At 73.5% G+C, this 54735-nt stretch carries 58 protein-coding genes (2 of these 58 only partly in view); 34 read left to right on the plus strand and 24 right to left on the minus strand.

Annotated elements, in window-relative coordinates; genetic code table 11:
* Positions 1–165, plus strand: the end of a protein-coding gene (locus tag AB0C04_RS26895; RefSeq protein ID WP_357059612.1) for an SMP-30/gluconolactonase/LRE family protein. 945 nt of this gene lie to the left of the window's left edge; only the last 165 of its 1110 coding nucleotides appear in the window; its start codon lies beyond the left edge, outside the window; the stop codon is at positions 163–165.
* Positions 162–884 (plus strand): MerR family transcriptional regulator, encoded by a 723-nt coding sequence (locus AB0C04_RS26900; protein WP_357059615.1) that lies wholly within the window; start codon positions 162–164, stop codon positions 882–884. Before AB0C04_RS26895 ends, AB0C04_RS26900 begins: the two co-directional genes overlap by 4 nt.
* A 180-nt stretch (positions 885–1064) precedes the next feature.
* Here AB0C04_RS26900 and AB0C04_RS26905 read toward each other — a convergent pair whose 3' ends face one another.
* On the minus strand, positions 1065–1817 hold the full coding sequence (locus AB0C04_RS26905; protein WP_357059618.1) for an SDR family oxidoreductase: 753 nt from the start codon (positions 1815–1817) through the stop codon (positions 1065–1067).
* Here AB0C04_RS26905 and AB0C04_RS26910 point away from each other — a divergent pair.
* Entirely contained in the window at positions 1816–2763 is a 948-nt protein-coding gene (locus AB0C04_RS26910) for a helix-turn-helix transcriptional regulator (protein ID WP_357059621.1), read from the plus strand. The genes AB0C04_RS26905 and AB0C04_RS26910 overlap by 2 nt on opposite strands.
* Here the strand turns inward: AB0C04_RS26910 and AB0C04_RS26915 are convergent.
* Positions 2694–3716, minus strand: coding sequence for a winged helix-turn-helix domain-containing protein (locus tag AB0C04_RS26915; RefSeq protein ID WP_357059786.1), 1023 nt, complete (start codon positions 3714–3716; stop codon positions 2694–2696). The genes AB0C04_RS26910 and AB0C04_RS26915 overlap by 70 nt on opposite strands.
* A 132-nt stretch (positions 3717–3848) precedes the next feature.
* On the opposite strand from AB0C04_RS26915, the gene AB0C04_RS26920 reads away from it, so the two are divergent.
* Positions 3849–4388: a nuclear transport factor 2 family protein gene (locus AB0C04_RS26920; RefSeq protein ID WP_357059623.1), complete on the plus strand. Its 540-nt coding sequence runs from the start codon at positions 3849–3851 to the stop codon at positions 4386–4388.
* A gap of 66 nt (positions 4389–4454) precedes the next feature.
* On the opposite strand, the gene AB0C04_RS26925 is transcribed toward AB0C04_RS26920, so the two are convergent.
* From AB0C04_RS26925 to AB0C04_RS26935, 3 genes are all read right to left on the minus strand, one after another.
* On the minus strand, positions 4455–5147 hold the full coding sequence (locus tag AB0C04_RS26925) for a hypothetical protein (protein ID WP_357059626.1): 693 nt from the start codon (positions 5145–5147) through the stop codon (positions 4455–4457).
* A gap of 130 nt (positions 5148–5277) precedes the next feature.
* Complete coding sequence (locus tag AB0C04_RS26930) at positions 5278–6129, minus strand: aldo/keto reductase (RefSeq protein WP_357059629.1); 852 nt, start codon at positions 6127–6129, stop codon at positions 5278–5280.
* 139 nt (positions 6130–6268) lie between these two features.
* Positions 6269–7228 carry a LysR family transcriptional regulator gene (locus tag AB0C04_RS26935; protein ID WP_357059631.1) on the minus strand — a complete coding sequence of 320 codons (960 nt, stop codon included), beginning with the start codon at positions 7226–7228 and terminating at the stop codon, positions 6269–6271.
* Between the two features lie 62 nt (positions 7229–7290).
* Between AB0C04_RS26935 and AB0C04_RS26940 the strand changes: the two genes are divergently transcribed.
* Both AB0C04_RS26940 and AB0C04_RS26945 read left to right on the plus strand, forming a co-directional pair.
* Positions 7291–8226 carry a serine hydrolase gene (locus tag AB0C04_RS26940; RefSeq protein ID WP_357059635.1) on the plus strand — a complete coding sequence of 312 codons (936 nt, stop codon included), beginning with the start codon at positions 7291–7293 and terminating at the stop codon, positions 8224–8226.
* A 156-nt stretch (positions 8227–8382) separates the two neighbouring features.
* A complete protein-coding gene (locus AB0C04_RS26945; RefSeq protein ID WP_357059639.1) occupies positions 8383–9363 on the plus strand; it encodes an MBL fold metallo-hydrolase in 981 nt (326 codons plus the stop codon).
* A gap of 43 nt (positions 9364–9406) precedes the next feature.
* On the opposite strand, the gene AB0C04_RS26950 is transcribed toward AB0C04_RS26945, so the two are convergent.
* The 3 genes from AB0C04_RS26950 to AB0C04_RS26960 form a co-directional block, all read right to left on the minus strand.
* Entirely contained in the window at positions 9407–9946 is a 540-nt protein-coding gene (locus AB0C04_RS26950; protein WP_357059642.1) for a DUF1697 domain-containing protein, read from the minus strand.
* 76 nt (positions 9947–10022) lie between these two features.
* Entirely contained in the window at positions 10023–10751 is a 729-nt protein-coding gene (locus AB0C04_RS26955; RefSeq protein WP_357059644.1) for a response regulator transcription factor, read from the minus strand.
* Positions 10748–11908, minus strand: coding sequence for a sensor histidine kinase (locus tag AB0C04_RS26960; RefSeq protein ID WP_357059647.1), 1161 nt, complete (start codon positions 11906–11908; stop codon positions 10748–10750). The genes AB0C04_RS26955 and AB0C04_RS26960 overlap by 4 nt, the downstream gene beginning before the upstream one ends.
* A 169-nt stretch (positions 11909–12077) precedes the next feature.
* Between AB0C04_RS26960 and AB0C04_RS26965 the strand changes: the two genes are divergently transcribed.
* The 4 genes from AB0C04_RS26965 to AB0C04_RS26980 all read left to right on the plus strand — a co-directional run bounded on the left by AB0C04_RS26965 (position 12078) and on the right by AB0C04_RS26980 (position 18772).
* On the plus strand, positions 12078–12821 hold the full coding sequence (locus AB0C04_RS26965) for an ABC transporter ATP-binding protein (protein WP_357059649.1): 744 nt from the start codon (positions 12078–12080) through the stop codon (positions 12819–12821).
* Positions 12815–15247 carry an FtsX-like permease family protein gene (locus AB0C04_RS26970; RefSeq protein WP_357059651.1) on the plus strand — a complete coding sequence of 811 codons (2433 nt, stop codon included), beginning with the start codon at positions 12815–12817 and terminating at the stop codon, positions 15245–15247. Before AB0C04_RS26965 ends, AB0C04_RS26970 begins: the two co-directional genes overlap by 7 nt.
* 185 nt (positions 15248–15432) lie before the next feature.
* A complete protein-coding gene (locus tag AB0C04_RS26975; protein ID WP_357059654.1) occupies positions 15433–17553 on the plus strand; it encodes a hypothetical protein in 2121 nt (706 codons plus the stop codon).
* 187 nt (positions 17554–17740) lie between these two features.
* Positions 17741–18772: a hypothetical protein gene (locus AB0C04_RS26980; RefSeq protein ID WP_357059656.1), complete on the plus strand. Its 1032-nt coding sequence runs from the start codon at positions 17741–17743 to the stop codon at positions 18770–18772.
* A gap of 145 nt (positions 18773–18917) precedes the next feature.
* On the opposite strand, the gene AB0C04_RS26985 is transcribed toward AB0C04_RS26980, so the two are convergent.
* The 3 genes from AB0C04_RS26985 to AB0C04_RS26995 form a co-directional block, all read right to left on the minus strand.
* Positions 18918–19661: a hypothetical protein gene (locus AB0C04_RS26985; protein ID WP_357059658.1), complete on the minus strand. Its 744-nt coding sequence runs from the start codon at positions 19659–19661 to the stop codon at positions 18918–18920.
* 2 nt (positions 19662–19663) lie between these two features.
* Positions 19664–20386 carry an ABC transporter permease gene (locus AB0C04_RS26990; protein ID WP_357059789.1) on the minus strand — a complete coding sequence of 241 codons (723 nt, stop codon included), beginning with the start codon at positions 20384–20386 and terminating at the stop codon, positions 19664–19666.
* Positions 20387–20454: 68 nt separating this feature from the next.
* Positions 20455–21348, minus strand: a complete 894-nt coding sequence (locus tag AB0C04_RS26995; RefSeq protein ID WP_357059660.1) for an ATP-binding cassette domain-containing protein — start codon at positions 21346–21348, stop codon at positions 20455–20457.
* Between the two features lie 133 nt (positions 21349–21481).
* On the opposite strand from AB0C04_RS26995, the gene AB0C04_RS27000 reads away from it, so the two are divergent.
* The 4 genes from AB0C04_RS27000 to AB0C04_RS27015 all read left to right on the plus strand — a co-directional run bounded on the left by AB0C04_RS27000 (position 21482) and on the right by AB0C04_RS27015 (position 25507).
* Positions 21482–22732: a histidine kinase gene (locus AB0C04_RS27000; RefSeq protein ID WP_357059662.1), complete on the plus strand. Its 1251-nt coding sequence runs from the start codon at positions 21482–21484 to the stop codon at positions 22730–22732.
* Positions 22733–22827: 95 nt separating this feature from the next.
* Positions 22828–23490, plus strand: a complete 663-nt coding sequence (locus AB0C04_RS27005; RefSeq protein WP_357059791.1) for a response regulator transcription factor — start codon at positions 22828–22830, stop codon at positions 23488–23490.
* Positions 23491–23584: 94 nt separating this feature from the next.
* Positions 23585–25009, plus strand: a complete 1425-nt coding sequence (locus AB0C04_RS27010) for a DUF234 domain-containing protein (RefSeq protein WP_357059664.1) — start codon at positions 23585–23587, stop codon at positions 25007–25009.
* An 87-nt stretch (positions 25010–25096) separates the two neighbouring features.
* Positions 25097–25507, plus strand: coding sequence for a hypothetical protein (locus AB0C04_RS27015; protein WP_357059666.1), 411 nt, complete (start codon positions 25097–25099; stop codon positions 25505–25507).
* A 97-nt stretch (positions 25508–25604) separates the two neighbouring features.
* On the opposite strand, the gene AB0C04_RS27020 is transcribed toward AB0C04_RS27015, so the two are convergent.
* On the minus strand, positions 25605–26381 hold the full coding sequence (locus AB0C04_RS27020; protein ID WP_357059669.1) for a D-Ala-D-Ala carboxypeptidase family metallohydrolase: 777 nt from the start codon (positions 26379–26381) through the stop codon (positions 25605–25607).
* A gap of 306 nt (positions 26382–26687) precedes the next feature.
* Here AB0C04_RS27020 and AB0C04_RS27025 point away from each other — a divergent pair, with 306 nt between their 5' ends.
* A complete protein-coding gene (locus AB0C04_RS27025) occupies positions 26688–27329 on the plus strand; it encodes a hypothetical protein (RefSeq protein ID WP_357059673.1) in 642 nt (213 codons plus the stop codon).
* A 50-nt stretch (positions 27330–27379) separates the two neighbouring features.
* A complete protein-coding gene (locus tag AB0C04_RS27030; RefSeq protein ID WP_357059676.1) occupies positions 27380–27844 on the plus strand; it encodes a PPOX class F420-dependent oxidoreductase in 465 nt (154 codons plus the stop codon).
* Between the two features lie 11 nt (positions 27845–27855).
* Here AB0C04_RS27030 and AB0C04_RS27035 read toward each other — a convergent pair whose 3' ends face one another.
* On the minus strand, positions 27856–28497 hold the full coding sequence (locus AB0C04_RS27035) for an NAD(P)H-binding protein (protein WP_357059679.1): 642 nt from the start codon (positions 28495–28497) through the stop codon (positions 27856–27858).
* 139 nt (positions 28498–28636) lie between these two features.
* Positions 28637–29869, minus strand: a complete 1233-nt coding sequence (locus AB0C04_RS27040) for a serine hydrolase domain-containing protein (RefSeq protein ID WP_357059682.1) — start codon at positions 29867–29869, stop codon at positions 28637–28639.
* 74 nt (positions 29870–29943) lie between these two features.
* Here AB0C04_RS27040 and AB0C04_RS27045 point away from each other — a divergent pair, with 74 nt between their 5' ends.
* The 6 genes from AB0C04_RS27045 to AB0C04_RS27070 all read left to right on the plus strand — a co-directional run bounded on the left by AB0C04_RS27045 (position 29944) and on the right by AB0C04_RS27070 (position 33634).
* The gene (locus AB0C04_RS27045) at positions 29944–30537 is read left to right on the plus strand and encodes a pentapeptide repeat-containing protein (RefSeq protein ID WP_357059684.1); all 594 of its coding nucleotides are present in this window, start codon (positions 29944–29946) and stop codon (positions 30535–30537) included.
* A 45-nt stretch (positions 30538–30582) separates the two neighbouring features.
* Positions 30583–31032, plus strand: a complete 450-nt coding sequence (locus tag AB0C04_RS27050; RefSeq protein ID WP_357059687.1) for a pyridoxamine 5'-phosphate oxidase family protein — start codon at positions 30583–30585, stop codon at positions 31030–31032.
* 224 nt (positions 31033–31256) lie between these two features.
* Positions 31257–32198: a hypothetical protein gene (locus AB0C04_RS27055; protein WP_357059689.1), complete on the plus strand. Its 942-nt coding sequence runs from the start codon at positions 31257–31259 to the stop codon at positions 32196–32198.
* A 118-nt stretch (positions 32199–32316) separates the two neighbouring features.
* Entirely contained in the window at positions 32317–32754 is a 438-nt protein-coding gene (locus AB0C04_RS27060) for a nitroreductase family deazaflavin-dependent oxidoreductase (RefSeq protein WP_357059692.1), read from the plus strand.
* A 116-nt stretch (positions 32755–32870) separates the two neighbouring features.
* On the plus strand, positions 32871–33215 hold the full coding sequence (locus tag AB0C04_RS27065; RefSeq protein ID WP_357059695.1) for a DUF1330 domain-containing protein: 345 nt from the start codon (positions 32871–32873) through the stop codon (positions 33213–33215).
* A gap of 92 nt (positions 33216–33307) precedes the next feature.
* Positions 33308–33634 (plus strand): hypothetical protein, encoded by a 327-nt coding sequence (locus tag AB0C04_RS27070; RefSeq protein WP_357059697.1) that lies wholly within the window; start codon positions 33308–33310, stop codon positions 33632–33634.
* 61 nt (positions 33635–33695) lie between these two features.
* On the opposite strand, the gene dacB is transcribed toward AB0C04_RS27070, so the two are convergent.
* The 3 genes from dacB to AB0C04_RS27085 form a co-directional block, all read right to left on the minus strand.
* Positions 33696–35279: a D-alanyl-D-alanine carboxypeptidase/D-alanyl-D-alanine-endopeptidase gene (dacB, locus tag AB0C04_RS27075; RefSeq protein ID WP_357059700.1), complete on the minus strand. Its 1584-nt coding sequence runs from the start codon at positions 35277–35279 to the stop codon at positions 33696–33698.
* Between the two features lie 68 nt (positions 35280–35347).
* The gene (locus AB0C04_RS27080) at positions 35348–35785 is read right to left on the minus strand and encodes a hypothetical protein (RefSeq protein ID WP_357059704.1); all 438 of its coding nucleotides are present in this window, start codon (positions 35783–35785) and stop codon (positions 35348–35350) included.
* A 101-nt stretch (positions 35786–35886) separates the two neighbouring features.
* Positions 35887–36615 (minus strand): aquaporin, encoded by a 729-nt coding sequence (locus AB0C04_RS27085; protein WP_357059707.1) that lies wholly within the window; start codon positions 36613–36615, stop codon positions 35887–35889.
* 118 nt (positions 36616–36733) lie between these two features.
* On the opposite strand from AB0C04_RS27085, the gene AB0C04_RS27090 reads away from it, so the two are divergent.
* The gene (locus AB0C04_RS27090; RefSeq protein ID WP_357059709.1) at positions 36734–37807 is read left to right on the plus strand and encodes an NAD(P)-binding domain-containing protein; all 1074 of its coding nucleotides are present in this window, start codon (positions 36734–36736) and stop codon (positions 37805–37807) included.
* 190 nt (positions 37808–37997) lie between these two features.
* The gene (locus AB0C04_RS27095) at positions 37998–38279 is read left to right on the plus strand and encodes an adhesin (protein ID WP_357059712.1); all 282 of its coding nucleotides are present in this window, start codon (positions 37998–38000) and stop codon (positions 38277–38279) included.
* 4 nt (positions 38280–38283) lie between these two features.
* Here AB0C04_RS27095 and AB0C04_RS27100 read toward each other — a convergent pair whose 3' ends face one another.
* Positions 38284–39387: a hypothetical protein gene (locus tag AB0C04_RS27100; protein ID WP_357059715.1), complete on the minus strand. Its 1104-nt coding sequence runs from the start codon at positions 39385–39387 to the stop codon at positions 38284–38286.
* A 94-nt stretch (positions 39388–39481) separates the two neighbouring features.
* Here AB0C04_RS27100 and AB0C04_RS27105 point away from each other — a divergent pair, with 94 nt between their 5' ends.
* Positions 39482–40369 (plus strand): sulfotransferase domain-containing protein, encoded by an 888-nt coding sequence (locus AB0C04_RS27105; protein WP_357059718.1) that lies wholly within the window; start codon positions 39482–39484, stop codon positions 40367–40369.
* Positions 40370–40510: 141 nt separating this feature from the next.
* On the opposite strand, the gene AB0C04_RS27110 is transcribed toward AB0C04_RS27105, so the two are convergent.
* The 3 genes from AB0C04_RS27110 to AB0C04_RS27120 form a co-directional block, all read right to left on the minus strand.
* Positions 40511–41092: a PepSY domain-containing protein gene (locus AB0C04_RS27110; RefSeq protein ID WP_357059721.1), complete on the minus strand. Its 582-nt coding sequence runs from the start codon at positions 41090–41092 to the stop codon at positions 40511–40513.
* An 81-nt stretch (positions 41093–41173) separates the two neighbouring features.
* The gene (locus tag AB0C04_RS27115) at positions 41174–42451 is read right to left on the minus strand and encodes a HAMP domain-containing sensor histidine kinase (protein WP_357059723.1); all 1278 of its coding nucleotides are present in this window, start codon (positions 42449–42451) and stop codon (positions 41174–41176) included.
* Positions 42448–43143 carry a response regulator transcription factor gene (locus tag AB0C04_RS27120; RefSeq protein ID WP_357059726.1) on the minus strand — a complete coding sequence of 232 codons (696 nt, stop codon included), beginning with the start codon at positions 43141–43143 and terminating at the stop codon, positions 42448–42450. The genes AB0C04_RS27115 and AB0C04_RS27120 overlap by 4 nt, the downstream gene beginning before the upstream one ends.
* Positions 43144–43246: 103 nt before the next feature.
* Between AB0C04_RS27120 and AB0C04_RS27125 the strand changes: the two genes are divergently transcribed.
* From AB0C04_RS27125 to AB0C04_RS27140, 4 genes are all read left to right on the plus strand, one after another.
* On the plus strand, positions 43247–43723 hold the full coding sequence (locus tag AB0C04_RS27125; RefSeq protein ID WP_357059728.1) for a septum formation initiator: 477 nt from the start codon (positions 43247–43249) through the stop codon (positions 43721–43723).
* Positions 43724–43920: 197 nt separating this feature from the next.
* Complete coding sequence (locus AB0C04_RS27130; protein ID WP_357059731.1) at positions 43921–44328, plus strand: hypothetical protein; 408 nt, start codon at positions 43921–43923, stop codon at positions 44326–44328.
* Between the two features lie 236 nt (positions 44329–44564).
* Entirely contained in the window at positions 44565–44954 is a 390-nt protein-coding gene (locus AB0C04_RS27135) for a cupin domain-containing protein (RefSeq protein WP_357059734.1), read from the plus strand.
* A 54-nt stretch (positions 44955–45008) separates the two neighbouring features.
* Complete coding sequence (locus AB0C04_RS27140; protein ID WP_357059736.1) at positions 45009–46805, plus strand: glycoside hydrolase family 15 protein; 1797 nt, start codon at positions 45009–45011, stop codon at positions 46803–46805.
* A gap of 33 nt (positions 46806–46838) precedes the next feature.
* Here the strand turns inward: AB0C04_RS27140 and AB0C04_RS27145 are convergent, their stop codons facing one another.
* Both AB0C04_RS27145 and AB0C04_RS27150 read right to left on the minus strand, forming a co-directional pair.
* The gene (locus AB0C04_RS27145; RefSeq protein ID WP_357059739.1) at positions 46839–48029 is read right to left on the minus strand and encodes a threonine synthase; all 1191 of its coding nucleotides are present in this window, start codon (positions 48027–48029) and stop codon (positions 46839–46841) included.
* Between the two features lie 14 nt (positions 48030–48043).
* Positions 48044–49102, minus strand: coding sequence for a DNA polymerase ligase N-terminal domain-containing protein (locus tag AB0C04_RS27150; protein WP_357059741.1), 1059 nt, complete (start codon positions 49100–49102; stop codon positions 48044–48046).
* Positions 49103–49226: 124 nt separating this feature from the next.
* Between AB0C04_RS27150 and AB0C04_RS27155 the strand changes: the two genes are divergently transcribed.
* The 3 genes from AB0C04_RS27155 (at position 49227) to AB0C04_RS27165 (ending at position 51273) form a co-directional block, all read left to right on the plus strand.
* Complete coding sequence (locus AB0C04_RS27155; RefSeq protein WP_357059743.1) at positions 49227–50015, plus strand: aldo/keto reductase; 789 nt, start codon at positions 49227–49229, stop codon at positions 50013–50015.
* Positions 50016–50152: 137 nt separating this feature from the next.
* Positions 50153–50308, plus strand: coding sequence for a hypothetical protein (locus tag AB0C04_RS27160; protein ID WP_350869225.1), 156 nt, complete (start codon positions 50153–50155; stop codon positions 50306–50308).
* Positions 50308–51273: an N-acetylmuramoyl-L-alanine amidase gene (locus tag AB0C04_RS27165; protein ID WP_357059746.1), complete on the plus strand. Its 966-nt coding sequence runs from the start codon at positions 50308–50310 to the stop codon at positions 51271–51273. The genes AB0C04_RS27160 and AB0C04_RS27165 overlap by 1 nt, the downstream gene beginning before the upstream one ends.
* Before the next feature lie 83 nt (positions 51274–51356).
* Here AB0C04_RS27165 and AB0C04_RS27170 read toward each other — a convergent pair whose 3' ends face one another.
* A complete protein-coding gene (locus AB0C04_RS27170; RefSeq protein WP_357059748.1) occupies positions 51357–52484 on the minus strand; it encodes a cellulose binding domain-containing protein in 1128 nt (375 codons plus the stop codon).
* Positions 52485–52828: 344 nt separating this feature from the next.
* On the opposite strand from AB0C04_RS27170, the gene AB0C04_RS27175 reads away from it, so the two are divergent.
* Both AB0C04_RS27175 and ctaD read left to right on the plus strand, forming a co-directional pair.
* Entirely contained in the window at positions 52829–53935 is a 1107-nt protein-coding gene (locus AB0C04_RS27175) for an FAD-dependent monooxygenase (protein WP_357059751.1), read from the plus strand.
* A gap of 139 nt (positions 53936–54074) precedes the next feature.
* Positions 54075–54735 carry the beginning of a cytochrome c oxidase subunit I gene (gene ctaD, locus AB0C04_RS27180; protein WP_350869236.1) on the plus strand. The gene runs 1097 nt beyond the window's last position, so the window shows 661 of its 1758 coding nt (coding positions 1–661); it begins with the start codon at positions 54075–54077; its stop codon lies beyond the right edge, outside the window.

A 54735-nucleotide genomic window follows, 5' to 3' on the forward strand; every position in this document is an offset into this window, starting at 1 on the left:
GATCCACTGACCGGCGGGGTGCTCGTTCTCGAACCGGACGGCAGGGTGCGGCACTGGCACACCGGGCTCAGTCCCGCCGCCACCAACGTCGTACCCTACGAGGGCCGCTGGTACCTCGGCGCGCTGCTCGAGCAGCCGTTGCGCGCCATGATGGCACCACAGTGACGGCGGCGCCGGCGACGTCGTCCGGAACCGTCGAGGCGGATCTGGTCTCGCGGAAGGAGGCCGACATGCGGATGGCGGAACTCAGCCGGCGATCCGGGGTACCAATCCAGACAATCCGCTACTACCAACGCGAAGGCCTGCTGCCCGCGGGTCAGCTCACCAGCCCCAACCAGGCCGTCTACGACGAATCGCACGTACGGCGGCTCGGCCTGATCCGCGCGATGGTCGAGGTCGGTGAGATGCCCATCGCCGCCGTCCGAGCACTGTTCCAGTGCCTGGAGGCGAATGACGGCGACGAGTTCCTCACCCTGGGGCTCGTGCAGTACGCGCTCGTACGCGACGTGACAGCCGTCCATCCGGTACCCACTGACTCGGTCGACGATCTCCTCAACGAGCTCGACTGGCGGGTGCGTCCCGCCAATCCTGCACGAAATGTGCTGGCAGCGGCCCTCGGCACCCTCGAACGCCTCGGGCAGCAGGACGTGCTCGCCCTGCTCAAGCGCTACGCGACCGCCGTCCACGAGCTCGCCGAAACCGAGGTACGACTGGTCCTGGACCGGGAAGGGCTCGACGAACGCGCCGAAGCGGTCGTCACCGTCGGTGTCCTCGGCGACGCCATCCTTACCGCGCTGAGGAAACTCGCCCAGGAGGATGTCACCACGCGCATGATCGGCGCGGCTCGGAACGACGGCGCGGCCGGGCCGACGCCCTCGCCCTGACACCTGGCAAGGCGGCCACCAAGCCCCGGTAGCTCGGCTGGGGAAAGCGCCGCCTCGACAAGGCGGAGGTTCGACCTCCTCGAGGCACACCCTGGAGCAGTCGACTAACCGGCAGGTCCCCGCCCATTTCAAGGCGGATCTGTGCAGGTTCGAACCCCGTCGGCACTGGAAGTCAACTCCTCACCACGGCAGCACGCCGTATCCGCCGTCACCGTCGGCGAGGTGGCCCCAGAGTTGCCCGGTCGGACCGTCCGCGGGCAGCGTCGCCAGGTGCACACTCACCTCGGCGCCCTGATCCGGGCTTCGGAAGCCACTGTTGCCGTTCAGGTCGGTGGCGCAGTAGCCCGGGTTCGCCGCGTTCACCTTGATCGGGGTGTCCCGCAGCTCCTTGGCGTACATCGCGGTGACCATGTTCAACGCCGTCTTCGACGACGGGTACGGCACCGAGGTCAACGGGGCGAGAAAGCTCTCCGGGTCGGTCATGGTGGTGATCGAGCCGACCTCGCTGGAGACGTTCACGATCCGGCCCGCGGGCGCCCGGCGCAGCAGCGGCAACACCGCGTTGGTCACCGCGACCACCCCGAAGACGTTCGTCTCGTACACCCGGCGCAGCGTCGCCAGGGTGGTCTCGCTGGGCAGCGCCCGCGCTCCGTCGCCGAGAATGATCCCGGCGTTGTTGACCAGCACGTCGAGGCGGCCGTACTCCTCCTCGACCAGCTTCACGGCGGCGGCCACCGAGGCGGCGTCGGTGACGTCCAGCGGCACGAAGCGGGCGTCCGCCCCGCCGGTGCGCAGCTCCCGCTCCGCCGCCTGCCCCCGTTCGGCGTTGCGGGCGCCCACCAGCACGGTCATCCCGAGGCCGCCGAGCTGCCGGGCGGTGGCGAGTCCGATTCCCTTGTTGGCCCCGGTGATCAGGGCGATCATGTTCGTCATGCGCTCGACGCTGCCCGCCCGCCCGGGGCGGCGGGAGAGGTCGGCCGAGGCTGGTACCGGCGGTACCACCCAGCTCGGCATTGGCTGGGGCAAGCTGGAGAGCATGACCAGCACCGGCCTGCGCCGCGACGAACTGGCGGCATTTCTGCGCAGCCGCCGCGCCCGGCTGCGCCCCGCCGAGGTCGGCCTCCCCGACGGGGTACGCCGCCGCACGCCCGGCCTGCGCCGGCAGGAGGTGGCCCAGCTCGCCGGCATGTCGATCGACTACTACATCCGGCTGGAGCAGGGCCGCGGCCCGCACCCGTCCCGGCAGGTGCTCGCCGCGCTGGCCCGAGCCCTGCTGCTCAGCCGGGACGAGCGCGAGTACCTGTTCCGGGTGGCAGGGGAGACCCCGCCACCGACCGCCGGGCCCAGCCGCGAGGTGCCCCCGGGGCTGCGGCACCTGATCGACGCGATGACCGAGACGCCGGCATACCTGGTCGACGCCAGCTACCAGGTGCTGGCCTGGAACCGGCTGGCCTCGTACTTCGTCGGGGACCTCTCGGTGGTGCCCGAGTCGGACCGCAACATGATCCGTTGGACGTTTCGTCAGTCCGCCGACGACGGCCACTGGAACGACCCGGAGACCGTGCGGTTCGTCCGCACCTCGGTCGCCGACCTGCGCGCCGCGTACGGCCGCTACCCCGGCGACCGGACCATCCAGCAGCTGGTCACCGAGCTGCTCGGCACCTCACCGCGGTTCGCCCGGCTCTGGGCCGAGCACGACGTGCAGGAGCGCCGGCCGATCGTCAAGCGGGTGCCGCACCCCGACCTCGGGCCGCTGGAGTTCGAGTGCCGGGTGCTGCACGTCCCGGAGACGGACCAGCGGCTGATCGTCTATGTCCCGGAGCCCGGCTCGCCCACCCAGGCGGCCTTCCGCGGGCTCGCCGAGCGCGTCGGTTCCTGACCCACCAGCCCCTCACCGTGGGCGGTACGCCGGTAGAGCACGGTGTGCCGGTCCCGGTCGCGCAGCACCAGGCCGGAGCGGAGCAGCACCCCCAGGTGGTAGGAGACGGTGGCCGGGGACAGCCGGCGCCGCTCGCTCAGCTCCCGGGTGGACCTGGGCACGTCCAGGTCGGCCAGGATCGCCGCCCGGCTCGCGCCGACCAGGTCACCGAGCCGACCCGGCCGGCACTGGTGCACCGGCCCGGCGCCGACCGGGTAGACCAGCACCGCGTTGCCGGCGTCGCAGAGCTGTGTCGAGAGCCGCGGCCAGGCCAACGCCGACGGCGCGAGCACCAGCTCCGCGCCGGCCAGTGCGGTGGTGACCTGGAAGGAGCTGTCGATGGTCAGCGACCGGCCGGTCCAGCCCACCCTCGGATGCAGGTTGTTCAGCACGCTGCCCACTCCGGTGGTCGCCATGGTGGTGGCCTGCCGGGCCAGCTCCGCCTCCAGCGTGGCCCGCAGCACCGGCCACTGCTCGGCCAGCGCGGCCTGCCAGAAGTACCGCAGCCCGTCGGCGACCCGTCGGGCGAGGACGCCCTCGTCCAGGGCCGCCCGGACGCTCGTCGGCAGCCCACCGTCGGGGAACCGGGCCGCCACCTGCACGGCCACCTCGCCGGAGGGGGTCGCCGCGGTGGCCGCCAACTGCTCGTCGAACACGGCGTCGGGTGAGCCCAGCGGCGGCTTCGGGGTGAGCAGGTCCGGCGTGTAACCGGTCCGACCGGGCGGCGTCACCAGCTCCGCGACCAGGGCCACGTCGGGATGGCGCAGCGCGGCGCGGGCGGCCGGCCCCGGGTCGCCGTGCACCGGATGCCCGAACCGCGACAGCGCGGCCTGCAGCCAGGACGTCACCTCCGCCGCCGGCGAGACCGCCAGCCGGAGTCGGGCGAGGCTCGGGCCGTCCAGATGCGCGACCATCACAGCGCGGATCGTACAAGCAGCCGAGTCGATGGACTGTCGGCATTCGAACCCGGTCGAATCACTACCCGGACGCACCGTGGGCCGGGTTGGCTGCCCCTCGCAGACCCACTCGTAGCCAAGGAGCACCCGATGCGTTCACCCGCCTTCCTTCCCGGCCGGCTCGGCCGTACCGTCGCCCTGCTCGGGCTCGCGGCCGGCCTGCTGGCCGTGGCCCCCGCGGCCGTCTCGGCCGCCGCCCCCGGCCCGACCGCCGGCGACGACGCGTCCGCCGGGCACGGCGACGACGCGTACCGCGGCTGCGAGCGGGCCTTCGACCGCGCGGTCCGGGCGTACGTGGACACCACCGCCCGACGCGACCTGGACGGCTTCGCCGCGCTGCTGCACCCCGATGTCACCTCCGTCTTCGCCTCCGACGGGGAGGTCCTGGACGGCAAGCGGGCCACCGTGGACTGGCTGCGCGGGTTCTTCGCCGACGACTCCTGGACCCAGTCGTTCAGCGTCGCCAAGCGGACCGTGGTGGGCTGCCGCACCGGGTTCGTGCTCTTCGACTCCGTCTACGCGGTGCCGGCGAGCGGTACCCGGGTGCCGCTGCTGATCGGGGTCAGCTTCACCTACCAGCACGGCCGGTGGCTGGTCCTGCAGAACCAGGACTCCGTCGGCCGCATCTGACCGGGGGGTGTCCCGGGGGGAGGGGCGGGGATGCGGCGGTTGCGCGTCCCCGCCCCACGGCGGCGCTCAGGCGATCTTCTCCAGGGCCGCCGTGGCGAGCGGGGCGATCTTCGTCAGCAGCGCGGCGCCGGCGGCGAGGTCCCCGTCCTCCGCCGAGGCGTCCACCTCCAGCACGAAGTTGCCGCGGGTCATGAAGAGCGTGCACTGGTGTCGGGTCGACTCGCCCTTCAGCCGCTCGCAGAACGTGATCACGTCCGGGCCGTTCGGCACCGGCGGCGGGGACGGCTGCACGATCGTCGAGGTGCGCCCGTCGTTCGGCACCTCGTACTGCTTGCACGTCTTGAGGACCGACCGCAGCTCGTCGGCGAGCTTGCGGCCCGGCACCTTCAGGTAGCCGACCACGTACTGCCGGATCCACACCGTGTCGCCGTCCCAGACCCGCTCCCGGTAGGCGGTGCGCTTGCGATCCGACGGCAGGCCGTCCCGGCACAGCGAGATCAGCTTCCACGCGTCGGTGTTCTCGTCGGTGTAGGCGGCCGTCTCGGGGTGGAACGTCGCGTCCAGGTCGAGCATGGCAGCAGTCACCCGGGTGCGTGCCTCGGCGGTGGAGGTCGGTGCCGGGCGGGGTGGCGGCGGGGTCGGCGACGCGGAGGTCGGCGCGGACCAGCGGGGCGCCTCGGCGGCCTGGCTCGGGCCGCACGCCGCGGGGCTGAGCAGGAGCAACGACAGCAGGACCAGCGGAGCACGGCGGAGCAGCATCGCGGCGGGAGGTTCCTTTCGTCGTACGCGAGAAGGGGGCCCGTTCGGGTCGGGCCCCCTTCTGTCTGCGCCGTCACCGCCCGCCGCGTTACGTCACGCGGCAGCCGCCCTCCGCCCCGGCCGCGCCATTTCAGGCGGGCAGATAGTCGAAGGTGTCCGGATCGCCGCCCTGCCGTCCGGCCGCACCCCGGTCGAGCGAGGTGATCCGCTCCATCGCGGCGTCGTCCAGCTCGAAGTCGAAGATCCGGAAGTTCTCCTCGATCCGCTCCGGGGTGGTCGACTTCGGGAAGATGACGTCGCCGCGCTGGACGTGCCAGCGGAGGACCACCTGGGCCGGGGTCCGGCCGATCAGCTCGGCGATGTCGGCGACCGTCGGGTCGTTGAGCACGTTTCCCTGCGCGATCGGCGACCAGGCCTCGGTGATGATGTTGTGCTTCCGGTCGTAGGCCCGCACTTCCTCGTTGCCGAAGTACGGGTGCACCTCCACCTGGTTCACCGCCGGCACCACCCGGGCCTCGGTGATCAGCCGCTCCAGGTGCGCCGCCTGGAAGTTCGACACCCCGATCGAGCGGGCCCGCCCGTCGCGCTGGAACTCCTCCAGCGTCTGCCACGTCGAGACGAAGTCGCCGTCGTAGAGGGTGGGCAGCGGCCAGTGGATCAGGAACAGGTCGATGTAATCCATCTTCAGCGTCGACAGGGTCGACTCGAACGCCTTGCGGGCGTCGTCCGGCCGGTGGAACGCGTTGCTCAGCTTGCTGGTCACGAAGACCTCGCCCCGGTCCAGCCCCGAGCCGCGGATCGCCTGGCCGACCTCCGCCTCGTTGCCGTACATCTGCGCGGTGTCGATGTGCCGGTAGCCGATCTCCAGCGCCCTGCCCACCGCCGCCGCGGTGTCTCTCGGCTCGATCTGGAAGACCCCGAAGCCCAGCTGCGGGATGGTGTTGCCGTCGTTCAGGCTGATGCGGGGAATGGTGTTCGCCACTTCGGCTCCTTCGTCCGTCTTCGGGCGTCCGGGCCGGAAGGGCGCGTGCGCCCGAGCCGGCGAGGACCTGCCGTCCGATACCCATACCCAGCCCGGCCGCCGCCTCACGGGCTCGCCGCGGGTGATCCGGACCACCGGGTCAACCCGCCTCGTCGAAGAGCACCGGCCACGGCCGCCGCGCCGGTGCCACCGGCGGGCCGGACGACGCCGGCTCGGTCTCGGCCAGCACCTCGGCGGCGAGCTGGCCGAACATCGACGCCGCCGGGTGCGCCGAGCGCTCCGGCCAGGCCGCCGAGGTGCGCTTGACCAGCGGCGCGCCGGCGATCGGTCGCCAGGCGATGCGGGGTTCCCGCCGGGCGGTGGTCGCCGGCTCCACCGCCACCCCGCCGCCGGCCAGCACCAGCCCGAAGAGGAACTCCGGGTTGCGCGCCGGTCGGACCCGCCCCGGCCGGAAGCCGTGCTCGGCGCAGACCGCGAGCAGGTGGTCGTGCCAGCCGGGCGCGGTAGCCCGGGGCGCGGTGACCAGGTCGAGGCCGGCCAGCGCCGCCAGCTCCACCTCCCGGGCCCGGGCCAGCGGCGAGGACCGCGGCACCAGCACCCCCAGCGGTACGTCGACCGGCGCGCCGAAGCGCAGCCCGTCCGTCGCCGCCGGGTGGTGCACCAGTCCCACGTCGAGCCGCCGCTCGGCGAGCATCCGCAGCTGCTCGCCGCTGGTCAGCTCGTGCAGCTCCACGTCCAGCCCGGGCGCCCGGTCGGTGAGCCGGTCCAGCAGCGCGCGCAGCGTCACCGCCGGCGTCTCCGGCGGCACCCCGGCCCGCAGTACGCCGAGCGCGCCGGCGCGTACCTGGTGCATCAGGTTGCGCAGCCGTCCCTCGGCGGCGAGCAGCTCCTCGGCCTCGCCGAGCAGCAGTTCACCGGCGGTGGTCAGCCGGACCTGGCGGCGGGAGCGGTCGAAGAGTTCCACCGCCAGCTCCCGTTCCAGCCTCTGGACGGACTGGCTCAGCGGCGGCTGGGCCATGCCGAGCAGCTCGGCGGCCCGCCCGAAGTGCAGCTCGTGGGCGACCACCACGAAGTGCCGCAGATGTCGGAGCAGGTCCACTGGGCGGACCCTACGCCGTGCCCGGCACCGGGGGCGGCTCGGCGGGTGGATACCGTGCCGGGGTGGCAGTGGGGGAGCTGATCGAGGACATCTTCGGCCGGGCGGGGGTGACCGCCAGCCTGCACGTGGTGGACATCGACGCGAACGGCGCCGGCGAGCAGGTGCCGGCGTCCGGCGCCGCGCGGCCGGTCGGCGGTGGTCGGGAGGTCGCGCTGCGGGCGGACGAACAGGTGGTGATCGCCTCGATCTTCAAGATCCTGCTGGTGCTGGAGTTCGCCCGGCAGGTCGACGCCGGCCAGCTGGACCCCACCGAGCGGGTGCTGGTCACCGCCGCGGACCGGCTCGGCGGCTGGGGTTTGGCCGGCTGCGCCGACGACGCCGAGGTGTCCCTGCGCGACCTGGCCTACTTCGCCATGTCGGTCAGCGACAACACCGCCGCCGACCTGCTGCTGCGCCGGGTCGGCGCGGACCTGCTGCCGATGCTCGCCGCCGAGCTGGGGCTGGCCCGTACCCGGATCGTCGGCGGGCCCCGGGAGCTGGTCGAGATGATGCTCACCGACGTGGGGGCGCGGACCGAGGCGGAGTTCGCCCGGATCTTTCCGACCCTGCCCGCCGAGCGGATCCGCGCCATGCCGGTCTTCGACCCGCAGCGGACCACCTCCAGCACCGCCCGGGAGATCACCCGGCTGCTCGGCCTGATCTGGCGGGACGAGGCCGGCACCGCCCCGGCCTGCGCCATGGTCCGCGGCTGGATGGCCCGCCAGCTCTTCTGGACCCGGCTGGCCGCCGGCTTCCCGCCGGGGGTGCGGGTGGCCGGCAAGACCGGCACGCTACCCGGGCTGCACCTGGAGGCCGGGGTGGCCGAGTACCCGGACGGTGGCCGGTACGCGATCGCGGTCTTCGCCCGCACCAACGAGCTCGCCACCCGCCGCATCGAGGTGGACCTGGCCATGGGGGAGGCCGCCCGGGTCGCGGTCGAGGCGCTGCGCGGGGAGTGAATCTTTCCCGGCTGACCCGGCGAGAGCACGGGGGCTGAGCAGGTCCGATATGCCCCGGCATATCGACGGTGCGGCTGGTGAATCTTGGACGTGGCCGGGGTGGCGTTGGTTGGCTCGGTGCCGACCGATCGCCCAGCACACGGGGAGCAGATCCGCATGTCCACTCTCGACCGCCGTCGCTTCCTCCGCGACGCCGCCGCCTCCACCGCCCTGGTCTCCGCCGGCGGGCTCGCCTCGACCGCGCTCACCGCCGCTCCGGCGCAGGCCGCCGCACCGGCCGCCGCGGCGCCCACCGGCCGCCGCGCCGGGCGGGTCAGCTTCCGCTGGTGGGGCACCGCCGGCTGGCGACTCGACATCGGCGACCGGACCGTCCTGGTCGACCCGTTCCTCAGCCGGATCGACACCGGGCTCTTCACCGGCGCCTTCAACACCGAGACCAAGCTGACCGTCCGGACCGACGTGGTCGACGCGCACGTCGACCGGGCCGAGACGGTACTGGTCACGCACACGCACTGGGACCACTTCATGGACGTGCCGTACATCGCCGGCCGGACCGGGGCCCGGGTGTTCGGCACGCTCACCGCCTACCACCTGGGGCTCGCGTACGGGGTGCCGTCCGGTCAGCTCAGCGCGGTCAAGGGCGGCGAGGTGCTGGACTTCGGCGACTACACCGTCGAGGTGGTCGCCTCGCTGCACAGCCGCAACGCCTCGTACGCGGTGGCCTTCCCCGGCGTGCGGGTGAGCCCGCCGGCGAAGCCGGAGACCATCGCCCAGCTGCCCGAGGGCGACACGCTCAACTACCTCGTCCGGGTGTCCGGCGGCCCGTCGGTCTTCTTCATGGGCGCCAGCGACTTCGTCGCCCGCAACCTCGCCGGCCTCGCCCCGGACGTGGCCATGGTGGCGCTGAACAGCACCACGGTGACCGCCGACTACGTGGCGCGGCTGATGGTGGCGCTGGACCACCCCACGGTCGTGGTGCCGGTGCACTTCGACAACTTCGAGACCGAGCTGCGCAACCCACCGACCGTGGCGCCGGCCGACCGCACCCGTCTCGACCAGCTGATCGCGGCGGTGCGCGCGTCGTCCCCGCGCAGCCGGGTACTGGTGCCCGAGTACCGGACCGCGTACCACTTCTGACGGGGGCCGGCGGGTGGTCGCGACACGCGGCCACCCGCCGGGGTCAGCCGGCGGCCAGGTCGGCCAGGGACCGTACCGACTTCCAGTTCCGGGTGGTCGCCACGACCCCGAGCTTCTTCTCCAGGTACGCGTTGGTGAACCTGGACCGGCCGTAGCCGCCCTCGGGAAAGTGCAGGTAGACCTCCCGCCCGGCCACGGTGAAGTTGACGTTCTCGCCGCCCGGCACGGTGAGCGCGTCTACCGTGGAGCGTTTCGGGGCGGCGTCGAGGAAGACCACCAGCAGCTTCGTCGGGTCGTCCTCCCGCTCGGCGTACGGGTTGCCGTCCACGGTCGCGGCCAGCTCAGCGGCGCTGCGCACCAGCACCGGCACGGCCAACCCCAGCTCGTCGGTTATCGACTTCTCGATGCCGCCGGCCAGCCGCCCGGCGTCGCGCCCACCACTGCCGAAGACCACGTTGCCGCTCTGCAGGTACGTCCGGACGTCGGCGTGCCCGAGTGCTTCCACCAGCCGGCGCAGGTCGGCCATCGCGATCCGGGTGGTGCCGACGTTGACCCCGCGCAACAGGGCGACGTACCGGGTCATGGCGTCCTCCTCGTTCGTCGGGGCCAGCCTAGAGCCGCCCGGTCGGGCCGGTGGGCCGCCGCGCACCAGTGGCTGCTCAGCCCGGCCCTCGATTGCCGACCGGCCCGGGCCGGCCGGCTGGCGGGGCGTCCCCGCGCGGGCCGGGTACGGCCGGGCCGACCAGGCCCGTCTCGTAGGCGACGATCACCAGCTGCGCCCGGTCACGGGCCGCCAGTTTGGTCAGCAGCCGCCCGACGTGCGTCTTGACGGTGGCGAGGCTGAGGTGCAGGTGCGCGGCCAGTTCCGTGTTGGACAGCCCTCGGGCGATCAGCGTGAGCACCTCGCGCTCCCGCTCGGTGACCCCGTCGAGCCGGCGCGGCAGCGGCCGGGCCGGCTCGGGCCGCCGGGCGAACTCGTCGATCAGCCGCCGGGTCACCGTCGGCGCGAGCAGCCCTTCGCCCGCCGCGACGACCCGGATGCCGGTCAGCAGCTCCGCCGGCGGGGTGTCCTTGAGCAGGAACCCGCTCGCCCCGGCGCGCAGCGCGCCGTAGACGTACTCGTCGAGGTCGAAGGTGGTCAGGATGAGCACCCGCACCCCCGCCGTCGCCGGGTCGGCGCAGATCCGCCGGGTGGCCTCGATGCCGTCCATCTCGGGCATCCGGACGTCCATCAGCACCACGTCCGGTCGGTGCCGGGCGGCCAGCGCGACCGCCTCCGCGCCCGTCCCGGCCTCGGCGACCGTGCTGAGACCGGGGGCCAGGTCGACCAGCACCCGGAAGCTGCCGCGCAGCAGCGCCTGGTCGTCGGCGATGAGCACCCGGATCATGCGGCGACGGCCCGGTAGGGCAGGCGGGCGGTCACCACGAAACCGCCGGCGGAACGCGGGCCGGCGGAGAACTCCCCGCCGTGCAGCGCCACCCGCTCGCGCATCCCGGTCAGCCCGTGGCCCTCCCCGGCCATCCGGACCGGCCGCCGGCCGTCGTCGGTCACCTCGACGCGTACCTCGTCCGGCGCCACGGTGACCGTGGCCTGGCAGGCGGCCGGTGCGGCGTGCTTCACCACGTTGGTCAGCGCCTCCTGCACGATCCGGTACGCCGCCAGCCCGACCGACTCGGGCACCGCCACGTCCGGTGCGTCGTGCCGGACGTCGACGCGTACCGCCACGCCGCCGATCGCGGCCTGGTCGGCGAGCCCCGGCAGCGCGTCCAGGCCGGGCGCCGGCGCGTACGCGGTGCCTTCGCGCAGCGCGCCGAGCACCCGGCGGACGTCGGTCAGCGCCGTCCGGCCGGTCGCCTCGATGACCCGCAGCGCGTCCCGCGCCTGGCCCGGATCGGACTCGGCGACGTGGTTGGCCACCGCTGCCTTCACCACGATCAGGCTCATCGTGTGGGCCACCACGTCGTGCAGCTCGCGGGCGACCCGCAGCCGCTCCTCGGTGGCGGCCTGGCGCACCAGCTGCTCGCTCTGTCGGGCGGCGAGGGCCCGCCGTTCCCGGATCGACCAGCCTAGCAACCAGGCCGGTGCGATCATCACCGCGCCGTAGACCATCGCGCCGGTGCGGGTCCACAGATCGTCGTCGGTCAGCGCCAGCGCCACGCTCACCACCACGAGGCCCGCCGCCGCGCAGGGCAGCGACCGCCAGGCGGGCGTGGTGACGGCCAACGTGTAGAACGCCAGCCCGATGGCGACGGCCGGCGCGGCGGCCGCGAAGTTCGGGATCACGCCGGTGGCGATCGCGGCGGCGGCGGTCAGGCTCACCGCGACCGACACCGCGACCGGCCACCGCCGCCGGACCGCCACCGGCAGCCCGATGACCAGCCCGACGAGCACCGACACCCAGACCGGCTCCCGGACACCCCCGTGCAGTGGCGACTCCAGCGCCGCGTACGCGCAGAGCGCCGCGCCGACCACCACGGCCAGCACACCGTCCACCAGGTACAGATCCACCGGCCGCAGCCGCCGGGTCAGCAGGTGAGCGCTCACCCGTCAGACGGTAGCCGTGAACCGGGCCGACCGCGTCGGCCGGAAGAAGGTCATCCCCGGGGATGACACCTTCCCGCCGCCGGGCGTCCGGCTACCTCAGGAAGCCGAGCGGAAAGTGCCGGCCCCGGCACGACGCGCCGCAACCGCCGGCCACGGCACCGTGACGGGCATGACGACACAGACGGTGACGCTGACCGGCCTACGGGTCGCGTACGGCTCCGGCCTGCGCCGGGTGACCGCGCTCGACGGCGTGACGACCGGCTTCGCGGGCGGCACGTTCACGGCGGTGATGGGCCCCTCCGGCTCCGGCAAGTCGACCCTGCTGCACTGCGCCGCCGGGTTGGACCGCCCGACCGAGGGGACCGTCACCGTCGACGGCGTCCGGCTGGACCAGCTGGGCGAGGACGAGCTGACCCGGTTGCGCCGCGACCGGATCGGCTTCGTGTTCCAGGCGTTCAACCTGATCTCCACGCTGACCGCGGCGCAGAACGTCGAGCTGCCGCTGCGCCTGGCCGCCCGGCGGCCGGAGCCCCGCGAGGTCACCGCCGCGCTCGCCGCCGTCGGGCTCGCCGACCGCGCCGGGCACCGGCCCGGCGAACTCTCCGGCGGCGAGCAGCAGCGGGTCGCCATCGCCCGGGCACTGATCACCCGACCGGCGGTGCTCTTCGCCGACGAGCCCACCGGCGCGCTGGACAGCGCCGCGTCCCGGCAGGTGCTGCGGCTGCTGCGCGGGCTGGTCGACGAGCACGGGCAGACCGTCGTGATGGTGACCCACGACCCCACCGCCGCCGCGTACGCCGACCGGATCCTGCTGCTCGCCGACGGCCGCCTCGCCGACGAGCTGACCGGCCCGCTCACCGCCGCCACCGTCGCCGCCCGGATCGCGGACGCCATGCCGGAGCCGTCGTGCTGACCGCCCGGCGATCGGCTGGCGCGTTCGTGGCCGTCGCCGTCGGGGTGGCGCTCGTCGCGGCGAGCACCCTGCTCCTGGCGTCCGGCCGGCCGCAGGTGCCGGACCGGCTGGCCCGCGCGGCCGTGCTCGTGCAGAGCCCTGCGGCGCACAGCCCGGCGGATCCGTTCCCGCCCACCCGGCCCTGGTCCTCGGCCGTGGCGACGGAACTCGCCGGCCGGCTGGCCGGCCTGACCGGCGTGGTGGCGGCCGTGCCGGACCGGAGCTTCTACGCCCAGCCGCTCGTCGAAGGCCGGCCACCGGCCGCCGACGGCCAGCGGCAGGAAGCTCACCAGGGGCACGGCTGGGCCAGCTCCCGCCTCGGCGGCCTGCGGTTGACCGCCGGCGAGCCGCCCCGCCGCGCCGGCGAGGTGGTCGTGGACGCCGCGCTCGGCCTGCGCCCTGGGGCTCCGGTCACCCTGCTGACCGCGACCGGAACGCAGCCGTACACGGTCACCGGCCTGGTCGACGCGCCCGGCGTGCACGTCGCGGACGAGGTCGCCGCCACTCTCGCGCCGGGGGTGCACGCCATCGGCCTGCTGTTGGCCCCGGACGCCGACCCGGACCGGGTCGCCGTCGCCGCCCGTAACGTCGTCGGCGACGACGCTCGGGTGCTGACCGGCGCCGACCGCGGCGCGCTGGAACCCCGCGAGGATGCCCGCACCCGCTGGATCGGCCTGCAGGTGCTCACCGCCACCGCCGCCCTCGCCGGCTTCGTCACCATCTTCGTGGTGGCCGCCACCTTCGCGTACGTGGTGGGGCAGCGCCGCCGGGAGTTGGCGCTGCTGCGCACCGTCGGCGCCACCCCCCGCCAGGTTCGCCGCATGGTGTACGGCCACGCCCTCGCGGTCGGCGCGGCCGGGGCGATCGCCGGCCTGCTGCTCGGGGCGGCGCTCGCGCCCGTCCTGGGTCGGCTGCTGATCGACGCCGGCTTCGAGCCGGCGACCTTCCGCGTCCGGTACACCATCTGGCCGGTCGCCGCGTCGCTCGCGGCCGGGCCGCTGGTCGCGCTGCTGGCCGTCGGGACGGCGGCCCGGCGGGCGGCGCGGGTGCGCCCGCTGGAGGCGCTTCGCGAGGCGGCGGCGGAGCAGCGTCCGATCGGCCGGCCGCGCGCCGTCACCGGTGCGCTCCTGGTCGCCGCCGGCGTGGCGCTCGGCCTCGCCACCGCCACCGCCGACTCCGCCCAGGACGGCGCGAACTTCGCCCTGTACGCGGTGATGGCCCTGGTCACCGGGGCCACCGTGCTCGCCCCGGTCATCGTCGGCCCGGTGGTCCGGCTGCTCTGCCCGCCGGTGCGGCGGCGGCGCGGCGGCGCGATCGGGCTGCTGGTCCGGGCGGGGGCGATGACCGCGACCCGGCGGACCGCGTCGACCGCCGCGCCGGTCCTGCTCACCGTCGCCTTCGCGGTGCTGGTGTCGGGTCTGGTGCAGACCTCCACCGCGGTCTACGCGGCAGGCCGGCTGAGCGTCGTCAACGCCGGCTGGGTGGCCCTCCCGGACCGGGCGCCCGGCCTCAGCGACCAGGCGGTCGCGGCGACTCCCGGCGCGGCCGTGCTGCCGACCACCGTCTTCGTCAACGCCGACGCCGCGCCGGCACCGATCCGGCCGCTCACCGCCCTCGGCGTCGACCCGGCGGCGTTCACCGCGGCGAACCGGGCGCTCACCGTCCTCGCCGGATCGCTGGCCGAGTTGCGCGACGACGACACGGTGGTGATCACCGCCTCGGCGGCGCCGTCATCCGGGTTGCCCACCGAGCCGTACCCGGTGGTCTTCGCCGACGGCGAGCGGGTGGCGCTGCGCGTCGTCGCGGTGGTGACCGACGACTCGCTCCCCGGTGACCTGCTCCTGCCCCGGGCCGCCGTACGGGCGCACGACTCGTCGGCGCTGACGTCCGCGGTCTACCTGGCCGAACCGGTCGACCCGCCGGCCGGTGCGCGGGTGGTCGACGTGGCCACCTGGGCCGCCGAGGCGGACCAGGCGGAGGATCGGCTGGTCTGGTTCGCCACCCTGCTGCTGATCGGGGTGTCGGCCGGTTACGGGGGCATCGCGGTGGCCAACACGCTGCTGATGGCCGCGGCCGGGCGGGCCGCCGACCTGCGGCTGGTCCGGTTGGCCGGGGCGACCCGGCGGCAGGTCGTACGGCTGGTCGCGGCGGAGTCGGCGTTGGTGGTGCTGATCGGCGCGGCGCTCGGCGGGGCGGTGGCGTTCGCCGGTCTGCTGAGCATCCGTGCCGGCCTGGCCGAGCAGGTCGGGGCGCCGGTGCGGCTCGTGGTGCCCTGGCCGGTGGTCGGTGGCGTCATCGGCCTGTGCCTGCTGCTCGCGCTGGCGGCGAGCGTCGCGCCGACCTGGCGGCTGCTGCGCCGCCGGGCGGTCACCGAGCCCGCCGGATGACTCCTCTTCGTGACACAGCTGTGACCCGAGGGGCCTGCACAGCCACCGTCCGAAGTGGTCTGCTGGGCGCATATTCCCTGGTCAGGCACGGTTTCGGTGCAGCGTCCCAGGGCTCGAAAGTGTTACATCGACGACTGGGCGGCCCGATCCGCCCAGCCTCACCGGCAGGAGGCAGCCGCGTGCGAATGAAACGAGCTAGCCGGATCGCGGCCGCGGTGGTGGGCGTGACCGCGCTCGCCTTCACGGTCTCGGCCCCGGCACAGGCGGACGACCACTTGAACCTTCCCGGAGAGCCGACCATCACGCTGCCGATCAACGACAGCGCGGCGGGTGGGACGTACAACCAGGACTTCACCCGGGTGTACGCCAACACCACCCCCGACGGCACCCCGGTCTACATCTACGTCCCGGAGGGCACCCCGCTGGACGGCTCCGCGCCGGCCGGGGTGGCCAGCCTGGATCCCCAGTTCGACCACAACCCGGGCGACGGGTTCACCCCCTGCGCCACCGCCACGGCCGCGCAGTTCGCCCTCACCCAGGCGCAGATCAACTATGTCGGCGACAAGCTTGCCGACCAGATCGTCGCCGTGGACGAGGAGCACTTCGGCCTGATGGACGCGGCCGACCCGGAGGAGCCGGCCAGCGACTCGCTGGTGATGGTCCTCTACAACATCCAGGACGAGGCGTACTACGACTGCGCGCAGACCTCGTACACCGCCGGCTACTTCGCCCCGGACTTCATCGACAGCAACGGCATGAACGTCATCGTCGTCGACGCTCTCGACTGGGCCAACCGGGTCGGGCCGAACGACTCGCCGTGGCGTGACGCCGACCCGGCCAACGACCGCCCCGAGCTGTACGAGGGCACCGTCGCCCACGAACTGGAGCACCTGCTGCACAACTACAGCGACCCCGGTGAGCTCTCCTGGGTCGACGAGGGGCTGGCCGACTTCGCCATCTTCCTCAACGGCCTGGACGCCGGCGGCTCGCACCTCACCAACCACCAGGTCTTCTACGAGGAGACCTCGCTGACCCGGTGGGGCGGCACGTTGGCCAACTACGGGGCCGCGTTCACCTACTTCCAGTACCTCTGGGAGCAGGCCGGCGGCAACGGCGATGGCACCTACACCCCGGACAAGCAGTACGACGCCGCCGGCGGTGACCTGCTCATCAAGACCATCTTCGAAGAGCAGGCCGACGGAATGACCGGCGTGCAGAACGCCATCAACACCTTCAACGCGGCGACGGGTGCCAACCTGCGCAGCGCCGAGGCGCTGTTCCGGGACTGGTCGGTGGCGGTCTACCTGGACGACGAGGACTCGCCCGTCTACGAGATCAAGGCGTTCAACTTCGGCGACCCGGCCGACACGACGTGGACCATCGACATCGCCGACGGTTCCTTCTGGGCGGGCCGGGGCAGCTACCAGGGAGCCACCCCGGAGGCGAAGTGGGCCCGGCTGAAGAACCGGCCGGACACCACCGCTGTGCCGTTCGGCATGTCGGTCGAGCGGTTCCGCAACCCGGGCCCGACCGTCGCGCTCGCCTTCGACGGCGAGGACGAGACGACGATCGCCCCGCACACCGGCACCACCCACTGGTACGCCGGCTACGAGAGCCAGTCCGACAACATCCTGGACGTCGACACCGCGGGCTCGGTCACCTCGCTGGACTTCTGGAGCTGGAACTTCATCGAGGAGGGCTGGGACTACGGCTTCGTCGAGGCGCTGGTCGGCGGCGAGTGGGTGACCGTGCCGCTACGCGACGACGCCGGGAGGACCGTCACCACCGACGACAACCCGCACGGCAACAACACCGAGGGCAACGGTCTGACCGGCACCTCCGGCGGCGCGTACTTCGTGGACGACCCGGTCTACGTGCACCTCACCGCCGCCGTGCCGGCGGGCGCCACCGACGTCCGGTTCCGCTACTCCACCGACGCCGCCTACCTGGACACCGGCTGGTTCGTCGACGACGTGCGGGTCAACGGCGCCGACGCCGCCCTCTCCTCGGCGACCGGTGACTGGTTCACCACCACCGGCACCCAGGACAACAACTGGACCGTCCAGGTGGTCGCCCACTGTGACCTCACGCCCGGCACCACCACGGCGGGGGAGACCACCGACGGCGCGGGCAACTGGGTCTACCGGTCCACCGGGGACCAGTTCACCGCCAGCAACCTGAAGACCAAGTGCGCCAATGGCAACCAGGACGACTTCGCCGTCCTGATCTCCAACCTGCCGACCGGCGACCTGACCTTCCTCGACGCGGACTACACGTTCCGGGTCAGCAACACCGGCAACAAGTAGCCGCCACGGCGGCCGACGGCGGGCCCGTACCGGATCACCGGTGCGGGCCCGCCCGCCGTATCAGCTCCCGCCAGCGGCCGGTCGCGACGGCCCGCGGCGGTTGGCCGTCGGCGCTGCGGCCGGTTCCCGTCGGGCCGCTCACACCGTCGGGGTCGCCACCGGGCCATGCTGCGGCTACCGTGCGCGGATGCGATCCGCGCGCCCGGTCGGGCTGTTCCTCGCCGCAGCCGCCGCCGTGCTCTGGGCGGTCAATCTGACCGTGCTGCAACCGCTCACCGAGCCGATCGGACCCTGGTCGGAGAATCTGCCGGGCAACAACACCTACTGGGCTCGCGACCTGCGCTTCGTCGCGATCCTCGGGGTGGTCCTCGGTCTGGTGCTCGCCGGGCGGGGCGACCGCCGGTGGAGCGCGCCGGCCGTGCTGCTCGGCGGCGGGTGGGTCGCCGCCGACCTGGCGCTCGACCGGAGCGATCCGACCGGCGCCGAGTCGACCGTGCTGCTCGCCGCCGCCGGCTGCGGGCTGCTCGCCGCGCTGGCCACCCTGCTGGCCCTCGTGGAGCGCAGGAGGCCCGGGGCCGTCGGCCAGCCTGCTGACCCGGCCTGGCAGCGGGCGTTGATCGTCGCGGCCTGCGTGGCCGGGGTGTCGACCATGGTGGCCGCCGGCATCGAGTCGCCGACCGACCGGGAGCCGGAGCTGCATCCGGCGGCCTTCGCCACCGCGGCGCTGCTGGCCGCACTGACCATCGGCTGTGCGCTGGCGGCGGCGCCGAGCGTGACCCGGGCCCGGGGCTGGCTGGCCGTCGGGCTGGGCGCGGCCACGGTGCTCGGCATCGGGCTGGTCCGCGCCGTCCCGCCCGGTCCGCGGGCGCTGCCCGAGGTGACCCTCGGCGCCGTGCTGCTCACCGGGGTGACCCTGCTGGCCTGGAGGTGGCCGGGCGGTCGCCCGGCCTGGGCGCGGCACGCGCTGGCCGCGGTCGCGGCGCTGATCGGCCCTATGGCGATGCTGCTCCTCGTCGGCATCTTCATGATCATCCTGCGGGTCGGGGCGCCGTTCACCGCGCTCGCCGGCAACAGCCCGATCCACGCCGCCGACTCCGACATCCTGATCTCGCTGGCCGGGCTGCTCGTGGGGCTCGGGATGGGGCTGCTGCTGGCCTGGCTGCCGGCGCTGGCTGCCGCTCCCGCCCAGGCGACTCGGCCGACCCGGCCCATCAGCTGACACCGAGGCCAGGGCGGTGCCGTCGGTTCTGCCCGGCACGAGCCAGATACCTCAGCGGCATAAAAATGACTCTGCGGTATCTGGCTCGTCGAGTGTCGCCCCCGGCCAACGGTCCGTCCGACCTGACGCACGCGCGGCAGGCGAGCTACCGGCGGTCGACCTCCGGCTCGGTCGGGGCCGGCTCCGCCCCGGGCAGGACGGCCCGCCCGGTCAGCCGCCAGTACTGCCGGTGCCCCTCGTCGCGCACCACCACACCGATCCGACCCAGCTCCCGGCGAATCTCCCGCACGTCGTCCTTGCGTTCCCGGGTCAGGGCGTCCTGCCGGGCCCGCAGCAGCGCGTCGGCCCCCACCGGCAGCCCGGGCAGCCCGGTCACCCACAGCCGGTACGCCGCCCGGTGCGGGTCCTCGTCCGCCCAGGGCCAGCCGTGCGCCCGAAACGCCGACCGCAGCCGGTCCCGGTCCAGCTCCGAACGCTCCCGAACCAGCTCGCCGCCGTCGGCGTCGAGCAGCACCAGGTCCCGGTCGTCGGCGAAGACGACGCGGACCTCGCGCCGGGCCACGTCCTGCCGCCGGCCGTCGCGGCGCAGCCCGACCCGCTCGTTCTGCACGGTGACGGTGAGCCGTTCGGCGGTGCCGGCCGTGGCGAGCAGCCCGCCGGCGAGCGCCCCCAGCGCCGCGGCGCCGATCGTCACCTGCGGCTGCGGCAGCCGGGACAGCGCCTCGAACAGCCCCTGCACCGGCGCCCAGGGCAGCGCGGCGATCCAGCCGGCCGCCGCGGCGAGCAACCAGCCCGCTCCCGCGCCGAGCAGCGGAAACCCACCCCACATGACGGCCAGCTCGGCCGCCCCGCCGGTGACGGTGCTGCGCGATCCAGGGGCGCCGAGCATGGTCAGGCCACCTCGCGGCGCAGCGTCCGGACCAGCCCGGCGAGCACCGGCACGGCCAGCCAGACCAGCAACGACACCCCCAGTCGGCCCCACTGCCCGGCGGTCAGCTCCCCGGTGAAGAGCGGCTCCATGGTCCGCCCCGTGTCCAGCCAGCCGGCCGGCCCGCGCAGCCCCGGAACCAGCTCGCCGAGGATCGACCACACGGTGGGCAGCAGCAGGTAGCTCACCACGGCGAGCGGGGTGTTGAGCAGCAGCAGCCCGAAACCGGCGCCCATCAGCACGTTCGCGACCTGGAACACCACGGCGTTGAGCAGCAGCGACTCGTCGAACCGCCAGCCGCCACCGTCGCCGATGGCGCCGGCGACCAGCGTTCCGGCGGCGGCCACCGCCAGGCTGGCCAGCACCGAGGCGAGCGCCGCCACCACGACCGCGGCCAGCTTCGCCGCGACCACCCGCTCCCGGCGGGGCACCAGCGCGTACGTGCTGAGCGCGGTGCGCTGCGACCACTCGCTGGTGATGGAGAGGATGCCCAGCACGGGCAGCAGCACCCCCACCGGCAGCATCGACGGCACGAAGAAGTTCACGAACGTGTGGTCCGCCTCGTTCGCGTAGATGAGCTGCAGGACGACGATGGCGGCGGTGGTGAGCCCGATGGTGATCAGCAGCCAGAGCCCGGCCCGGGTGTCGGTGAGCTTGCGCAGCTCCACCGCGGTCAACCGGAGCAGGGACGGCCGTCGTAGGCCGGGACGGCGCTGCGGAGCGACGGCGCTCGCGGGAGGTGCGGTCGTGGTGGTCACTGGTCGGCCTCCTTGGTCGACTCGGCGGCGGTGAGGGTGAGGAAGAGCTGCTCCAGGCCGCCGCCGGCCGGGCGCAGCTCGGTCAACGCCACCCCGGCGTCCACGGCGGCCTGCCCGACGGCCTCACCGTCGGCGCGGACCACCAGCCCGTCCGCGGCGTCGGCGACGGCGAGGCCTGCGGCGTCCAGGGCCCGGCGCAGCGCCGCGACGTCCCGGGCGCGCACGATCGTGCCGCCGCCGGCGAGCAGTTCGGTCTTGTCGCCCTGGGCCACGATCCGGCCGCCCCCGATGACCACCAGCCGGTCCGCGACCGCCTCGACCTCGCGCAGCAGGTGGGAGGAGAGCAGCACGGTGCCGCCCCGGTCGGCGAAGTCGCGCAGCAGACCGCGCATCCAGAAGATCCCCTCCGGGTCCAGCCCGTTGGCCGGCTCGTCGAGGATCAGCACCCGCGGGTCGCCCAGCAGCGCCAGCGCCAGGCCGAGGCGCTGCCGCATGCCCAGCGAGTACGCCCGGACCCGCCGCTTCGCCGCCGCCGCGTCCAGCCCGACCTGCTCGAGCTTCGCGCCGACCTCCCGCCGGTCCACCCCCATCGTGTACGCGGCCACGGCCAGCGCCTCCCGACCGGTGCGCCCGGCGTGCTGGGCCGAGGCGTCCAGCAGCACGCCCACCTCACGCCCCGGGTTGGCCAACTGCCGGTAGGGCCGCCCGTCGACGGTGGCCCCGCCGGCGGTGGGTGGGGTGAGCCCACAGATCATCCGCAGGGTGGTGGACTTGCCGGCGCCGTTCGGCCCGAGGAATCCGGTCACCGTGCCCGGCTCACAGCGGAACGACACGTCGTCGACGGCCGCGTGCCGGCCGTACCGTTTACTCAGATGCTCCACGCTGATCATGCCGTCGAGCCTGCCCGCGCCGGCCGGCCGTCCGCTGCGGCCGGCGGTCGATGACCGCGGCGACCTTGGTCGACCCCCGGATCTCGACTTTGGTCGCTGGTCGCCGGAGCGCGCCGATGCCTAGCATGGGCGGGTGACCAGCGCCGTCGTGCCGGAACACCCGTGGCTGCTGCCCGGGGCGCTCGTCGTGCCGACCGCCCGGTCCCGGGCCCATCCGCGGCGCACCACCCGCGACTGGATCGTCGACAGCCTCGCCTTCCTGCTCTCTCTCACCTGGGTTCTGTTCAGCACGGCGGACGCCCTCACCCCGCACCCGACGCTCGCCACGCGGCTGCCGTACGGCTGGATGATCGTGGCGGACGCGCTGCTCGGGCTGGTCTGCTGCGGGCTGCTCTGGTTCCGCCGACGCTGGCCGCTCGGGCTCGCGGTGGCCAGCCTGCCGCTGACCGCCTTCTCCCTCGGCGCGGCGATCCCGCTGCTGATCATCTACTTCACGGTGGTGGTGCACCGGCGCACCGCGGTCGCGTTGGCGATCAGCGCGGCCGGGCTCGTCACCAACTTCGCCTTCGGCTACCTGCGCCCGGATCCGGACATGTCGTACTGGGCGGTCACGGTGTGGGGCGTGGTGATCGCCGGGACGGTGCTGGCCTGGGGGATGTTCGTCCGGGCCCGCCGGCAGCTGGTGGTGTCGCTGCGTGAGCGCGCCGAGCGGGCCGAAACGGAGCAGCAGTTGCGCGTGGCGCAGGCCCGCCAGTTGGAGCGCACCCGGATCGCCCGGGAGATGCACGACGTGCTGGCGCACCGGATCTCGCTGCTCAGCCTGCACGCCGGCGCACTGGAGTTCCGCCCGGACGCGCCGGCTGAGGAGGTGGCGAAGGCCGCCGGGGTGATCAGGGGGAGCGCGCACGCGGCGTTGCAGGACCTGCGCGAGGTGATCGGGGTGCTGCGCGCGGAGACCGCCGACGAGGAGGATCCACAGCGCCCGCAGCCCACCCTGGGTGACCTGCCGGCGTTGATCGAGGAGTCCCGGGCCGCCGGGGTCCGGGTCAACGCCAGCGACCTGGTGGCCGCACGGGGGTCGGTGCCGGCCGCGGTCGGGCGCAGCGCGTACCGGATCGTGCAGGAGGGGCTGACCAACGCCCGCAAGCACGCCCCCGGCGCGGTGGTGACGGTCAACCTGGCCGGCGGCCCCAGCGACGGGCTCACGGTGGAGATCCGCAACCGGTGGCCGGTGGGCGGGGTGAGCGCCGTGCAGTTGCCCGGGGCCGGCACCGGGCTCGTCGGCATCACCGAGCGGGTCACCCTGGCCGGCGGCCGGCTCGAGCACGGGCGCGACGACCGGGGCGACTTCCGGCTCGCCGCCTGGCTGCCGTGGCCGGCGTGACCGGGCCGGGGGTGGCCGGCTCGGAGTCGTTCGCGGCCGGCCCGGCGGGTTCCGGCGGCGGGGCGCCGAGCGAGCCCGCCCCGGGCGGAGAGCCGGTGCGGGTGCTGATCGTCGACGACGACCCGCTGGTCCGGGCCGGGCTGTCCATGATCCTCGGCGGGGTGTCGGACCTGCGGGTGGTGGGGGAGGCGGCCGACGGCGGCGAGGTTCCGGCCGCGGTCGCCGCGACCCGACCGGACGTGGTGCTGATGGACATCCGGATGCCGAGGATGGACGGCCTGGCCGCGACCGAGACGCTCCGCGCGCTGCCGCAGCCCCCCGAGGTGCTGGTGCTGACCACCTTCCACGCCGACGAGCAGGTGCTCCGGGCGTTGCGGGCCGGCGCGGCGGGCTTCCTGCTCAAGGACACCCCGCCGGCCGAGATCGTGCAGGCGGTGCGCCGGGTGGCCGCGGGCGAGGCGACCCTTTCGCCGGTGGTCACCCGTACCCTGATCGCGCACGTCACCGGTGCCGCGCCCACTCCCGCCGGGCCCGATCCACGCCGGGAACGGGCGCTGCGCCGGCTGGCCGGGCTGAGCGAGCGCGAGCGGGAGGTCGCGGTGGCGCTGGGCCAGGGCCGGACCAACGCGGAGATCGCCGCCGAGCTGTACATGAGCGTGGCGACCGTCAAGGCGTACGTCTCCCGGCTGCTGACCCGGCTCGACCTCAACAACCGGGTGCAGGTGGCCCTGCTGGTGCACGACGCCGGCCTGGTCTGACCCCGCCCAGCGCCCCACCTCAGCCGTCACCCCCCGCGAACGGGTTACACTCATCCTTGGTTGTTCCATTTTTGGTAGTGTCAAGGATGGCGGTATGGACGGTTTCGTGGGGCGCGGCCGTGAACTGACCCAACTCGACGCCATGCTGGAGCGGGTACGGCGCGGCGGCCGCGCTGGGCGTCCGGGCCGTGCCCTGCTGATGCGTGGACGACGCCGGGTGGGCAAGTCGCGGCTGGTCGAGGAGTTCGTCGAGCGGGCCGCTGTTCCGCACGTGTTCTTCACCGCCTCAGCGCAACCCACCGTGGCCGCCGACCTCGCGCTGTTCGTCGAGGCGGCGGTCGGGTCGAGCCTTCCGGGGGCTCACCTCTTCCAAGGACAGACCCCGCAGACCTGGGACGCAGCGCTCACCCTGCTCGCCGCCGCGCTGCCCAGCGACCGACCCAGCGTCGTCGTCCTGGACGAGATGCCGTACCTGATCGGCACCGATCCGGGGTTCGAGGGGACCCTGCAGAAGGTGTTCGACCGGGAGTTTTCCCGCCTTCCGGTCCTCCTCATCTGCGTCGGGTCGGACCTGGCCATGATGGAGGCGTTGAACGACTACGGCCGGCCGTTCCACCAGCGCGCCACAGAGATGGTCGTCCCGCCGCTGAGCCCGGCAGACGTCCGAAGCATGCTCGACCTCTCCGCGGCAGAGGCGTTCGACGCCTACCTGGTCTCCGGCGGGCTGCCGCTGATCCTCGACGAGTGGCCTTCCGGCGCCACGCTGCATGACTACCTCAGCGGCGCCGTCGCCGACCCGACCTCCGCCCTGATCGTCAGCGGCGAGCGGGCGTTGGCCGCGGAGTTCCCGCCACAGTCCCAGGCGGGGTTGGTGTTGAGAGCGATCGGGTCCGGTGAGCGGACCTTCTCGCTGATCGCCCGGGCGGCCGGCGACCTGCCTGCGGTGTCTCTCACCCGGGCACTGCGGCTGCTGGCGGCGAAGCGGATGGTCGAGGTCAGCCTGCCGTTGTCGACCAAGCCCTCCCGGGAGACCAGATACTCCGTCGCTGACCCCTATCTGCGGTTCTGGCTCTCCTTCCTCGGGCCCTACCTCCCCGAGGTCGAGCGGGGCCGTGGCGATGTGACGCTGGCCCGGATCACGTCCGCCTGGACGAGCTGGCGTGGGCGCGCCATCGAACCGGTGGTGCGGGAGGCCCTGCGCCGACTGTCCCCGGGCCGACTTCCCGACGGCACCGCGGAGGTGGGTGGCTACTGGACCCGGACCAACGATCCGGAAATCGACCTCGTGGGTGCGGATCGCGGGCCGGTCGCGAAACGGATCACCTTTGTCGGCTCGATCAAGTGGTTGGAGAACCGACCCTTCGACGCACACGACCTGGGACGTCTGCTGCAGCACCGGTCCCGCCTGCCGGGTGGGGACGACGATGTCGTGCCGATCGCGGTGTCCCGCGCTGGCCTGGCCACCGACGGTGTCCAGGGGCTGTCACCGGAAGACCTGCTCGCCGGGTACCCGGATTGAACCTCTGGTCGGCGGCGGCCGTACCACTGCCCGAGGATGTGGTGCGGCGGGCCCGCCGCGCCGCTGCCGAGTTGCGGGAGGTCTGCCGTGCGAGTTGGTGAGCAGTCGACGGATCCCATCGATCAGGTACTGGGTGAGGTGCCGATGCCGGCGCCGCTGACCCCCGAGGACGTCCGGCTCGCGGTCCGGGCGGTGGTCGTGCACACCGCGGAGGAGTGGCCGACCGGGCCGCTGTGCCGCAACGACGGGGCCACATATCCGTGCCGCCTGCACCGTTGGGGCCGGCGGGTGCTGAGCGCGCACGGGCTCAACGACCGCCAGATCGAGGCGCTGATCCGGCACGGCAACCCGTTCGTGCACGTGCCCTTCCCGTTCACCGCCACCGGTCAGGCCGCCCGGGCGGTGCCGCCGGGCGTACGCCCGGTGGTGCACGCCGCGGGCACCGGCCGGCCGGTGGTTCCCCCCGCCCCCGCGCCGCGCTGGCCCCGGGCGAGCTGAGCGGAGGTACGGCCGCCAGCCCGACCGGGGCAGGACGACGCCGGCCCGACGCGGGGTTCCCCACCCGCGCCGGGCCGGCGTCGGTACCGGTGACCGCTCAGCGGACCCCGCAGTCCGGTGCCGACCAGCTCGTCGTGTTGGAGCTGTCGTCCCTGTTGTTCTCCCGCCGTGAGTCCACGTGCACGTGGTCGTCGTGGTCCGGGTAGCCCGGCCCGTAGATGCCGCTGAAGCCGTGGTTGCGCGCCTCGCGAGCCACCTGGCAGAGCGACGAGTTGCGCGAGGTCACGTCGGCGGCGTTGCCGTAGAGGTGCTGGCTGTCCGACGCGCCGCCGACCCGGTTGTTGCAGGTCTGGCTGCGGAAGCCGCTGCTGATGTTGAGCGGCTTGTCGCCGAGGCTGCGCCGCAGCGCCTCCAGCTTCCACATGTTGCGCAGCGCGTTCTCCCGGGTCTCGGCGGCCGGGCGCGGGCCGCCGCTCCAGCCGCTGCGCCCGCAGCCGTCGTCGAGTTCGGTGAAGCTGAAGTGCCGTGGCGTGCAGTCGTTGTCCTGCAGCTCGTAGAGCTTGCCGTAGGTCTGTGGGCCCGCGACGCCGTCAGCGCGCAGGCCGTACGCCTGCTGGAAGCGCCGGACCGCGGCGGCGGTCTTCGGTCCGAAGATGCCGTCGTTCTCGACGATGTCGCGGTAGCCGGCCCAGCCGGCGATCCGGATCTGCAATTGCCGGACGTCGCTACCTGACCGCCCCTGGTAGAGGTTGCGGTTCCAGGTGTAGCAGCCGTCGGCGTGGGCTGCTGGCGCGGCGACCACCGTGGCGATCGCGGCGCCCGGCAGAGCCAGGGCGAAGGCGACGGCAGCCCGCTTCAGGGTGTTTACGCGCACAGAAGTCCTCCCGATAGGAGAGCGATTGGGGTGGGCTTCGGGACATCGACCGTGCGTCCCGTGATTTCCACCCTGGCACTCATCGTTCGGGTTGGTGGCGATTAACGAGAATCGTCCTCATGATTCGCGGTTCCTGGGTAGTGACTGTGAATTCGGCTGATTTGCGAAACAACCATTCCCACCGTACGGCGGCAGAAATGCGCAAAACCACACCGAACGTCGCGCGGTGCCCCACCGAGGGTGATGTTCTCCCGCCTCGGCGACGCGGTAACGTCAGCGCCGGTTGATGGACTGGCGGAGGTGGACGTGGCCCGGGGAGGCGTCTTCTGCGTCGAGGGGCAGTGGCATCGCGACCTGAACGAACGCGGCTCCGTGCTGCCCACGCTCGAACTGCTCGAACGGCTCGGCAAGATCCGATTCATCCACAAGGACGCGGCCACCCGAGACGAGCTCTTCTACTTTCTGGACCGCTGGCTGCTCAAGCAGTACGCCGACCACCGGGTCGGCTTCTTCGCCATGCACGGCGAACCGAGCCGGCTCCGCCTCACCGACTGGCACTCCGTCGAACTCGCCGACGTCGCCGACCTGATGGCGGGCCGCTGCGAGGGGCGACGGCTCTACTTCGGCAGCTGTTCGGTGCTGCGCGCCTCCGACGCCGCGCTGCGCGAATTCCTGGACATCACCGGAGCGGCCCTGATCTGCGGTTTCACCCGCGAAGTCGACTGGGTCGAATCGGCCGCCTTCGAAACCGTGCTGCTCGACGTGCTCGCCAACGGGCATCGGCACAACGCGGCCGAACTGCGGATGGGCTCGGCCCACTGGGCGCCGCTCGCGTCGTACCTCGGCTTCCGGGTGATCTACGCCAACGGCCGTGCCTGGCGCCCGACCGGCCGGCCCCGGGTGCCCGCCCAACCCGCCGCCGACCGTCGGGCCCACCACCCCCGCTGACCCGGGGCACCGCGCCGCGGCCCGGCCGGATGCCCTGGTAGAAACGATCCGTGGCCCCCAGCATCGCGACAAACACGAAGGTCGACCGGGACGCCCTGGTCGAGTTCCTCCGGCCCCGGCACAGGGTGCTCCTGATGACCACCCGCGCGGACGGGCGACCGCAGTCGTCGCCGGTCGCCGCCGGGGTCGACACCGCCGGTCGGCTGGTGGTCTCCACCTATCCCGAGCGGGCCAAGGTGGCCAACATCCGCCGCGACCCACGGGTGTCGGCCTGCGTGCTCTCCGACGACTGGAACGGGCCCTGGGTGCAGATCGACGGCACCGCCGAGGTGCTGGACCTGCCGGAGGCGCTCGAACCGTTGGTCGAGTACTTCCGCTGCATCTCCGGCGAGCACCCGGACTGGGACGAGTACCGCGCGGCGATGCTCCGGCAGGGCAAGTCGCTGATCCGGGTCACCATCGACAGCTGGGGGCCGATCGCCACCGGCGGCTTCCCGGCCCGCCTCGCCGACTAGCCCCCGCCCGGTCAGTACGCGGCGGTGAAGCGGGTGTTCTCGTGCCGCGGGTTCTCGATCTCGTCGACGATCGCGACCGCGAGGTCCTCGTACGTGAGCACGGAGCGGCCCTGGTCGTCGGTGACCGGCTGGTCGGTGCCGGTGCGGTACTGCCCGGTCCGCTCGCCGGGATGGAACTCCAGCGGCGGTGGAGAGACGTACGTCCAGGTGACCCCGTCCGCGCAGGTGCGGTAGTAGTCGAGGGCGTCGGCCTGCCCCTGGGCCGAGGCGCGGTACTCCGCCGGGAAGTCCGGCTCGTCGAGGTAGGGCGTCCCCTTCGGGGTGAGCAGGGTCGACCCACCGCCGAGGTGGATGATCCGCGGCGGATCGGGCAGCTGGCGCAGCGTGCCGACCAGCGTCTCGGCCGCGTCGCGCCACAGCTCCCGGTCGCCGCCGCCGATCGCCACCACGAAGACGTCCGCCGCCGGGGCCAGCTCGCGTACGCTCCGCTCGCTGGTGGCGTCGCCGGTGACCACCTGGACACCGGTCGGCAGGTACGAGGTGGCCTCCGGGCGGCGCACCGCCCCGGTCACCCGATGCCCCCGGTCGACCGCCTCGGCGGCGACCCGGGATCCCGCGGTGCCACCCGCGCCGAACACGACGATGTTGCTCATGATCGCCTCCCGCCGGACGTAGCCCCGCCCTCAGGCTATTGACCGGCACGGCCGGCGTGTGCCGTTACCCGAAGAACTCGACGAGCACGGCGGCCAGCGCCGCCGCGCCGGGCCGAGCAGGGCCCCGGCCGACGGCGGATCAGTCGACCAGCGCGGAGTAGACCAGCTGGCGCAGCTGCGGTCGGATCGGGTAGGTGCTGGACGGCATGAGCTGGGTGAAGAAGAGCGCGGTGATCTCCTCGGCCGGGTCGACCCAGAAGGCGGTGCTGGCCACCCCGCCCCAGTAGTACTCGCCGACGCTGCTCGGCACCCGGCTGGGGATCGGGTCGTCGACCACCGCGAAGCCCAGCCCGAAGCCGATCCCGTCGAGGGTGGTCTCGGCGAAACCGCCGGTGGAGAGGGTGCCCAGGTCCTGCCCGCCGGGCAGGTGGTTGCGGGTCATGAAGCGCACGGTGCGCGGCCCGAGCAGCCGCACCCCGTCCAGTTCGCCGCCGCGCAGCAGCAGCTGGGTGAACCGGTGGTAGTCGGCGGCGCTGGAGATCAGGCCACCGCCACCGGAGTGCAGGACCGGCTTCTCGTACGCCAGCGCGCCCAGCTTGTCGTAACGGAACGCGCGGCCGGTGCGCGGGTCGGGCGCGTAGAGGGCCGCGAGCCGGTCCGCGGCGTCACCCTCGACCCACCAGTGGGTGTCGGTCATGCCGAGCGGGCGGAAGATCCGGTCGGTGAAGAAGGCGTCCAGGCTCTGCCCGGAGACGACCTCGATCAGCCGGCCCAGCACGTCGGTGGCGACCGAGTAGCCCCAGGCGGTACCGGGCTGGAAGAGCAGCGGCAGCTCGCCGAACGCCCGGGAGGCGGTGGCCAGGTCGACGTCCGCCGGCGGGTAGAGGTCGTAACCGGCGGCCCGGTAGAGGCCGTCGACCACCGAGGTCTGCATGAAGCCGTACGTCAGGCCGGAGGTGTGGGTGAGCAGGTGCCAGACCCGGATCGGCTCGACCGCCGGCACGGTGTACGGCTTGAGCGTCGAACCCTTGGCGTAGACCCGCAGGTCGGCGAACTCGGGCAGCCAGCGGCTGATCTCGTCGGTCAGCTCGAAGCGGCCCTCCTCCCACAGCATCATCGCCGCGACCGAGGTGATCGGCTTGGTCATCGAGTAGATCCGCCAGAGGGTGTCCGGCTCCACCGCCGCGCCGGCCTCGACGTCGCGCAGCCCGTACGTCGTGGAGTGCGCCACCTCACCGCGCCGGGTGACCACCGCCTGCCAGCCGGCGAGCCGGCCGTCGTCGACGTACCTGCCGAAGTGCTCGTCGATCCGCGCCAGCCGCGCCGGGTCGAAGCCGATCTGGTCCGGGTCGATGCTCCGCGTCACACTCACGTCGCCGAACCTACTCGCCGGTTCGCCGCTACCGGAAGGGCCATCGTGTCGGCGGCGGCCACTAGCCTGGCCGGATGCCGGAGCTGACCGAGGACACCACCTTCCGCCACGAGGACTGGTACGGCGAGGAGCTGACCGAGCGGCACTTCGTGGGATGTGAGTTCTTCCACGTGGACCTGACCGAGGCGGTGAGCCGGGGCGCGGTCTTCACCGGCTGCACCTTCGGCAACGTGCTCTTCAACGCCTCCCGACACGTCGACTCCGCCTTCACCCGGTGCGTCTTCAAGCGGTGCAACTTCTTCGAGGCCGAGTTCACCGGCTGCAAGCTGGTCGGCAGCACGTTCGACCAGTGTGACCTGCGTCCGCTGACGGTCGCCGGGGGCGACTGGTCGTTCGTCGCGCTGCCCGGCGCCGACCTGCGCGGCGTCCGGCTGACCGACGTACGGATGCGCGAGGTCGACCTGACCGGAGCCAACCTCACCGGCGCCACGGTGACCGGCGTCGACCTCTCCGGCGCGCAGCTGCACAGCTCCCGACTGAGCGGGGCCGACCTGCGCGGCAGCGACCTGAGCGCGCTCGACCCGCTGGTCGTCGAGCGGGCCGGCGCGGTCGTCGACCCGGAGCAGGCGATGATGATCGCCCGGGCGCTCGGCTTCGAGATCCGCTGACGAAAGTCGACGTCGGCTGTCAGGTTTGGCTGCCATGGTGGCCACATGGCGTGGTGGTCAGATCTGCTCAAGGAACAACCCGAGTTCGCCGAGCGGGTGCGGGCCCGCTTCGCGGTCCGCAAGCACGGCACGATGGCGACGTTGCGCCGCGACGGCGCGCCGCGGATCAGCGGCACCGAGTTCGACTTCAGCGCGGAACACCTGCGGCTGGGCAGCATGACCGGGGCCCGCAAGGCGATGGACCTGCGCCGCGACCCGCGGGTGGCGCTGCACTGCCCGACCGAGGACACTCCGGCCGACGACCCGACCTCCTGGGGCGGCGACGCGAAGATCAGCGGCGTCGCCCACGAGGAGACCCCGGCGGACGACGGGTCGCACCGGTTCCGGATCGAGCTGACCGAGGTGGTGTTGACCCGCGTGGGTGACCCGCCCGACCACCTGGTGATCGAGAGCTGGCACCCGGGCCGGGGGCTGCGACGCCGCGAGCGGCGCTGATCCTCCGGGCCGTCGTCGCGGTTGCCGGCCGCGTCCCGGCCCGCCGTCGGCAAGAGGTGGACCGAGATTCCGCTTCCGATCGATGTCCGCTACCTTGCCGTAACAGACTGGGCGCGGCGACCGTCCGGTTCTGGTGGATCCGACGAACCGGGCGCGGCACGACCGTGCGGTGGGACGGCCGCTTCCCACCGGGCCGGACCGTCTGGTGGGGAGCGGAGGGACCGGTGGCGGAGGACGACTTCACGCGGACGGGCACGGGTACGTCCGGTCGGGGAGCCGGCCATCGGGCAACCACCACACCGGCGCGGCACCGGTCGCGGGCCCCGTTCGCGGCTCACCCGGCGCTGCGCTGGTGGCTGGCCCCGGTCGGCCAGCGTCGGTGGGCTGTCGCCGGGCTCGCCGCGCTGGCGAGCCTCACCGCCCTGATCGCGTACGTCGGATCCGGGCCGGAGGCCGAGCCCGGCTCGCCCGGGGTGCCGGCGGGGGTGGGCAGGCCGACCGGCTTCCCGGCGGTCGAGGCGAACGGGAGCGACACCGGGCCGGCCAGCCCCGGGCTGCGGCCCCGACAGCGACCGCCGAGCGTCGCGCCCACCCCGTCGGTCACCACTCCCACGCCCGCGCCGGCGCTGCTCACCGTCAGCCAGGGCGACATCCCGGCCGAGGTCGACCTGACCGCCGCCGGGCCCCGGGACTGGGTGCACTGGGGGCTGCGCGGCGGCGACTCGACGGTCCGCAAACGGAACGGGTCCGGAGAGATCGCGGACGAGGGTGGCCGCGGCGCCCGCGGCGGCTGGGACGGCAACCAGGAGGTCTTCAGCTGGCGGGACGGCGCCGCGGTGCGGGCGGCCAGCGGCACCCCGAACGGCGTCTACACCTGCGGGGCGGGCAACGGTTTCGCGCTGGCCGTCGCCGGCAGCGGCGAGCTGCGAACGGTGCGGCTCTACGCCGGCCTCTGGATGGCCCGAGGCCGGTTGGAGGCCCGGCTCTCGACCGGGGGCCCGACCACCACGCTGCGGATGGAGGATCCGCACACCAGCCGCAGTGCCGAGTTCACCCTGCGGTTCCGCGCCCCCCGGGGCGCCCGGCTGCTGATCAACTGGAGCACCGAGAAGGTCTTCACCGGCGACTGCGGCAACGTCGGGGTCCAAGCGGTCGCCCTGCGCTGACCGGCGACCGGGTGCCCTTTCCCGGCGGTGGTCAGCGGCAGCCGTTCGTCCGGCCGGGAAGTGTGGGCAGGGGTAGCGTGGGCGCGATGAACCTGGTTGATCAGAAGGGACCTCGGCGATGACCTCCAGCGAGCAGGTCGTGGACAGCCCGACGGGCTGGGTTGCCGACCACATCCGCCGGTACGTGCAGACCGGCGGGGCGGACGGCCACGAGTGGCGGCCCGGGGTGTTCACGCTGCTGCTGACGACCCGGGGTCGACGCAGCGGCAAGCCGCGCCGCACCGCCCTCATCTACGGGCGGGACGGCGAGGACTACCTGGTCGTCGCCTCGCAGGGCGGTGCGCCGGAACACCCGGCCTGGTACCGCAACCTGCTGGCCGATCCGGTGGTGGAGGTGCAGGTCGGCGCGGAGACGTTCACCGCCCGGGCGCGCACCGCCACCCCGCAGGAGAAGCCGCGGATGTGGGCGACGATGGCGGCGATCTGGCCGGCGTACGAGGACTACCAGACCAAGACCGACCGGGAGATCCCGGTGGTGGTGCTCGAACGCGACTGACCCGCACCCGCACGGTCCCTTACCCCGCGGGTAATCGACGGCACGGCGCGGGCCGCGCAGACTTCTCCCATCGGCCCGGCCTCGCCGGCCGGGCCGCACCGACTGGGAGGACCCTCATGCCCGCGTTCGCGCTCGCCCACCTGCGTACCCCCGACACCAACGAGGACGTGCTCACCTACATCGAGCGGATCCAGGCCACCATGGACCCGTTCGGTGGCCGGTTCCGGGTGCACGGCGCCGAGGTGGAGGTTCTCGAGGGTGAGTGGCCCGGGACCGTCGTGATCATCGAGTTCCCCGACGTGGAGGCGGCCCGGGCCTGGTACGCCTCGCCGGCGTACCAGGAGATCCTGCCGCTGCGGACCCGGCACATCGAGGGCTCGACGATCATCGTGACCGGCGTCGGGCCCGACTACGACCCGACGCGGACCGCGGCCCGGCTGCGCGCACAGGTCGCCGGCTGAGCTCGACGGGACAGTTTGTCCGTCACCGCGCGACGACGCGGACGTACCTTTCTGCTGTCCCGGTCTGACCGTCCTGTGTGGAGGCCCCGCAGATGAGCAGCAGCACCGCCCACCGCGCCCCTACCCTCACCCCGACCCGTGCGGCGGAGCCCGTCGGCGACGTGCTCCGGGAGATCCCGCTGCCGCCCTACGTGACCGGTGAGGACGCCCAGTTCGCGGTGCGGGCCGTGGTGGTGCACGCCCCGCGCAGCTGGTCCGGCGGGACGGTCTGCCGCAACGACGCCAGCCCGCACCCGTGCCGGCTGCACCGCTGGGGAGCCCGGGTGCTGGCGCTGCGCGGCCTGCGGGATGTGGAGATCGCCGCCCTCATCGAACACGGCGACCCGACGGCACCGGTGCCCACCCGGCCGGGCGCCTGACCAGGCGGCTCCCGGCCCCCGGCCCTCGCGCTACGCAGGGGCCGGGGACCGGACCGGCCGGTCAGCAGGCGATCGGCTTGACCCAGGAGCACTCCACTCCTTCCGGCGCGCGGGGCGCGTCGGGCGCCGCCGGTGGCGCCACCCTCGCGGCGCTGGCGCCCTGCTCGCCGTAGCCGGCGAGCGCGATGGCGATCTGGTCCTCCAGCGGCTTCACGGTCGAGGCGAGGTAGTTGTTCAACACGACGGAGAAGGCCAGCAGCCGGCCGTCGGCGTCGGTGGCGTAGCCCGAGAGGCTGGAGACGCCGGTGAGGCTCCCCGTCTTGGCGTGCACGTTTCCGGCCGCCACGGTGCCCCGCATCCGGCTGCGCAGCGTGCCACCGACGAAGCGCTCGGCCTCTCCGGCGATCGGCAGCGCCGCGTACCAGGTGTCGAACCAGGGCTCGGCCCGGACCGCGGCGAGCAGGTCCACGAACTCGCCGGCCGGGACGAGGTTGCGACGGGAGAGTCCGGAGCCGTCCCGCTGGCGCAGCGTGCCAGTGTCCATGCCGGCGCCGGCGACGTACTCGCTGATCTCGGTGAGCCCGGCCGACCAGGTGCCCGAGCCGGCGAGCACCCGGCCGATCTCCTTGGTCAGCACCTCGGCGTGCCCGTTGTTGGAGAGCTTGAGGAACGGCACCAGCAGCTCGGCCAGCGGCATCGAGTCGTGCCGGGCCACCGGGGTCGCCCCGCCCGGGGTGGGCTGGCCGAGCACCGTGCGACCGAGCACCCGTACGCCGTGCCGGTGCAGCGCCGCCCGGAAGACGTCGGTGGCGTAGCCGGTCGGCTCCCAGACCGTGACCCAGTCGCTGGCCGGCTCGTCGCCCACCGCGATCTGGCCGGTGACCACGATGGTGTTGCCGCCGTGCTCGCGCTCGAAGGAGACCGACGTCTCCCCGTCGGTCACCGTCTCGGCCCGGTTGTCGATGCGCAGATAGCCGGTCGGCGGGGTGGTGGTGATCACCGGCCGGTCGCCGGCGGCCTTGCCGGGCGCGGCGTGGACGATCACGGTGCCCGCGTCGTAGTCGGTGTCCGGCGCGACCGTCAGCGCGGATATCTGCGCGGCGTAGTAGTAGGGCTCGTCGTCCCAGGTCCAGTCCGGCCCGAGCCGGGTCCGGTCGTAGCGGGTGTCGTCGGCGACGAGGTTGCCGGCGACCACCCGCACGCCCTTGGCCGCGATCTGGGCGGCGAGCGCGTCGTAATCGGCGGCGAGCATCGTCGGGTCGCCGCCGCCACGCAGGTAGAGGTTGCCGGAGAGCAGCCCGCCCGCGCGTTTGCCGTTGGTGGTCACGTCGGTGGTGAAGCGGTGCCCGGGCCCGAGCAGTGCCATGGCCGCGGTCGAGGTGAGCAGCTTCGTGTTGGAGGCGGGCACCAGCCGGCGGTCGCCGTTGCGGTCGTAGAGAGTCTCGCCGGTGCTGGTGTCGACCACGACCACCGAGGCCTGCGCTCCGGCCAGTCGGGAGTCGGCGAGGATCGCGTCGATGGTCGCGTTGAGGCGGGTCACCGCGGGTGCCGGGGCCTCGGCGGTGGCGCCGGGCGCGCCGGCGGTGGACACCAGGGCGACCAGCGCCACCAGCGCCAGCGTCCGGGGGAAGAGACGTCGATGCATGCGTCGATGCTGTCATGGAGATAATCGCCAGAGAAGGGCCCGCGCCGAAAGTTATTGCCGCCGGAGGGTCAGTCGGCGAGCCGGGTCGCGGTCACCGGGCCCTCCAGTTCGCCACTGACCGGTGTCAGCACGGCCACCGCGCGGTCGACCAGACCGTCGTCGACCAGGACCAGCCGTTCGCAGGCGGGATCGCCGGTCCGCTCGGGCAGGTGGTCGGCGAGTGCGCGCACCTGCTCGGCGGCGTCGTCGTCGAGCACGAACCCGTCGGCCTCCCACCGTCCGTCCACGGCGAAGAACGCCTCGCTGTCCCGCTCGAGATCGCCGTTGAGGACCACCGTCGGGTTGTCGCCGTCGAGGTCACTGGACGCCTCGTTCAGGCCCCAGACCTGGTACGACGCGTCCCCCTCGGTCGGCGCGTCGGCCACCGAAACACCCGTGCAGCCGGTCAGCAGCAGCCCCAGCGCCGCAGTCGGCAGCAGCCTCGACCAGCCATGTCGTCCCACCATCACGCCTCCGCCCAGCCCGTGTCCCACGGGTCAGACCCGGCGCGGCGCCCTACGGTTCCCGCCGGGGGGCGCCGACCGCGATGCGGCGCGGAGGGCGGGCGTCAGGCCGGTCCCGCAGCTCCGGTCGCCCCTCGCTCGTCAGTGCCGCCCCAGTAGCGTCCGTCCGGCCGGATGATCAGCGGTGCCGCCAGCGCGGCCAGCGCCCCACCGAGCAGCGGGAAGACGATGAACACCCACAGTTGCCGCAGGGCGACGCCGCCCTCGAAGAGGGCCGGGCCGAAGGACCGGGCCGGGTTCACCGAGGCGCCGTCGAGAGTGACACCGACCAGCTGGGTCACGGCGAGCGCCAGCCCGATCGCGACGCCGGAGATGGCCGCGTGGCCGGCGCGGGCACCCGCCACGAGCACGACCAGCACGAACAGGAAGGTCAGCACGATCTCCAGCACGGCCGCGCCGCCCCGGTTGATGTGCGCGCCGTACCCGTTGGCGCCCAGTGCGCCGGTCTGGTCCGCCACGTCGCCCCACCGGGTCAGCGCCCAGAGGATGAACGCGGCGACGGTTGCCCCGACAAACTGGGCGATCCAGTAGGCGACCGCGCCGATCAGGGAGATCTTGCCGGAGAGCAGCACGCCGAGGGTGACCGCCGGGTTGACGTGGCTGCCCGAGAGTGGCCCGATCGTGTAGACCAGGGCCAGCATGACGAAGCCGAAGGCGAGTGCGACCACCACCACGCCGCCCTCGATCCGGGCGGCGATTGCGCTGCCCACACCGAAGAAGACCAGCAGCAGGGTGCCGATGAACTCGGCGAAGTAACGGTGCATTTCCTTCATGAGGGTCAGCGTATGGACTAATCGGGCTTGCCCAGTGCGAAATGATGAGTCCGCGAACTGTGAGCGGGGCGACGGCGCGTGCGGGCACAGCGGCAGGCCCCGTGCTGTTGTACCCGGCGTGGAAAACCGCTCGGTCGACGTGGTGGTGATCGGCGCCGGTCAGGCCGGCCTCTCGGCCGGGTATCACCTGCGCCGCGCCGGCTTCGCCCCCGGCGCCGGCTTCGTGATCCTGGACGCCGACGACGGCCCGGGCGGAGCGTGGCGGCACCGCTGGCCCACCCTCACCGTCGAGCGGGTGCACGGCTTCCACGACCTGCCCGCGATGCCCTTCCCCGCCGCCGGGCCGGACCAACAGGCGGCCCAGGTGGTGAGCGACTACTTCGAGGCGTACGAGCGGGAGTTCGGGCTGCCGGTGCGACGCCCGGTCCGTGTCAAGGCGGTGCACCCGCAGCCGGACGGGCGGCTGGACCTGCACACCGACCGCGGGCGGTGGAGCGCCCGGGCCCTGATCAACGCGACCGGCACCTGGAGCCGGCCGTTCTGGCCGCACTACCCCGGCCGCTCCTCGTTCCGGGGTCGGCAGCTGCACACCGCCGACTACCGGGGGCCGGCGGAGTTCGCCGGCCAGCGGGTCGTGGTGGTCGGCGCCGGCACCTCCGCCGTCCAGCTGCTCGGCGAGGTCTCCGCGGTCGCCGCCGGCACCACCTGGGTCACCCGGCGTCCGCCCGACTTCCGGGAGATCGAGTTCACCTCGGAGCACGGCCGCGCTGCCGTCGCGCTGGTCGACGCGCGGGTCCGGACCGGCCGCCCGCCGACCAGCGTGGTCGGGGTCACCGGACTGCCGGTCACCCCCGAGGTCCGCCGTCTGCGCGAGCAGGGTGTGTTGACGCGGTTACCCATGTTCGACCGGATCACGCCCGACGGGGTCGCCTGGGCCGACGGTCGGTTCGTCGCCGCCGACGTGATCCTCTGGTGCACCGGCTTCCGGGCCGCGCTCGACCATCTCGCCCCGCTGAAACTGCGCGCCCCGGGCGGCGGGATCACCATGGACGGGACCCGGGTGGTGGCCGACGACCGGATTCACCTGATCGGGTACGGCCCCTCCGCGAGCACGATCGGCGCCAACCGGGCCGGCCGCGCGGCGGTCCGCGAGATCCGCGCGCTGCTCGCGCCGGCCACCGTTCTCGACTGACCGCGCTCTATTTGACGGATCGCCCGGCAGCGGGCAACGTAGGTGCTGAGGGGCCTTTCAGCTGCCCCGATGCGGTGGTGGCGACTGGGTCGCACCGCGATCGCCTCCCACGTGTGCCCCGGACGCGGGCCGACATCCCGGTCTGCGCCGTTCCGACCGCGATCCGAGAGAATCCACGAGGAGTTCCACCATGCTCACCATGACCGACAACGCCGTCCTGGTCATCCGTGACCTGGCCAATCAGCAGGACGTCGCCGAGGACGGCGGGGTGCGCATCGCCGCCGACGCCGAGGCGGGTTCGCTCACCGTCGAACTGGTCGCCGAGCCGATCCAGGGCGACCACGTGGTGGACACCGAGGGTGCCCGGATCTTCCTGGACGCCGACGCCGCCGAGATCCTCGGCGACGCCTCCGTCGACGCCACCGTCGACGACGAGGGCATCATCCAGTTCGGCTTCACCGAGCGGCAGTAGGCACTCAGCCGGCCCGGCGGGGCTCGCCGCCGCGCTGTGCCCTGGGCGGTCGGCCACGGCCGGCCGCCTCCGGCCCGGCCGGCCAGGGCGCAGTCCCGCCGTCCCGGTTCGGATGTCGTAGCCCGGCCAGCACCTGTGCCAGATGGTGCGAGGTGCTCCACGCCGTCCAGCTGCTGGTCGAGCCGGCGCCGGCCCCTCGGCGGGCGCGGCGGAGGATCTCGTGGTCGCCCCAGGAGAACGACGCTCCGGCGGCCGGCCAGTGCGGCGCGCCGACCAGCGTGCGGCACAGGTCCGCGAACCGGTCGTCACCCCGCCCGCCCCGCCGCGACCAGCGGTAGATCCACCAGGCGCCGTCGGCGGTGTAGCACATGGTGGGCAGCCGGTCGCCCGGCTGCCCGGCGCCGGGCAGCGCCGAGCCGACGCCGTAGTCGCCGTAGCCCACGCCGGAATCGGCGAGGCGCTGCCAGAGCAGCCAGTCCCACCGGTCCAGCCGGACCGGCTCGTCGGTGGGCAGCCGGGAGAGGGTCGGCGGCAGGCCGCCGGCCGCCACCGTCACCGAGCGCCAGGAGTGCCGCCGGGCCCAGTCCAGCAGCCGACGCATCCGCGGCTCGGCGAGCCGGATGTCCGCCGGGCAGCACACGTCGCCCGCGTCCACCAGCAGGTCGCACTGCTCCGGCACGAGCCGGGTGAACCGCCAGATCCGCTCCACCGCCGAGGTCGCCGCGTCCGTGCCGGTGCGGTCACGGCCCACGCGTAGCCGGATCACCGATCGTTGCGCGTACGCCCGGGCCGCGGCGCCGTGCGCGGCCAGCCGCCGGTCGCTCTCCGCCAGCCCGATCACCGGCACCAGCGGTACGCCCCAGCGGACCAGTTCGGTCTGCGACGTGTCGGGCAGCGCGGTGACGTCGACGGCCGGTAGCAGACCGGCAGGCAGCCGGGTGAGTGCCTCCGATGTGGAGTGGTCGGTCAGGTCGACGTCGAGGATCGGGGCGATCAGCGCGGCGGCGGTGGCGTCGAGGTGACTCAACGCCTCCAGCTCGCCCCGCCGGTTGGCGAGGATGGGGCGGTAGACCGGTTCCGCCGCCCGGCCCCCGTGGGCGGGCACCATAGTTCAATGTAGCCAGGCATTCCCATGTGTCACAGGGCCGATCGGGCCGGTAAATGACCGGACGCTCGGCGGCCCCGCTGACTACGATCGCCGGATGCCCGAGACCCCGTACCGCTACCGGTCGTCCGACGAGGACAGCGCCCGGTGGCTCGGCTTCCCGTTCCGCGACGGGGACATCGTGATCAGCACCCGGTCCAAGAGCGGCACCACCTGGATGCAGATGATCTGCGCGCTGCTGGTGCTCGGCACCCCGGAGCTGCCCGCGCCGTTGCCGGTGCTCTCACCGTGGCTGGACTGGCTGGTCGAGCCGCGCGAGGAGGTCTTCCGACGGCTCGCCGCCCAGCCGCACCGGCGGTTCATCAAGACCCACACCCCGTTGGACGGGGTACCGGTCGATCCCCGGGTGACCTACGTGGTGGTGGCCCGGCACCCGCTCGACATGGCCGTCTCCCTCTACCACCAGGCCCGCAACCTGGACCGGGCCCGGATGCGCGAGCTCACCGGGCAGCCGGCGCCCACCCAGCCACCGAAGCCGCCGGCCCCCGTCGAGCAGTGGCTGAGCCGTTGGGTGGACCAGGAGGTCGACCCCCGCGCGGAGCTGGACTCGCTGCCGGGGGTGATGTGGCACCTGCGCGACGCGTGGGCCCGGCGGCACGAACCGAACGTGGTGCTGGTGCACTACGCCGACCTCTTGAGCGACCTGGACGCGCAGATGCGCCGGCTCGCCGACCGGTGCGGTCTCACCGTGCCCGACGAGCGCTGGCCGGACCTGGTCGAGGCGGCCACCTTCACCCGTATGCGGGAGCGGGCCGAGCGGCTCGCCCCCGACCCGGCCGGGGTGCTCAAGGACCGTAAGGCCTTCTTCCGGGCCGGGCGGTCCGGGCAGGGGCGGGAGCTGCTCGACGCGGCGGGCCGGGCCCGCTACCAGGACCGGGCCGCCGCGCTGGCCCCGCCGGACCTGCTCGCCTGGCTGAACCGCTGACCGACCCGGGCCCAGCGTCACCGGCGGGTGGCTCCGACGGGTGACTGCGGCGGGTGGGTCTGGCGCATCGCCGACCGACCGACACGCCGAGCGGCCCCGGCCCGCCGCCGGCTGAGGGCGGCGGGCCGGGGCGGCGGATGCTCAGTCGTCGTCGCCGTGATCGTCGTCGTCGTCATCGTCGTCGCCGTGATCGTCGTCGTCATCGTGCTTGTCGTCGTTGTCGTCAGCGTCGTCGTCGTCCGCCGGCTCCTGCTCGGCCCGGAGCACCGCGCCGCTGTCCCGGTCCACGTCGATGTCGTGCTCGGTGCCACCGGCCACGATCTCCACGCTCCACACCGGACGCCCGTGCTCCTGCTCCGCCTCGACCTCGACGATGCGTCCGCCACCGGCCCGGGCCAGCGCGATCTCGCCGGCCCGCTGCGGGTCGATCCGATCGCCGGTGGCCGGGCCGGTGCTCTGCCCCGGGGCGGCGCTGGTCGTCGGGGCGCCGCTCGGGCTGCCCGGTGCGCCGGCCGAGGCGCTGTCATCCGGCGTAGCGCTGCTGCTGTCGTCCGGCGTCGCGCTGGTGGTGCTGTCGTCCGGCGTGCCCGGCGCGGTCGTGGCGGCGGCCAGGGTGGTGCCCTGGGCGCGCTGCCCGTCGGCGGCGCTGACGCCGAGCGCCACCCCCGCCACCGCGAGCACGGCCGCTCCGGCCGTGGTCAGGATCATCGCGCTGCGCTTCATGTCTCCACCTTTCCTCGGTTGTCAGTTACGAGGATCGGTTTCGCCCGGATAGCGCCGCGCTGTGCCGATGCTAAGGCCCGGTTAAGCCGTCGGTGGGCCGAGCCGGAGGCGGACCTCCGCCCCGCCGCCCGGGGCGGTGGCCAGCTCCAGCAGGCCGCCGGAAGCCTGCGCCGCCCGCCGGGCGATGTCCAGCCCGAGGCCGGTCGAACCGGCCGCGCTGGCACCCCGACGCACCGCGTCGGCCGGCATGCCCGGCCCCCGGTCGGCCACGGTCAGCACCACCTGCCCGCCGTCGCGGACCAGCCGGACGGTGAACGGGGTGCCGTCCGGGGTGTGCGCGAAGACGTTGCCGAGCAGGGCGTCCACCGCCGCCGCCAGCTCGTCGGCGGGCACGCCGACCGGGAGTGGGCCGGGTGACAGGTCGAGGGTCACCGCTCGGCCGGTGTCCTCGGCGAGCACCGACCAGAACGCCACCCGCTCGCCGACGATGCCGGCCGCGTCCGAACCGGCCGGCCCGGCCCCCGGCGACCGCCGCCAGCGGGCCTGCTGGATCAGGCCGGTGACCGCCCGCTCCACGCCGTCCACTGCGGCGGTCACCCGGGCGGCGTCGTCCGGGTCGCGCAGCGACTCCGCCTCCAGCCGCAGCGCGGTCAACGGGGTACGCAGCCGGTGGGACAGGTCCGCGACCTGCTCGCGCTCCTGCACCAGCAGCACCTGGATCCGGCTGGCCAGATGGTTCAGCGCGCCGCCGACCTCGCGCAGCTCGGCCGGCCCGGACGGGGTGACCCGGGCGTCCAGTTCGGCGTTGGCGAGCCGGTGCGACACCGCGGAGAGCGCGCCGATCGGTCGGACCAGGGTGCGTGCCAACCGGTCCGCGACCAGCAGCCCGATCAGCACCAGCAGCACCCCGAGCAGGGCGAGCACCAGCCAGGCCCGGGTCACTCCCGCGGTCAGCTCGGCCCGGGGCACCTCGACCCGGATCACCCCGGTGCCGTCCGCCCGGCCCTGTACGGCGATGACCACCTCCCGGCCCGCCGCGGACTCCCCGGTCAGGCTCTGGCCACGGGCGGCCAGCGCCACCGCCGCGGTACGGGGGACCGGCGCGCCGAGCACGGCGCCGTCGGGCAGGTAGACGCTCACCGGCCGGCCGGAGTCGGCGGCGAGCTGCTCGACGGTGAGCCGGATGGTGGCCGGGTCGGCGGTGCCCACCACCGGCACGAGGCTCTGCGCGTCGGCGGTGGCCCGCACGGTGGCCCGGTCCTCGGCGACGGTCCGCACCAGCAGCGCCAGCGGCACCAGGAACGCGATCAGGATCAGCACGCTGACCGCGGCGACCAGCAGTGCCAGCCGGGCCCTCATCCGGCTGCCGCCGGCGGTTCCAGCCGCACGCCGACGCCGCGCACGGTGTGCAGGTAGCGCGGCTCCTGCGCGCTCTCGCCCAGCTTGCGGCGCAACCAGGACAGGTGCACGTCGACGGTCTTGTCGGCGCCGCCGTAGGGGATCTGCCAGACCTCGGTGAGCAGCTCCCGTTTGGTGATCACCTGCCCGGAGCGGCCGGCGAGGTGGTGCAGCAGGTCGAACTCGCGCGGGGTCAGCTCGATCGGCGCCCCGTCGAGGGTGACCTGCCGGGACCGGGGGTCGACGCGCAACCCGCCGACGACGAGCGCCGGGTCGGACGTTCCGGCGCCCGACGGCCCACGTCGGAGCACCGCCCGGACCCGGGCGTCGAGCTGGGCCGCGGTGAACGGCTTGACCACGTAGTCGTCGGCGCCCGCGTCGAGCACCCGGACGATCTCGGTCTCGTCGTCGCGGGCGGTGGCCACGATGACCGGCACCGAGCTGACCGCGCGCAGCATCCGCAGCAGCTCGCGACCGTCCAGATCGGGCAGCCCCAGGTCGAGCACCACCAGGTCGGGGCGGTCTTCGAGCGCGTCGCGCAGCCCGGCCATCGCGGTCGAGGCGGCGGCCACCGCGTGCCCACGTTCGCGCAGCGCCCGGATCAGCGGCGTACGGATGGTCAGGTCGTCCTCGATGAGCAGCAGGCGGGCCACAGCTCGCAGGCTAACCGCTGTCGGCGTCGATCCGACGGTTCGTTAACCCTCCTTTAGCGTCGTGCTGTGCCGGCGCCAACCTCCGGTCGGGGACACTCGGAGGATGTCCCGCCGTTCGCTTCTCGTCGCCGCCGGGTGGCTGGCCACCGTCGCCGTCGCCACCCTGATCGGGCTGGCGGCGATCCGACTGGTGGGGGAGAGCATCACCGGGACGCCGGGTGGGGTGCGCAGCGAGGAGGAGGTGGCCCGCGCGCTCTCCGCCGATCCGTTGCCGTCGGCGCCGTCCGTCGGGCCGACGGCGAGCGTGCCGTCGGCCGCCGCCCCGCCGTCGTCCGTCCCGCCGTCGACCAGCACGGGCGCCCGGCGCAGCTTCGCCACCCCGGGTGGCACCGCCGTCGCCGAGTGCACTCCCGAGGGCGTACGTCTGGTCTCCTGGGCGCCGGCGCAGGGCTTTCGGGTGCGCGACGTCGACCGGGGGCCGGACGACGACGTCGAGGTGCGCTTCGAGGGGGGCGCCGGGAAGCACGAGCTACAGGTGCGCTGCCTCGGTGGTGAGCCGGTGTCGGTGCCGGACGACTGACTCCGTTGCAGGTCAGGCGATATGAAGCCACCTCGCGGTATCGACAACTGTCCATGATCGGACAGCGCTGCGACTGGTTGCCGCGCGGATTTCCGCTCTACGTTCGATGACAAAGGGTGCGATCGTCGCTGATTCCGCTTTGCCCCACAACTGCCTCATCGCTGCCCGCCCCGGCCGGCCAGCAGGGAGGACCGCGCATGCCCAGCTCGAGATCCCGGCGGGGGTCGATGGCCCAACCCACACCGGAGGAGGGCGATGTCGTTCGTGCCGATGACGAACTCACCACCTGCACCCCCGTCGGCCTGCCGGCGACCGCGCGGGTGCTCTTCGCCGTGGTCAACGCCAACGGCGCCCTGATCCGTGGGCTCGGCGTCGCGACCGCCAACCGCCTCTCCGCCGGCATGTATCAAGTGATCTTCGACCAGGACGTGTCGGCCGCCGGGTACGTCGGCACGCTCGGCCTACCCGGCAGCGCCGGCGTCGCGCCGGCGGGTGAGATCTCGGTGGCCGGCCGGACGGGTATCCCGAACGGCGTCTTCGTGGAGACCTTCGCCAGCGACGGCACCGCCGCCGACCGCGGCTTCCACCTCGCGGTGCTGGCCTGAAACGCAGACGAGCGCACGGCGCCGCCCGACCTCGGTCGGAACGTCGCCGCGCTCTGGCCGTCTCCCACCATCGCAGCCGTTCGGCGGTACGCCAGCGGGGACCTGGCTCGACCGGCTAAGTGCCCGTCAGCCTTGTCGATCCCCGGTCGGTACGGATCCAAACCTCCGCCGAGTGGCGAATTCCACCATCTGCGAGTCCCGGCGTGGCGCGCCGCCGGAACGGGTATGAGCGCGGCATGGAGCATTTCACGATCGCGACCGTCGCCGAGAAGAGCCCGGACTTCCGGCGGGTGCTGTGGACCGGGGAACACACCCAGCTGGTGATCATGACGATTCCGCCGGGCGGCGAGATCGGCGAGGAGGTGCACGAGGGGATCGACCAGATCCTGACCTTCGTCAGCGGCACCGGCGAGGCCCGGATCGCCGGGGAGAAGCGGGAGGTCGTCCAGGGCGACCTGGTGGTGGTGCCCGCCGGCACCAAGCACAACTTCGTCAACACCGGCCCCAACCCGCTGGTGCTCTACACCGTCTACGGCCCGCCGGAGCACGCCGACCAGGCGGTGCACCGGACCAAGCAGGAGGCGGACGCCGCGGAGGCCGCGGGCCAGGACGAGCCGCCCAGCTGACGGGGTCGGCGCCCGCGCCGGTCTGATCCGATTCGATCCGGGTACCCGCCGCGGATGGAGCAGCCCGCCATCTCCGACTACGGATTCCTCTCCGACTGCCGCTCCGGCGCCCTGGTCGGGCTGGACGGCTCCGTCGACTGGTGGTGCCCGGACCGGTTCGACAGCCCGTCCGTCTTCGCCCGGCTCCTCGACCCCGGAGCCGGCCACTACCGGCTGGCCCCGGTGGCTGTCGGTGAGCCCGGGCACCGGGTGGAGCGGGCCTACAGCCCGGACACCCTGGTGCTGCGCACCGTGCACCACACCCCGGAAGGGAGCGTGGCGGTCACCGACGCGCTTGCCGCGGCTGCCGGTGCCCGCGGGCACGACCTCGGCATGGAGTCGCCCGCGGTGCTGCTACGCGTGGTCGAGGGGCTGACCGGGCGGGTCCGGATGGCGCTGGATTTCGCACCACGCCCGGAGCACGGCCTGCTCACCCCGTACGTGCACGAGCAGCCGGACGGCGGAGTGCTCGCCGCCGCGGGCCCGGCGGTGCTGGTGCTGCGCGCCGGCGGACTGCCGTTGCGGGCCGACCGGGATCGGGTCCACCAGGAGTTCGAAGTCGCGGCCGGCCAGACTGTCGGCTTCGACCTGGCCTACGCGCCGGCCTACGGAGACCCGCCGGCCCGGCTCGACCCGGTGGCCGGGCTCAACGAGACGATCCAGGCCTGGGAGGCGTTCCGGGAGGTGCACCCCTACTCGGGCCGGTACCCGGAGCTGGTCCGGGCCAGCTCGACCGCGCTGACCGGCCTGACGTACGGCCGCAGTGGCGCGGTGGCCGCGGCGCTCACCACCTCGCTGCCCGAACAGCTCGGAGGCGAGCTCAACTACGACTACCGCTACTCCTGGCTGCGCGACTTCTCCATGACCATGCGCGCGCTCTGGGTGGCGGCCTGCCCGCACGAGGCGTCCCGCCTCTTCGCCTGGGTCACCCGCTCGATCGGCCGGATCGGCGACGATCCGGTGCCGGTGCTCTTCGGGCTGCAGGGGGAGCGGGACATCAGCGAGCATTACTGCCCGCACCTCGACGGCTACGCCGGCAGTCAGCCCGTCCGCATCGGCAACGAGGCCTGGAAGCAGCGGCAGCTCGACGTGCCCGGCGAGATCATCTCATCGGTGTGGCGGCTGCGCGACTACCTCGGGCAGACCTTCGACGAGGAGTTGCGGGAGATGGTGCTCGGGCTGACCGAGCAGGTGGCGTGCACCTGGCAGCTGCCCGACCGGGGCATGTGGGAGGCCCGGGCGGTCGAGCGGCACTTCGTGTCGTCGAAGGTGCTCTGCTGGGTGGCCATGGACCGGGCGGTACGTCTGGCGAACCGGCTCGGTGACCGGGCCGACCCGCGGCGCTGGGCGGCGGTCCGGGACGAGATCCGCGCGACCGTGCTGCGCGAGGGCTGGAACGACGAGATCGGCGCATTCACCGCCTCGTTCGGCTCCACCGAGCTGGACGCCTCGGCGCTCTTCCTGCCGGTGGTGCACTTCCTGCCGGCCACCGACCCCCGGATGCGCGCCACCATCGCCGTCGTCGAGCGTGAGCTGGGCACCGACGACGGCTTGGTCCGGCGGTTCAGCCACGACCCCGCCGGCTTCGTGCTCTGCTCGTTCTGGCTGGTGGAATGCCTGGTGCTGACCGGCGAACAGCAGCGCGCCGAGGCGCTGTTCGAGCAGGTCGTCGGCCACGCCAACGACCTCGGGCTGTTCAGCGAGCAGATCGACCCGGCCGGCGGCCTGCACCTGGGTAACTTCCCGCAGGCGCTGTCGCACATCGGCCTGATCAACGCGGCCTGGCGGATCACGGACCCGACGCAGTTCTGACCCGGAGCCGCGCCGGCGGCCGGTGCGACCGTCTCAGGCCAGCACCGGCACCTCGGAGACGTCGACCGTCTCCGGGTACTTCAACCCGGCGCCGGTGTTCAGCACCACCACGCGCTCGCCGGCCCGGATCCAGCCGCCGGCCCGCAGCTGCCGGGCCGCGGTCAGGCAGGCCGCCCCCTCGGGGCAGAGCAGCAGCCCTTCCCGGGCGGCGAAGTCGCGCAGGTCGGTGAGGATCTCCTCGTCGGTCACCGCCACCGCGGTGCCGGCGCTGGCGCGCAGCGCGGCCAGGATCAGCTCGTCGCCGAGCGGGGCCGGCACGGTGATGCCGAACGCGACGGTGTGCGCGTCCGTCCAGGGCTCGGCCCGATCGTTCCCGGCCGCGAACGCCCGGACGATCGGCGCGCAGCCGGTGGACTGCACCGCCACCAGCCGGGGCAACTTCTCCTCGATCCAGCCGAGCTCGCGCAGCTCCTGCAGCGCCTTGTGGATACCGATCAGGCCGACGCCGCCGCCGGTCGGATAGACGATCACGTCGGGGACCTGCCAGCCGAGCTGCTCGACGATCTCGTAGCCCATGGTCTTCTTGCCCTCGAGGCGGTACGGCTCGCGCAGCGTGCCCGCGTCGAAGATCGCGCCGCCGGAGCCGGCGATCAACTCGGCCACCCGCCGGCCGGCGTCGCTGATCAGCCCGTCGACCAGACGCAGGTCGGCGCCGGCGGCCACGCACTCGCGCCGGCAGATGCTCGGCGCGTCCAGCGGCATGACGATGGTGGCGCCCATGCCGGCCCGCGCGGCGTACGTCGCCCAGGCCGCCCCGGCGTTGCCGTTGGTGGGCATGGCGATGTGCTCGACGCCCAGCTCGCGGGCCCGGCTGATGCCCACCGCGGCGCCTCGGGCCTTGAACGAGCCGGTCGGGATGAGCCCCTCGTCCTTGACGATCAGCTCCGGGATGCCGATCTCGGCGCCGTAGTTCGGGGTGCGCAGCAGCGGCGTCCAGCCCTCACCCAGACTCGTGACGTACCGCGGGTCGGCGACCGGCAGCAGCTCCCGGTAGCGCCACAGATCCGCCGGGCGCAGGGTGAACCGCTCCGGCGTGACCGCCTGGGCCACCGCGGCCAGGTCGTAGCGGGCCAGCACGGGGGAGCCGCAGTCGCAGAGGTTCTGTGGCCGGTCGGCCGGGTGCTCCTTGCCGCAGCGCGGGCACTCCAGGTGGGTCAGGTACACGTCGCTCCTCGCCGTCAGGCCGCGTCGATGCTCAACCAGCGCCGGCTCCGCCGGCCCGGCTCGTAGGCCGAGTCGAGCCGTTTCGCCACCACCCCGGGCAGCCCCTGCTCCCGGCCGGTGCGCAGGGCCTCGGCGCCGGTGCCGGGGAACCACGGCGGAGTCTGCCAGTGCGGGCCGGTCAGCGCCAGGCCGTCGAGCAGCTCCCGGCGCTGGGTGTACGGCAGGTCGACGCAGCTCACCCCCTCCAGCCAGAGCAGGTCGAAGAGCAGGTACTGGGCGCCGGCGGGCACCCGTCCGCGGGCGTTCGGCCTGGCCGGGCGGATCCGGCCGGCGCCGTCGATCCGGACCAGCACGCCGTCCAGCACCACCTCGGTGGGGGCCAGCTCCTCGGCCAGCTCCCGCAGCCAGCCGTACGCCCCGGTGACGTCCTCGTCGGTCTCGGAGAGCAGCCGCAACCGCCCGCCCGACACGTACGCCAGCGCCCGGACGCCGTCCCAGCGCAGCTCGTACCCCCACTCCTGCTCATCGCGGGGCAGCCGGCCGGCCGGCGTGGGGTGCATCGGGCGGACCAGTTCGGGCATGGCCGTCCAGCCCTCGGGTGGCGGGTCGGTCCGCCGGATCATCCAGTCCCGGCCGTTCTTGCCGCCGGTCGCGAAGAGGACGTAGCGCCCGGCGGTCCGCTCCCCGTCGAGCACCACGATGACCTCGTCGTCGCGCCACTTCTCGGCGCGGTAGGTCCCCCGGTCGTGGACGGTCATCGTGCCGCCGCCGTACTCGCCGGCCGGGATCTCACCGTGGAAGGTGAGGTACTCCATCGGGTGGTCCTCGGTGTGCACGGCGAGGTGGTTGCGGCCCTGATCCCGGGGCAGTCCGCGCGGCACCGCCCAGGACGCCAGCACCCCGTCGCGCTCCAGCCGCAGGTCCCAGTGCAGGCTCCGGGCGTGGTGCTGCTGGATCACGAACCGGGCCCTGCCGCCCTCGGCCTGCCGGCGGCGTGGCGTCTCGCGCGGCACCGGCTCCGGCGTCCGGGCCGCGTCGCGCCGGCGTCGGTACTCCTCCAGGCGGTCCGCCACACCCCGCATTCTCCGGCAACCCGGGCCGCGCCGCTGCGGAGCGCGGGGTCCGGGTTGCCTGGTCAGGTCGTCGGGGTCCGGTTTCGGCCGCACGGCGGGGGTGAGGAGGAGTAGAACGGTCGTCATGGACCACGATGACCAGCCCACCGTCCCGCTCTCCGGCGAGGTGCGGATGCCCCTGCTCGGATTCGGCACCTGGCAGGCCACCGGCAAGGCCGGATACGACTCCGTGCTGGCGGCGCTCGACGCCGGCTACCGGCACATCGACACCGCCACGATGTACGGCAACGAGAAGGAGGTCGGCCGGGCGGTGCAGGAGAGCGGCCTGCGCCGGGAGGACATCTTCATCACCACGAAGCTGCCGCCGGAACGGGCGGGCCGCGAGCGCGAGACGCTGGAGGCGAGCCTGAGCGCCCTCGGCACCGACCACGTGGACCTCTGGCTGATCCACTGGCCGCCGTCCTCGCCCGCGGACAGCATCCCCATGTGGCGGGAGATGCTGGCCGCCCGGGACGAGGACCTGACCCGGGCGGTCGGGGTCAGCAACTACAGCACCGCGCAGATGGACGAGCTGATCCAGGCCACCGAGGAGAACCCGGCGGTCAACCAGATCCGGTGGAGCCCCTTCCTGTACGACCGGCAGCGGCACGCCGAGCACCGGGATCGCGGCATCGTGCTGGAGGGGTACAGCCCGTTCAAGACCAGCGAGCTGTCCGATCCGGTGCTGGCCCGGATCGCCGCCGCGCACAACGTCTCGCCGGCCCAGGTGGTGCTCCGCTGGCACATCGACCACGAGATCGTGGTGATCCCGAAGAGCGTCACCCCGGAGCGGATCTCGGCCAACGCCGATGTCTTCGGCTTCTCGCTGACCGCCGAGGAGATGCGCGACATCGACGCCCTCGGCTCCTCCTGAGGCCGACCCGCTGCCAAATTCCTTCAGTCGGAGGGCCGGCGGTGAAGGGTATCGACATCGACGTACGTGAGGATGTAGCGTCCCCGCCATCACGTACGTCGATGTGTCGTGATCCCTCCGCCCGCTGAAGGAGCGCCATGGCCACGTCCCGATCCGTCCGTCTGCGGCGCCGGGGTCTGCTCGGCATTCCGGCCCTGGTGGCCGCCGCGCTGACCGCCGTCGCCGTCCGACCCGCCCCGGCGGCCGCCGCGCCGAAGCCCGAGTGCCTGGCCGACCTGCTCGGGGGCTCGTGATGGCCACCGTTCCCTGGCTGGTGGACGTGCTCCGGGCGGCCGGCGTCCAGGTCGTCGTCGAGGGGGACTGGCTCAACCGGATGCGCCCCGGCGACTTCAACCCGATCGGGGTGCTCTGGCACCACACCGCGTCCACCTCCAGCGCCACCAACCCGCACCCGGCGCTGAACATCTGCATCAACGGCCGGTCCGACCTGCCCGGCCCGCTCTGCCAGGCGCTGGTCGACTACCACGGTGTCTTCCACGTCATCTCCGCCGGCCGGTGCAACCACGCCGGCGCCAGCCGCGGCAGCGGGCCGATCCCGGCCGGCGACGGCAACACCCTCATGATCGGGTGGGAGATCGACTACAACGGGGTCAACCAGGAGATGACCACGGCGCAGTACAACGCGTCGATCGCGGCGACCGCCGCCGTGCTCACCCGGCTCGGCAGGGACAGCAGCTACGCCCGGGGGCACCGGGAGACGAGCACCACCGGGAAGATCGACCCGTCCTTCATCGACCTGGACGTGATGAGGGCCGACGTGGCCGCCAAGATGTCCGGCGGCGGCACCGCCTGGTCGTCCATCGTGGACAACACCACCGCCGGCCGGTTCACCGCCAGCGCGAGCTGGGGCGTCTCGTCGTACTCCGGGCAGCGCTACGGCGCCGACTACCGCTACGCCGACCCCGTCGCCGCCAGCGACGCCGCCTGGTACAGGTTCAACGTCCCGGCGGCCGGCAACTACCGGGTCGACGCCTGGTGGCCGGCGAACTCCGGCTACAACAGCTCGACGCCGTACATCGTCGCCACGACCACCGGCAACCGGACGATCACCGTCGACCAGCGGGCGACCGGCGGGCAGTGGCGCATCCTCGGCACGTTCGCGCTCCCGGCCGGCGACGCCAACCGGGTGGCCGTCAGCCGGTGGAGCTCGGCCGGCGGCCTGGTCATCGCCGACGCCGTCCGCCTCACCCGGGTCTGACCGGACGAGAGCCGCACAGCGCCCGAAGCGGCGGCGGGACGGCTGCGTGGTCAGCCACGCGACCGTCCCGCCGCCGGTCGGGGTCAGGCCCGGGCGCAGGCGGCGCCGTTGAGGGCGAAGCTGGTCGGCGAGGAGTACGCGCCGCTCAGCGTCCCCTGGTGGCCGAAGCTGGCGCTGCCGCCGGGGGCGATGGCGCCGTTCCAGCTCAGGTTCCGGGCGGTCACCGTGGAACCGCTCTGGCTCACCGTCGCGTTCCAGGCGCTGGTGACCTGCTGCCCGGCGGGCAGTTGATAGGTGAGCGTCCAGCCGTTGACCGCACCGGACCCGGTGTTGGTGATCCGTACGTCGGCGGTGAAGCCGTTGTTCCAGGAGTTGGGCGTGTACGTCACCGCGCAACCGGCGCCGCCCGGCGGCGGGGTGGTCGGCGGGGGCGTGGTGGGTGGCGGGGTGCCGCCACCGTTCACCGCGGCGGAGAACGAGGTCACCGCGAGCCCGGCGCCGCCCTGCCACGGCTCGAAGCCGGCCTGGATGCTGGTCAGGTACCAGGAGTTGGTGATCGCGCCCCGGCTGCGGACGTCGGCGATGAAGTCGAGCACGCTGAAGTCGAGGCTGGTGATCGCGGACGGCGCGACATAGGAGATGACGTTGTTGGAGCCGTTGCTGCCCCGCCAGACCTCCCAGCTCCGGCCGGCCAGGTTGGCGGTGCCGACCGGTGAGCCGATGGGCTGGATCGGGCCCTGCCGGTTGAGCCAGATCATGATCTCCATCTGGTTCACCCCGTCGGTCTTCGGAGTGGGGTCCAGCCAGATGTCGTACGAGGCGTTGTAGACGGCGCCGCCGACGTACCGGTAGCTGATGCTGCTGGTCGCGCTGCTGATCTGGCTCACCTGGATCGGCAGGTTCGTGCCGGGGGAGCAGCTGGTGTAGTGACAGCCGAGGAAGACCGAGGGGTACGCGGTCGGGGCGCCGTTGGTCGGGTTGCTGCCGTTCTGGGTGGTGATCTCGAAGCCGGTGCTGGTGACGTTGATGCACTGCTGGGCGGTGGTGCCCCAGCGGTTGTTCTGCACCACGTAGCGGTTGCCGATGACGGTCGAGCCGTACTGTTCGCAGATCTGGGTGTCGGCGGAGGCGTTTCCGCCGAGGGCCACGGCGACGATGGAGCCGCTGACCAGCAGGCCGGCGGCCACGAGGGCCCGAAGTCGACGTTTCATGCTGCTCCTAGCGGTGTGGCGCTGCCCGGGCGCCGGACGGGTGAACGGGTGCGGGAGCGCTCCCACGCTCGTTGACACATTTACATCTGTGAAACAAACGCGCAACCGGTCGGAGGAAATCGGCCGGGATATGAGGTTTCCCGCGCGGTGCCTTCGGCGAGGGGTGCCCCGCCTGAGTGACAGCGGTGAACCGCCCAGGTGACAGCTTCCGCCCGCCGGCCGACCGGCGCCGGGCCCCGATGCGCGCGCCCGCGCGGGCCGATCAGCCCTGGTGTGCGCCGATTGCGCCGAGTAATGTCTTGCATCCGACGCGTGCCGAACCCCTCCGGAGGCGTACCGCAACCATGGGTGGCTCTCCCCTGCGCATCCTCGTCGTCGGCGCGGGCATCGCCGGTCTGGCCGTGGCCCGGGCGCTGCGCATGGCGGGCTTCCGCCCGGACGTCACCGAGAAACTGCCGCCGGGCGAGTCCCACGAGACCGGCCTCTACCTGCCCGGCAACGCCGCCCGGGCGCTGCGCCGGCTGGACCTCGACGGCCCGGTCCGCCCACTCGGCCACGTCGTGCACCGGCAGCGCTTCCTCGACGCCGACGGCGCCCCGCTCTGCGAGGTCGACCTGGACGCCCTCTGGGGCGGGGTCGGCGAGTGCCGGGCCCTGCCCCGGGCCGAACTGCACCGGGTGCTGCTCACCGGGGCCGGCGGCGCGGTGCGCCACGGTGCCGAGGTACGCACCCTCGACCTGCTGCCCGCCGGCGTCGGGGTGACCTTCGTCGACGGCACCGCCGCCGAGTACGACCTGGTCATCGGCGCCGACGGGCCGCGATCCTCGGTCCGCGCGCTCGCCGCGCTCGGCGGCCCGCCCCGACCCGCCGGGCAGGTGGTCTACCGCACCGTGCTGCGCCACGGCCCGACGGTCACCGAGTGGACCGCGCTGCTCGGCCAGCGCGCCGGCTTCCTGATCGTGCCGATCGGCGCCGGGCGGCTGCACTGCTACGCCGACGAGGCCGGCACCGAGCGGCCCGCCGACCCGGTCAGCCGGGTGCGCGAGCTCTTCGGCTCGTACGGCGGCCCGGTGCCGGAGGTGCTGGACGCGCTGGAGTGGGTGCACGTCGGAGTCACCGACGAGGTGGAACTGGGCCGTTGGTACCGGGGACGGGTGCTGCTGGTCGGCGACGCCGCGCACGCGACCGCGCCGACCCTCTCCCAGGGCGCGGCGATGGCACTGGAGGACGCCGTCGTGCTGGCCGAATCGCTGAGGGCGGCCGGCGGCGTGGAGGCGGCCCTCGTCGCGTACGAGAGTCGCCGTCGCCCGCGTACCCGATGGGTGCGCGACCGGACCCGCGACCGCAACCGGACCCGGGACGTACCGCCGGCGCTGCGCGACCCGTTGCTGCGCGGGCGTGGCGGCCGGATCTTCGGCGAGCACTACCGGCTACTGCTCGGCCCGCTCTGACCCTCGGGGTCGGGGCCGAAGATCGTAGCTGGCCACCCCACGCCGGGGGGCCACCTGCCGGGGACTATCCTCCTTGCGGATGACGGCCCGCAGAAATCAGCGCGTGCCGAGCGGGACAACCGAGAACCGGAGGCCACTCGTGACCACCGTCGCACCCAAGCCGGTCGTGACCCGGCCCTGGCCGGTCCGAGAGCCGGTCAAGGGGTCGGCCATCGCGCGGCTGCTGCGGACCACGGACGCGAAGCAGATCGGGATCATGTACATGGTCACCGCGTTCGCGTTCTTCATGATCGGCGGCCTGATGGCCCTGATCATGCGGGCCGAGCTGGCCCAGCCGGGGCTGCAGTTCCTGTCGCCCGAGCAGTACAACCAGCTCTTCACCATGCACGGCACGATCATGCTGCTGTTCTTCGCGACGCCGATCGTGTTCGCCTTCGCGAACTACATCGTGCCGATCCAGATCGGCGCGCCCGACGTGTCGTTCCCGCGGCTGAACAGCTTCGCCTACTGGCTGTACCTGTTCGGCGGCACCATCGCGACCGCCGGCTTCCTCACCCCGGGCGGCGCGGCCGACTTCGGCTGGTTCGCGTACGCCCCGCTGAGCAGCGTGGAGCACTCCCCGGGCGTCGGCGCCAACATGTGGATCATGGGTCTGGCCATCTCCGGTCTGGGCACGATCCTCGGCGCGGTCAACATGATCACCACGGTCCTCACCCTGCGGGCCCCCGGCATGACCATGTTCCGGATGCCGATCTTCACCTGGAACATCCTGGTCACCAGCCTCCTGGTGATCCTGGTCT

The sequence above is a fragment of the Micromonospora sp. NPDC048909 genome (genome assembly GCF_040649635.1).
GTDB lineage: Bacteria > Actinomycetota > Actinomycetes > Mycobacteriales > Micromonosporaceae > Micromonospora.

Coding starts and splice junctions, on each gene's coding strand:
- AB0C04_RS26910 (WP_357059621.1), top strand. CDS start 1,816: ATGCGCTCGACGCTGCCCGCCCGCCCGGGGCGGCGGGAGAGGTCGGCC.
- AB0C04_RS26905 (WP_357059618.1), bottom strand. CDS start 1,817: ATGACGAACATGATCGCCCTGATCACCGGGGCCAACAAGGGAATCGGA.
- AB0C04_RS26915 (WP_357059786.1), bottom strand. CDS start 3,716: ATGGTCGCGCATCTGGACGGCCCGAGCCTCGCCCGACTCCGGCTGGCG.
- AB0C04_RS26920 (WP_357059623.1), top strand. CDS start 3,849: ATGCGTTCACCCGCCTTCCTTCCCGGCCGGCTCGGCCGTACCGTCGCC.
- AB0C04_RS26925 (WP_357059626.1), bottom strand. CDS start 5,147: ATGCTGCTCCGCCGTGCTCCGCTGGTCCTGCTGTCGTTGCTCCTGCTC.
- AB0C04_RS26945 (WP_357059639.1), top strand. CDS start 8,383: ATGTCCACTCTCGACCGCCGTCGCTTCCTCCGCGACGCCGCCGCCTCC.
- AB0C04_RS26950 (WP_357059642.1), bottom strand. CDS start 9,946: ATGACCCGGTACGTCGCCCTGTTGCGCGGGGTCAACGTCGGCACCACC.
- AB0C04_RS26955 (WP_357059644.1), bottom strand. CDS start 10,751: ATGATCCGGGTGCTCATCGCCGACGACCAGGCGCTGCTGCGCGGCAGC.
- AB0C04_RS26965 (WP_357059649.1), top strand. CDS start 12,078: ATGACGACACAGACGGTGACGCTGACCGGCCTACGGGTCGCGTACGGC.
- AB0C04_RS26975 (WP_357059654.1), top strand. CDS start 15,433: ATGAAACGAGCTAGCCGGATCGCGGCCGCGGTGGTGGGCGTGACCGCG.
- AB0C04_RS26980 (WP_357059656.1), top strand. CDS start 17,741: ATGCGATCCGCGCGCCCGGTCGGGCTGTTCCTCGCCGCAGCCGCCGCC.
- AB0C04_RS26985 (WP_357059658.1), bottom strand. CDS start 19,661: ATGCTCGGCGCCCCTGGATCGCGCAGCACCGTCACCGGCGGGGCGGCC.
- AB0C04_RS26995 (WP_357059660.1), bottom strand. CDS start 21,348: ATGATCAGCGTGGAGCATCTGAGTAAACGGTACGGCCGGCACGCGGCC.
- AB0C04_RS27010 (WP_357059664.1), top strand. CDS start 23,585: ATGGACGGTTTCGTGGGGCGCGGCCGTGAACTGACCCAACTCGACGCC.
- AB0C04_RS27035 (WP_357059679.1), bottom strand. CDS start 28,497: ATGAGCAACATCGTCGTGTTCGGCGCGGGTGGCACCGCGGGATCCCGG.
- AB0C04_RS27045 (WP_357059684.1), top strand. CDS start 29,944: ATGCCGGAGCTGACCGAGGACACCACCTTCCGCCACGAGGACTGGTAC.
- AB0C04_RS27050 (WP_357059687.1), top strand. CDS start 30,583: ATGGCGTGGTGGTCAGATCTGCTCAAGGAACAACCCGAGTTCGCCGAG.
- AB0C04_RS27060 (WP_357059692.1), top strand. CDS start 32,317: ATGACCTCCAGCGAGCAGGTCGTGGACAGCCCGACGGGCTGGGTTGCC.
- AB0C04_RS27065 (WP_357059695.1), top strand. CDS start 32,871: ATGCCCGCGTTCGCGCTCGCCCACCTGCGTACCCCCGACACCAACGAG.
- AB0C04_RS27070 (WP_357059697.1), top strand. CDS start 33,308: ATGAGCAGCAGCACCGCCCACCGCGCCCCTACCCTCACCCCGACCCGT.
- dacB (WP_357059700.1), bottom strand. CDS start 35,279: ATGCATCGACGTCTCTTCCCCCGGACGCTGGCGCTGGTGGCGCTGGTC.
- AB0C04_RS27080 (WP_357059704.1), bottom strand. CDS start 35,785: ATGGTGGGACGACATGGCTGGTCGAGGCTGCTGCCGACTGCGGCGCTG.
- AB0C04_RS27085 (WP_357059707.1), bottom strand. CDS start 36,615: ATGAAGGAAATGCACCGTTACTTCGCCGAGTTCATCGGCACCCTGCTG.
- AB0C04_RS27095 (WP_357059712.1), top strand. CDS start 37,998: ATGCTCACCATGACCGACAACGCCGTCCTGGTCATCCGTGACCTGGCC.
- AB0C04_RS27100 (WP_357059715.1), bottom strand. CDS start 39,387: ATGGTGCCCGCCCACGGGGGCCGGGCGGCGGAACCGGTCTACCGCCCC.
- AB0C04_RS27105 (WP_357059718.1), top strand. CDS start 39,482: ATGCCCGAGACCCCGTACCGCTACCGGTCGTCCGACGAGGACAGCGCC.
- AB0C04_RS27110 (WP_357059721.1), bottom strand. CDS start 41,092: ATGAAGCGCAGCGCGATGATCCTGACCACGGCCGGAGCGGCCGTGCTC.
- AB0C04_RS27115 (WP_357059723.1), bottom strand. CDS start 42,451: ATGAGGGCCCGGCTGGCACTGCTGGTCGCCGCGGTCAGCGTGCTGATC.
- AB0C04_RS27125 (WP_357059728.1), top strand. CDS start 43,247: ATGTCCCGCCGTTCGCTTCTCGTCGCCGCCGGGTGGCTGGCCACCGTC.
- AB0C04_RS27130 (WP_357059731.1), top strand. CDS start 43,921: ATGCCCAGCTCGAGATCCCGGCGGGGGTCGATGGCCCAACCCACACCG.
- AB0C04_RS27135 (WP_357059734.1), top strand. CDS start 44,565: ATGGAGCATTTCACGATCGCGACCGTCGCCGAGAAGAGCCCGGACTTC.
- AB0C04_RS27140 (WP_357059736.1), top strand. CDS start 45,009: ATGGAGCAGCCCGCCATCTCCGACTACGGATTCCTCTCCGACTGCCGC.
- AB0C04_RS27155 (WP_357059743.1), top strand. CDS start 49,227: ATGGACCACGATGACCAGCCCACCGTCCCGCTCTCCGGCGAGGTGCGG.
- AB0C04_RS27160 (WP_350869225.1), top strand. CDS start 50,153: ATGGCCACGTCCCGATCCGTCCGTCTGCGGCGCCGGGGTCTGCTCGGC.
- AB0C04_RS27165 (WP_357059746.1), top strand. CDS start 50,308: ATGGCCACCGTTCCCTGGCTGGTGGACGTGCTCCGGGCGGCCGGCGTC.
- AB0C04_RS27170 (WP_357059748.1), bottom strand. CDS start 52,484: ATGAAACGTCGACTTCGGGCCCTCGTGGCCGCCGGCCTGCTGGTCAGC.
- AB0C04_RS27175 (WP_357059751.1), top strand. CDS start 52,829: ATGGGTGGCTCTCCCCTGCGCATCCTCGTCGTCGGCGCGGGCATCGCC.